The 57,671-nt window shown below is 71.0% G+C and carries 43 protein-coding genes (2 of these 43 cut by a window edge); 31 read left to right on the top strand and 12 right to left on the bottom strand.

Annotation, left to right across the window (positions count from 1 at the left end; all coding sequences use genetic code 11):
• On the bottom strand, positions 1-622 hold the 5' portion of the coding sequence (locus IG08_RS0116980) for a serine hydrolase domain-containing protein (RefSeq protein WP_030602358.1). It extends 536 nt beyond the left edge of the window; only the first 622 of its 1,158 coding nucleotides appear in the window; its start codon is at positions 620-622; the stop codon falls past the left edge of the window.
• A 308-nt stretch (positions 623-930) separates the two neighbouring features.
• On the opposite strand from IG08_RS0116980, the gene IG08_RS0116975 reads away from it, so the two are divergent.
• The gene (locus IG08_RS0116975; protein WP_030602354.1) at positions 931-2,592 is read left to right on the top strand and encodes an RNA polymerase sigma factor; all 1,662 of its coding nucleotides are present in this window, start codon (positions 931-933) and stop codon (positions 2,590-2,592) included.
• On the opposite strand, the gene IG08_RS0116970 is transcribed toward IG08_RS0116975, so the two are convergent.
• Complete coding sequence (locus IG08_RS0116970) at positions 2,574-2,969, bottom strand: winged helix-turn-helix transcriptional regulator (RefSeq protein ID WP_052424734.1); 396 nt, start codon at positions 2,967-2,969, stop codon at positions 2,574-2,576. The genes IG08_RS0116975 and IG08_RS0116970 overlap by 19 nt on opposite strands.
• Here IG08_RS0116970 and IG08_RS0116965 point away from each other — a divergent pair.
• Positions 2,968-3,579 (top strand): NADPH-dependent F420 reductase, encoded by a 612-nt coding sequence (locus IG08_RS0116965; RefSeq protein WP_030602347.1) that lies wholly within the window; start codon positions 2,968-2,970, stop codon positions 3,577-3,579. The two genes, IG08_RS0116970 and IG08_RS0116965, sit on opposite strands and share 2 nt — an antisense overlap.
• Before the next feature lie 66 nt (positions 3,580-3,645).
• On the opposite strand, the gene IG08_RS0116960 is transcribed toward IG08_RS0116965, so the two are convergent.
• Both IG08_RS0116960 and IG08_RS0116955 read right to left on the bottom strand, forming a co-directional pair.
• Positions 3,646-4,332, bottom strand: a complete 687-nt coding sequence (locus tag IG08_RS0116960) for a glycerophosphodiester phosphodiesterase (protein ID WP_030602344.1) — start codon at positions 4,330-4,332, stop codon at positions 3,646-3,648.
• Positions 4,333-4,354: 22 nt separating this feature from the next.
• A complete protein-coding gene (locus IG08_RS0116955; protein ID WP_030602341.1) occupies positions 4,355-5,416 on the bottom strand; it encodes an adenosine deaminase in 1,062 nt (353 codons plus the stop codon).
• A gap of 226 nt (positions 5,417-5,642) precedes the next feature.
• Here IG08_RS0116955 and IG08_RS0116950 point away from each other — a divergent pair, with 226 nt between their 5' ends.
• Together IG08_RS0116950 and IG08_RS0116945 are read left to right on the top strand one after the other, a co-directional pair.
• Positions 5,643-6,374: a DUF4190 domain-containing protein gene (locus IG08_RS0116950; RefSeq protein ID WP_030602339.1), complete on the top strand. Its 732-nt coding sequence runs from the start codon at positions 5,643-5,645 to the stop codon at positions 6,372-6,374.
• A gap of 79 nt (positions 6,375-6,453) precedes the next feature.
• Positions 6,454-6,927: a DUF4190 domain-containing protein gene (locus tag IG08_RS0116945; RefSeq protein ID WP_030602336.1), complete on the top strand. Its 474-nt coding sequence runs from the start codon at positions 6,454-6,456 to the stop codon at positions 6,925-6,927.
• Between the two features lie 126 nt (positions 6,928-7,053).
• Here the strand turns inward: IG08_RS0116945 and IG08_RS0116940 are convergent, their stop codons facing one another.
• Entirely contained in the window at positions 7,054-7,623 is a 570-nt protein-coding gene (locus tag IG08_RS0116940) for an NADAR family protein (RefSeq protein WP_030602333.1), read from the bottom strand.
• Between the two features lie 210 nt (positions 7,624-7,833).
• Here IG08_RS0116940 and IG08_RS0116935 point away from each other — a divergent pair, with 210 nt between their 5' ends.
• The 7 genes from IG08_RS0116935 to IG08_RS0116905 all read left to right on the top strand — a co-directional run bounded on the left by IG08_RS0116935 (position 7,834) and on the right by IG08_RS0116905 (position 15,574).
• On the top strand, positions 7,834-9,369 hold the full coding sequence (locus IG08_RS0116935) for a gamma-aminobutyraldehyde dehydrogenase (RefSeq protein ID WP_030602330.1): 1,536 nt from the start codon (positions 7,834-7,836) through the stop codon (positions 9,367-9,369).
• A 54-nt stretch (positions 9,370-9,423) separates the two neighbouring features.
• Positions 9,424-10,671, top strand: a complete 1,248-nt coding sequence (locus IG08_RS0116930) for an ABC transporter substrate-binding protein (RefSeq protein ID WP_030602326.1) — start codon at positions 9,424-9,426, stop codon at positions 10,669-10,671.
• Positions 10,668-11,831 (top strand): ABC transporter ATP-binding protein, encoded by a 1,164-nt coding sequence (locus IG08_RS0116925; protein WP_030602324.1) that lies wholly within the window; start codon positions 10,668-10,670, stop codon positions 11,829-11,831. The genes IG08_RS0116930 and IG08_RS0116925 overlap by 4 nt, the downstream gene beginning before the upstream one ends.
• The gene (locus IG08_RS0116920; RefSeq protein WP_030602323.1) at positions 11,831-12,754 is read left to right on the top strand and encodes an ABC transporter permease; all 924 of its coding nucleotides are present in this window, start codon (positions 11,831-11,833) and stop codon (positions 12,752-12,754) included. The genes IG08_RS0116925 and IG08_RS0116920 overlap by 1 nt, the downstream gene beginning before the upstream one ends.
• Positions 12,755-13,555: an ABC transporter permease gene (locus IG08_RS0116915; protein ID WP_030602319.1), complete on the top strand. Its 801-nt coding sequence runs from the start codon at positions 12,755-12,757 to the stop codon at positions 13,553-13,555.
• Positions 13,556-13,590: 35 nt separating this feature from the next.
• A complete protein-coding gene (locus tag IG08_RS0116910) occupies positions 13,591-15,009 on the top strand; it encodes an NAD(P)/FAD-dependent oxidoreductase (protein ID WP_030602316.1) in 1,419 nt (472 codons plus the stop codon).
• Positions 15,010-15,124: 115 nt separating this feature from the next.
• Complete coding sequence (locus IG08_RS0116905; RefSeq protein WP_030602313.1) at positions 15,125-15,574, top strand: hypothetical protein; 450 nt, start codon at positions 15,125-15,127, stop codon at positions 15,572-15,574.
• A gap of 625 nt (positions 15,575-16,199) precedes the next feature.
• Here IG08_RS0116905 and IG08_RS54235 read toward each other — a convergent pair.
• Complete coding sequence (locus tag IG08_RS54235) at positions 16,200-17,000, bottom strand: phosphatase PAP2 family protein (RefSeq protein WP_030602309.1); 801 nt, start codon at positions 16,998-17,000, stop codon at positions 16,200-16,202.
• 222 nt (positions 17,001-17,222) lie between these two features.
• Positions 17,223-18,557: a 4-aminobutyrate--2-oxoglutarate transaminase gene (gene gabT, locus IG08_RS0116895; RefSeq protein ID WP_030602306.1), complete on the bottom strand. Its 1,335-nt coding sequence runs from the start codon at positions 18,555-18,557 to the stop codon at positions 17,223-17,225.
• Positions 18,558-18,801: 244 nt separating this feature from the next.
• On the opposite strand from gabT, the gene IG08_RS0116885 reads away from it, so the two are divergent.
• From IG08_RS0116885 to IG08_RS0116875, 3 genes are all read left to right on the top strand, one after another.
• Positions 18,802-20,928 carry an ATP-binding protein gene (locus tag IG08_RS0116885; RefSeq protein ID WP_030602303.1) on the top strand — a complete coding sequence of 709 codons (2,127 nt, stop codon included), beginning with the start codon at positions 18,802-18,804 and terminating at the stop codon, positions 20,926-20,928.
• A gap of 120 nt (positions 20,929-21,048) precedes the next feature.
• A complete protein-coding gene (locus IG08_RS0116880; RefSeq protein ID WP_030602299.1) occupies positions 21,049-22,620 on the top strand; it encodes a PucR family transcriptional regulator in 1,572 nt (523 codons plus the stop codon).
• A 323-nt stretch (positions 22,621-22,943) separates the two neighbouring features.
• A complete protein-coding gene (locus IG08_RS0116875) occupies positions 22,944-24,389 on the top strand; it encodes an aldehyde dehydrogenase family protein (protein WP_030602295.1) in 1,446 nt (481 codons plus the stop codon).
• A gap of 99 nt (positions 24,390-24,488) precedes the next feature.
• Here IG08_RS0116875 and IG08_RS0116870 read toward each other — a convergent pair whose 3' ends face one another.
• Positions 24,489-27,332, bottom strand: coding sequence for a glycoside hydrolase family 3 C-terminal domain-containing protein (locus IG08_RS0116870; RefSeq protein WP_030602292.1), 2,844 nt, complete (start codon positions 27,330-27,332; stop codon positions 24,489-24,491).
• A 351-nt stretch (positions 27,333-27,683) separates the two neighbouring features.
• Between IG08_RS0116870 and IG08_RS0116865 the strand changes: the two genes are divergently transcribed.
• From IG08_RS0116865 to IG08_RS0116830, 8 genes are all read left to right on the top strand, one after another.
• Positions 27,684-29,369: an extracellular solute-binding protein gene (locus IG08_RS0116865; RefSeq protein ID WP_030602290.1), complete on the top strand. Its 1,686-nt coding sequence runs from the start codon at positions 27,684-27,686 to the stop codon at positions 29,367-29,369.
• A 25-nt stretch (positions 29,370-29,394) separates the two neighbouring features.
• Entirely contained in the window at positions 29,395-30,438 is a 1,044-nt protein-coding gene (locus IG08_RS0116860) for an ABC transporter permease (protein WP_030602288.1), read from the top strand.
• A gap of 5 nt (positions 30,439-30,443) precedes the next feature.
• Positions 30,444-31,397, top strand: coding sequence for a carbohydrate ABC transporter permease (locus IG08_RS0116855; protein WP_234342897.1), 954 nt, complete (start codon positions 30,444-30,446; stop codon positions 31,395-31,397).
• A gap of 150 nt (positions 31,398-31,547) precedes the next feature.
• Positions 31,548-33,752 carry a sialidase family protein gene (locus tag IG08_RS0116850; RefSeq protein ID WP_030602283.1) on the top strand — a complete coding sequence of 735 codons (2,205 nt, stop codon included), beginning with the start codon at positions 31,548-31,550 and terminating at the stop codon, positions 33,750-33,752.
• Positions 33,752-35,719, top strand: a complete 1,968-nt coding sequence (locus tag IG08_RS0116845) for a beta-galactosidase (protein ID WP_030602280.1) — start codon at positions 33,752-33,754, stop codon at positions 35,717-35,719. The genes IG08_RS0116850 and IG08_RS0116845 overlap by 1 nt, the downstream gene beginning before the upstream one ends.
• Positions 35,716-37,911, top strand: a complete 2,196-nt coding sequence (locus tag IG08_RS0116840; protein WP_030602277.1) for a glycosyl hydrolase family 95 catalytic domain-containing protein — start codon at positions 35,716-35,718, stop codon at positions 37,909-37,911. The genes IG08_RS0116845 and IG08_RS0116840 overlap by 4 nt, the downstream gene beginning before the upstream one ends.
• Positions 37,912-37,946: 35 nt before the next feature.
• Complete coding sequence (locus tag IG08_RS0116835; protein WP_030602274.1) at positions 37,947-38,660, top strand: glycoside hydrolase family 12 protein; 714 nt, start codon at positions 37,947-37,949, stop codon at positions 38,658-38,660.
• 31 nt (positions 38,661-38,691) lie between these two features.
• A complete protein-coding gene (locus IG08_RS0116830; protein WP_030602272.1) occupies positions 38,692-39,261 on the top strand; it encodes a chorismate mutase in 570 nt (189 codons plus the stop codon).
• A gap of 107 nt (positions 39,262-39,368) precedes the next feature.
• On the opposite strand, the gene IG08_RS0116825 is transcribed toward IG08_RS0116830, so the two are convergent.
• Together IG08_RS0116825 and IG08_RS0116820 are read right to left on the bottom strand one after the other, a co-directional pair.
• The gene (locus IG08_RS0116825; protein ID WP_030602270.1) at positions 39,369-41,432 is read right to left on the bottom strand and encodes a glycoside hydrolase family 31 protein; all 2,064 of its coding nucleotides are present in this window, start codon (positions 41,430-41,432) and stop codon (positions 39,369-39,371) included.
• 77 nt (positions 41,433-41,509) lie between these two features.
• Complete coding sequence (locus IG08_RS0116820; RefSeq protein WP_030602267.1) at positions 41,510-42,523, bottom strand: LacI family DNA-binding transcriptional regulator; 1,014 nt, start codon at positions 42,521-42,523, stop codon at positions 41,510-41,512.
• A gap of 201 nt (positions 42,524-42,724) precedes the next feature.
• Here IG08_RS0116820 and IG08_RS0116815 point away from each other — a divergent pair, with 201 nt between their 5' ends.
• From IG08_RS0116815 to IG08_RS0116795, 5 genes are all read left to right on the top strand, one after another.
• Complete coding sequence (locus IG08_RS0116815) at positions 42,725-45,049, top strand: protein kinase domain-containing protein (protein ID WP_052424733.1); 2,325 nt, start codon at positions 42,725-42,727, stop codon at positions 45,047-45,049.
• Between the two features lie 105 nt (positions 45,050-45,154).
• Positions 45,155-47,224, top strand: coding sequence for an outer membrane protein assembly factor BamB family protein (locus IG08_RS62475; RefSeq protein WP_030602262.1), 2,070 nt, complete (start codon positions 45,155-45,157; stop codon positions 47,222-47,224).
• A gap of 5 nt (positions 47,225-47,229) precedes the next feature.
• Positions 47,230-49,407, top strand: a complete 2,178-nt coding sequence (locus IG08_RS55850; RefSeq protein WP_052424732.1) for a protein kinase domain-containing protein — start codon at positions 47,230-47,232, stop codon at positions 49,405-49,407.
• 73 nt (positions 49,408-49,480) lie between these two features.
• A complete protein-coding gene (locus IG08_RS0116800; RefSeq protein ID WP_030602254.1) occupies positions 49,481-50,290 on the top strand; it encodes a GH12 family glycosyl hydrolase domain-containing protein in 810 nt (269 codons plus the stop codon).
• Positions 50,291-50,362: 72 nt separating this feature from the next.
• Positions 50,363-51,076 (top strand): CDP-alcohol phosphatidyltransferase family protein, encoded by a 714-nt coding sequence (locus IG08_RS0116795; protein WP_030602251.1) that lies wholly within the window; start codon positions 50,363-50,365, stop codon positions 51,074-51,076.
• On the opposite strand, the gene IG08_RS0116790 is transcribed toward IG08_RS0116795, so the two are convergent.
• The gene (locus IG08_RS0116790) at positions 51,039-51,491 is read right to left on the bottom strand and encodes an FAD synthase family protein (protein ID WP_030602248.1); all 453 of its coding nucleotides are present in this window, start codon (positions 51,489-51,491) and stop codon (positions 51,039-51,041) included. The genes IG08_RS0116795 and IG08_RS0116790 overlap by 38 nt on opposite strands.
• 213 nt (positions 51,492-51,704) lie before the next feature.
• Between IG08_RS0116790 and IG08_RS0116785 the strand changes: the two genes are divergently transcribed.
• From IG08_RS0116785 to IG08_RS0116775, 3 genes are read left to right on the top strand one after another with little or no spacing between them, the layout of a single operon-like run.
• A complete protein-coding gene (locus tag IG08_RS0116785; RefSeq protein ID WP_052424739.1) occupies positions 51,705-52,919 on the top strand; it encodes a glycosyltransferase in 1,215 nt (404 codons plus the stop codon).
• A complete protein-coding gene (locus tag IG08_RS0116780; RefSeq protein WP_030602242.1) occupies positions 52,916-54,553 on the top strand; it encodes a hypothetical protein in 1,638 nt (545 codons plus the stop codon). The genes IG08_RS0116785 and IG08_RS0116780 overlap by 4 nt, the downstream gene beginning before the upstream one ends.
• Positions 54,550-55,878 carry an MATE family efflux transporter gene (locus IG08_RS0116775; RefSeq protein ID WP_030602239.1) on the top strand — a complete coding sequence of 443 codons (1,329 nt, stop codon included), beginning with the start codon at positions 54,550-54,552 and terminating at the stop codon, positions 55,876-55,878. The genes IG08_RS0116780 and IG08_RS0116775 overlap by 4 nt, the downstream gene beginning before the upstream one ends.
• Positions 55,879-55,988: 110 nt before the next feature.
• Here the strand turns inward: IG08_RS0116775 and IG08_RS0116770 are convergent, their stop codons facing one another.
• Entirely contained in the window at positions 55,989-57,434 is a 1,446-nt protein-coding gene (locus IG08_RS0116770) for an oligosaccharide repeat unit polymerase (RefSeq protein WP_052424731.1), read from the bottom strand.
• Positions 57,435-57,591: 157 nt separating this feature from the next.
• Between IG08_RS0116770 and IG08_RS0116765 the strand changes: the two genes are divergently transcribed.
• A protein-coding gene (locus tag IG08_RS0116765; RefSeq protein ID WP_052424730.1) for a WcaF family extracellular polysaccharide biosynthesis acetyltransferase crosses the window boundary here: on the top strand, positions 57,592-57,671 show its 5' portion. 493 nt of this gene lie beyond the right edge of the window; 80 of the gene's 573 nt are visible here — the first part of the coding sequence; its start codon is at positions 57,592-57,594; its stop codon lies off the right edge, out of view.

Below are 57,671 nucleotides of genomic sequence, written 5' to 3'. Positions count from 1 at the left end.
GCAGGCCGAGGATCGTGTAGTTGATGTTCAGGTAGTGCTGCTGCCGGCCCGGCCGGAACTCCGGCCCCTTCGCCACCGCCGAGGCCACGACCTGCCGCGGGGGCAGCGTGTCGAAGCGGTGCGCGTACACCTCCTCGAAGGAGTCCCCGAGGCCGTCGCCCGGCTGGATGCCGCTGGTGTGGTTCAGCAGCTGCCGTACGGTGATCGGCTCGAACTCCCGGGTGAGCAGGCCCGGGAGGTAGCGCTGCACGGGCGTGTTCAGGTCGACCTTTCCTTCCGCCGCGAGCTGCAGTACGACGGCCGCCGTCACCACCTTCGTCGTCGAACCGGCCCGGAAGCGGGCGTCCGGGTCCGCCGCCCGGCCGCTTGTCAGATCGTGCACGCCCGCGCTGCCGCGCCAGGTGCCGTCCGTGCCACCGAGGCGGACGAGGGCGAAGGACGCGTCCTTGTCCGGGAGGCCTTCGAGTGCGGTGCGCAGCGCCTGTGCGTCGGGGGCGGAAGCACTGCGCTCGGAGACGGAGATCGGAGCGGACTCGGCGAACACGGGTGCGGCCAGCGGGCCCCCGCCCAGGACGAGGGCGAGGGAGGCGGCGAGGACGGTGGTGCGACGGCGGGCGCGCATGCGGCTGCTCCGGGGGTCGGCGGGTGTCTGTGATCATCCTCCGGTCGAATGTGCGCACCCGGATCGTCGGCGAGGAGGTCACCGGACCCTGACCGGACCCCTAGCAAGTTCCGTTCCCTGTAAGGGAGTTGTCGGGGAGTACCCCTAGGGGCGAGAAAAAACTGTTATCCCCGGGCCTTCACCCCGTCTCCACGCTGTGATCCCCGACATAGCCACCACCCCGGTCCCGCCTGAGAGGGTGCGTGCAGCAGCGAAGTGATCTCAGGCCCCGAAGGCCCGGAAGGCTCCGAAGGCCCCGAAAGGACGACGTGGAAACCCGGCAATGGCGCGACACCATCGCGGCCGCACAGGCCGGCGACCGGCAGGCGCTGGACGAGCTGGTCGAGGGCTGGCTGCCGCTGGTCTACAACATCGTCGGCCGCGCGCTCAACGGCCACGCCGACGTCGACGACGTCGTCCAGGAGACCATGCTGCGGGCCGTCGACCACCTCGGCAGCCTGCGCGACCCGGACAGCTTCCGGTCCTGGCTGGTGGCCATCGCCATGCGGCAGATCCGCGACCGGGCCCGCCGCCGGACGCCCGCCCCGCTGGACGAGTCGGCGGCGCACGAGGCCACCGACTTCGCCGAACTCACCGTACTGAGACTGCAGTTGGAGGGGCAGCGGCGCGAGGTAGCGGAGGCGGTGCGCTGGCTGGACGACGAGGACCGCCAGCTGCTGTCCCTGTGGTGGCTGGAGGTCGCGGGCGAGCTCACCCGGCGTGACCTGGCCGCCGCCGTCGGCATCAGCCGGCAGCACGCCGCCGTGCGCGTCCAGCGGATGAAGGAGCGGCTGGAGACCTCGCGCGGCATCGTGCGGGCCCTCGACGGCGCCTGCCCGGACCTGCGCGAGACGGCCTCCCGCTGGGACGGCCGGCCCGACTCGGTCTGGCGTAAGCGGCTGGCCCGGCACATCCGGGGCTGCGGCTACTGCGGCGACGCCCGCGAGTCCGTCGTACCGGCGGAGCGGCTCCTGGTCGGCATCGCCCTCGTCCCGATTCCGGTCGGCTTCACCCTCTCGCTGGCCTTCGGCGGCAAGACGGCGGCGGCCGCCACGGTGGCGGCCACGTCCGTGGGCTGGTCCGCCAAGGTGCTGGGCGCGCTCACTCAGCCCCTCGTCGCGGCGACGGCGGGCGCGACGATCGTCGCGGGCGGCGCGTACGTCGTCACACAGACCCCCGACGCCCCGCCCCCGCGCGCGGCGAGCAGCCCCACGGCCGCGAGCACGCACCGCGCGCCGACCCCGACCGTCTCGCCGTCGGCCACACCGTCCCCCTCGCCGTCGGTGACACAGGAGAAGGTCGCCCTCTACGGCAGCGTTGTCGACGCCGTCGACAAGGCACCGGACCCGGACACCCCGCCCACCGCCCTGCCGCACCGGACCGAGACCGGCGTCACCAGCACCGGCGGCGCGCACGCGACCATGAACCACCGCGGGGACAGCGTGACGCTCACCGGCAAGGGATACGTCCTCGTCCGCTGGCAGATCACCCCGCAGTCCCGGGCCGGCAGCCTGGTCATGCCGGCCTGGACCGGCCTGAAGGGCAAGCTCTTCCACGTCGCCTCGGGCGGCGGCCGCCGCATGGACGACCGCGTCAGCAGCACCGACACCACCGCCACCGGCATGGGCAACTCGACCACCGGCTACACCGTCCTGCCCTCCGGTACCCAGCAGATGTGGCAGAACGAGTACTTCTACGTCGACGGCAGCGTCACCCTCACCGTGAACGAACGCGGCGCCGACTACGGCCTCAACGTCTTCCCCACGACCTGGGACAAGGTGGAGGAGGACGTGACCACCGGACCCCCCGAGGGCGCGACGCGCTACGGCCTGGTCCGGGACACCGGCAAGGACGACACCCCCATTCCGCAGTACGTCACCCGCGAGACGCCGTCCGACCCGGCGACCGTCGCTCAGGAGTCCCGCGTGTAGCGCTCCTGGGCCTCCATGACCTCGTCGCCGTGCTCGAAGGCCCAGATGCCGAAGGCCTCGATCGGGGCGAGCAACGACCGTCCCAGGTCCGTGAGTTCGTACTCCACGCGCGGTGGCGAGCCGTCGTACGCCCGCCGCGCGACGAACCCGTTGAACTCCAGCCGCCGCAGCGTCTCCGTCAGCACCTTCTGGCTGATGCCGCCGATCCGGTCCTTCAACTCGCCGTGACGCACGGGCTCATGGCGCAGCGCCCACACCACCACCGCGTTCCAGGTGTTGGCGAGCAGGTCGAAGGCGAGCCGGGCACGGCAGTCGGCGAGGAAAGTCTGGTCCACGTACCGAATGGTGCCCGAGCGGCTTCCTACAGTCCTGCTCATGCGAATCGGGATTCTCGGCAGGGGCGGAATGGCGGACGCGCTCGGCACCCAGTGGGCGCGGGCCGGACACGAGGTGGTCAGCGGAAGTCGGTCGGGCGGCGGCGGGATACGGGGAGCGGCCGAGTTCGGCACGGACGCGGTGTTGCTGGCGCTGCCGTACGAGGCGGTGGCCGAGGTCGTCGCCGGGCTCGAAGAGGAGCTCCGGGGGCGGGTGTTGATCGACTGCACGAACCCGGTGGGCGGCCCGGGCTTCGGTCTCCTCACGGGCGGTGGTCCTTCGGCGGCCGAACGCATCGCCTCCGCCACCCCGACCGCCCACGTGGTCAAGGCCTTCAACCTCTGCCACGAGGACGTCTGGCGCCTGACCCCGCCGGTATTCGACGGCCGCCCGCTCGCCGTCCCGCTGTGCGGGGACGACGAGGCGGCCCTGTCCGTCGTGCGACAACTCGTGCGCGACCTCGGCTGTGAGCCGCTGAACGCAGGAGGCCTGAACCGGGCCGGGTTGCTGGAAGCAACAGCCGCCCTGCTGATCGGCCTGTGGAGAGGAGAGGGAGCAGACGCCCAGGCAATCGCGCCCCCGCTTGAATTCGCCGGTAAGCGTATTTCCTAGGGGCGCGGGGCTGTATCGATATGCGGCTCCGCCGCGTGGGCGCGACCAGCCACAACGGACCCGCGGCTAGGCGCCGTCCCGCAGTGCGCACAACATGTCGATGCGGTTGCTCGTGATCGAGTCGACGCCCAGGTCGATGAGGCGCCGCATAGAGCGCCGGGTGTCGGGAGTCCAGACAGAGATCAGGTAACCGTCGGAGTGGACGCGTTCGGCGAGGGCACGGTCCACCAGACCGAACCGGTAGTTGAGCCACCGAGGCCGCACCGCGTCCAGCAGTGCGCGCCGCGGCGGCGCCGAAGTCGTCCAGGTCAGGGCGATCTCGGCAGACGAGTCCGCGCCGCGCACGGCAAGCATGGCCGCGGCGTCCGCGCAGTAGTACACCCGATCCTCCGCCCCGCACGCGCGGACGACATCCACGACCCGCCGCGCCACCCGCACCTCCGACGTCCCCGGCAGATCGAGCATCACCCGGCTGCCGTCGGTGGCGGCCAGCGCTTCCGCGAGCGTCGGCACCCCGCCGTCCGTGAGCCCGCGCACCTCGTCCGCCGACAGCGACCGCAGCGGCCGGTCGTGCTCCCACAGCCGCTTCAGCGTCTCGTCGTGCAGCAGCACGGGCACGCCGTCCCGGGTGAGCCGTACGTCGATCTCGACCGCGTCCGCGCCCAGTTGGAGCGCGGAACGCAGCGAGTCGAGGGTGTTCTCACGGACGCGGTAGGGGTCGCCGCGATGTGCCACGGCGGTCAGCTTCTGCATGCGCCCATTGTGCTGGGCGGTTTCAGGAGGCGAGCCAGGTCGACGTGTACGTGTCGATCTCGTCCTTGATCCGGGCCTTGCCGGGCTCGTCGAGGAAGGACGCCTCGACCGCGTTCTTGGCCAGGTCGGCCAGGCCCCGCTCGTCGAGGTCGAGGAGGCGGGCGGCGACGGCGTACTCGCTGTTGAGGTCGGTGCCGAACATCGGCGGGTCGTCGGAGTTGATGGTGACCAGGACGCCGGCCTTCACGAACTCCTTGATCGGGTGCTCGTCGAAGGTGCGGACCGCGCGGGTGGCGATGTTGGAGGTCGGGCAGACCTCCAGGGCGATCCGGTGCTCGGCGAGGTGCGCGAGGAGCTTCTCGTCCTGCGCGGAGCTGGTGCCGTGCCCGATGCGCTCGGCGCGCAGGTGGGTGAGCGCGTCCCACACCGTCTCCGGGCCGGTGGTCTCCCCGGCGTGCGGCACCGAGTGCAGGCCCGCGGCGATCGCGCGGTCGAAGTAGGGCTTGAACTGCGGCCGCGGTACGCCGACTTCGGGCCCGCCGAGCCCGAAGGACACCAGCCCCTCGGGGCGTACACGGTCCTCGGTGGCGAGCCGCGCGGTCTCCTCGGCGGCCTCCAGTCCCGCCTCGCCCGGAATGTCGAAGCACCAGCGCAGCACGGTCCCGAACTCGGCCTCGGCCGCCTTGCGGGCGTCCTCGATCGCCTCCATGAAGGCGAGTTCGTCGATACCGCGCCGGGTCGAGGAGAACGGGGTGATCGTCAGCTCGGCGTACCGCACCTGCTGCCGGGCCAGGTCCCGGGCCACCTCGTACGTCAGCAGCCGGACGTCCTCCGGCGTGCGGATCAGGTCGACGACGGACAGGTACACGTCGATGAAGTGGGCGAAGTCCGTGAAGGTGAAGTAGTCGGCCAGGGCCTCGGGGTCGGTGGGCACCTTGGAGTCGGGGTGGCGGGCGGCCAGTTCGGAGACGATCCGGGGGGAGGCGGATCCGACGTGGTGCACGTGCAGTTCGGCCTTCGGCAGCGAGGCGATGAACGCGTGCAGGTCGCGCGGGACGCGCGGGTCGACGAGACGGTCGGTCATGGGGGCCTCCCCGGGGCAGGGCGCCGGGCACGGTGTGCGGTGCGGTGCGGCGCGGTGATCGGCTGATCGAATGCAGGGACATCGTAGGCCGCGGGGGCGGGGGAGCAACGGGGTCAACCCCGGTGCGAGCTGCGGCGGGAGCGGCCGTGGAGGGTGGGGTACCGGGCGGCCGGGAGCCGGTAGGGACGTCGTAGCATGGCGGCACGAACGACGTAGGGGGACGGACATGACGGACGCAACGCAGCCGAGTGGGGAGGCCGGGGAGGGCCACGACCCCTGGGCGCCGCCCGAGAGCAGGCCATCGCTCGACAAGAGCCGGGCACCCGGCGACGGGCCCGGGCAGCCGCCCGCGTCGCAGCCGCCGTCCGTGCACGACCAGGCCACGGTCACCTCGATGCCGAACGACCCGTTCGCCGCCCCCGGAAGCACGCCGCCCGGCAGCGCCGCACCCGGCTACGCCCCGCCCGGTGCCCCGGGTGGCCCCGCCGACTCGGTACCTCCCCCGCCCATAGCCCCCACCGGCCCCGGTGCCCCCGGCGGCTACGGCTACCCCGGCTATCCCCAGAACCCCGGCTACCCGCAGAACCCCGGCTATCCGCAGGGCTACGGCTGGCCCGGTATGCCGATGCAGCCGCAGAACGGCATGGGCATCGCGGCGATGGTGCTGGGCATCCTGTCCTGCTGCCTGTTCTGCATGTACGGCGTGGTCTCGATCGTCCTCGGCATCCTCGCCATCGTCTTCGGGATCAAGGGACGTCGCAGGGCCGAGCGCGGTGAGGCCTCCAACCACGGCCAGGCGCAGGCCGGTTTCATCATGGGCATCATCGGGGTCATCCTCGGCGTCGTCGTGATCGTCCTGCTCGCGATCGGGATCACGGCCGCCATCAACCAGGAGGACGAGTACGACGACACCTACGGCGCCGCCCCCGCCGTGGCGGTGTCCGCAACGGTTCAGTAGCGGCTGCTGAGAACGGATCCCCCCGGGGTGATCAGGGCCAATAGGATGCCCTGGATCGTCAACGAGGGGAGAGCAGTTCATGTCCGACGCGAATCCTGGAGCCGGTGGGTTCGGGCCGCCGCCGTCGCAGCCGCCGCAGCAGCCGGCAGGGGGAGCACCGGGGTACGGATACCCGCAGTCCGCCCCGCAGTCCGCTCCGGGTTACGGCTATCCCAACGCGGCCCAGTCCTACCCGGTCGCGCCTCCGGTGGGCTACCCGCAGGCTTCCGGCTACGGAATGCCGCCGCAGCCGAGCAACGGCATGGGCACCACCGGCCTGGTGCTCGGCATCATCGGCGTGGTGTGCAGCCTGACCTTCTTCCTGTGGTTCTTCGGGGTCATCCTGGGCATCCTCGGGATCATCTTCGGCGCGATCGGCCGCGGGAAGGCCACCCGCGGCGAGGCCACCAACAAGGGTGCGGCGACCGCGGGTCTCGTCTGCGGGATCGTGGCCACCGTGATCCTGCCGCTGCTGGGACTGCTTCTCTTCGCGAGTGTGATGAGCGCGGCGTAGCGCTCCGCTAAAGGGCCCGTGTCGACTGCGGGTCCGTTGTGGCTGGTCGCGCAGTTCCCCGCGCCCCTAAAGGGGCGCTGCCGAACCGCCCGCTTCTAGGGGGGCCGACCCTAGGGTCGGTCCCCCTTAGCCGTCTCGCAAGCGCTCCCGTGCCTCCATCAGCGCGAAGCCCAGAAGGTTCGGGCCCCGCCAGCGCTCGGGATGCGCCGCCCGCTCGTCGTCCGCGGCGAGGCCGATGCCCCACACCCGGTCCATGGGGCTCGCCTCCACCAGGACCCGCTCTCCGGTCCCCAGCAGAAACTCCCGCAGCCGCGGATCCGCGGCGAACTTGTGGACGCTGCCCTCGACCACGATCCGGAACCGCTCGCGCTCCCATATCGCCTCGTCGAAGCGCCGCACGAGCCGGCCGATGTTCTTGGCCTGAGCCGGAGATCCGGCCGCCAGCACCCGCCGCTCGGCCTCCGCGTCTTCGAAAAGCCGCGCCTTGCCCGCCATCATCCAGTGCTCGGCGGTCGCATACGCCACGCCCTCCACCACGAAGGGTGACGGCCACCACTGGCTCAGACAGCTCGCGCCGACTCGGCCGTCCGGCCGCGGGCGGTGTCCCCAGAAGTGCAGGTACTTGACGCGCGCTCCCGCCCGCACAGCCCTGACCAGGGCATCCTGTGAATCGATCTTCCCCGTGGCCTTCCCCATGCACGCGAGTCTGGCAGGCACCACTGACACTCCGTCCCTCCTTTTCGTGGACGACTCGACACCTGGTCGACAGATTCCGTCGCGTAACCGAAAGGCAACAACGGAATCACTTGTAGGAGTCCCATTGCTCTGTCAGGATCGGCACTCAAATCGAGCTGGAGCTACGCCACCCGCCTCTGGAGGCACGGGGCGACGGCGGAGGAGAGCGACATGCACAATCCGGGCAATTCCACCCCGGACCGGTTTCCGGCCCAGGAGCGCCTCGCGGACGGCGCGCAGTTCGTCGCGGGCCGCCTGACCAAGGGCACCTCCGGCCGGACGCACGCGGTCGTCGACCCCTCGACCGGCGAGGAGGTGTACACGTACGAACTGGCGAGCACCGCCGACGTGGACGCCGCCGTCGCCGCCGCCCGCGAGGCCTTCCCGGGCTGGGCCGCCACCACCCCGGGCGAGCGCTCCGACGCCCTGCACCGCTTCGCCGCCGTGCTCGCCGAGCGTGCCGAGGACTTCGCCCGCGCCGAGTCCCTCCAGTGCGGCAAGCCGCTCAAGCTGACCCGGGAGTTCGACGTCCCGGGCACGATCGACAACATCGCCTTCTTCGCGGGTGCCGCCCGGCATCTGCAGGGGCAGTCGGCCGGCGAGTACTCCGGCGACCACACCTCCTACGTCCGCCGCGAACCCATCGGCGTCGTCGGCTCCATCGCGCCCTGGAACTACCCCCTCCAGATGGCCGCCTGGAAGATCCTCCCGGCGGTCGCCGCGGGCAACACCATCGTGCTCAAGCCCGCCGAGCTCACCCCGCTCACCTCGCTGCTGTTCGCGCAGGCCGCGACCGACGCCGGGATTCCCGACGGTGTCATCAACATCATCACCGGCACCGGCAAGGAGGCCGGCGAGCACCTGGTCGGCCACCCCGACGTGGCGATGACCTCCTTCACCGGCTCCACCGCCGTCGGCAAGCGCGTCGCCGAGATCGCCACCGCCACCGTCAAGCGCCTCCACCTGGAGCTCGGCGGCAAGGCCCCCTTCGTCGTCTTCGACGACGCGGACCTGGAGGCGGCGGCCAACGGCGCGGTCGCGGGCGCGCTCATCAACACCGGCCAGGACTGCACGGCCGCCACGCGCGCGTACGTGCAGCGGCCTCTCTACGACGCGTTCGTCGAGCGGACGGCCGCCCTCATGGAGACCGTCCGGCTCGGCGACCCGTTCGCGCCGGGCACCGACCTCGGCCCGCTGATCTCGCACGTCCAGCGGGACCGCGTCGCCGGTTTCGTCGACCGGGCGCGTGCCTACGCGCGCGTGGTCACCGGTGGCGAGGCTCCGCAGGGAGACCTCAAGAACGGTGCGTACTACCGCCCCACCCTGGTCGCGGACGCCGCCCAGGACAGCGAGATCGTCCAGTCCGAGCTCTTCGGACCGGTCCTCGTGGTCCTGCCCTTCGACAACGACGACGAGGGCATCCGGCTGGCCAACGACACCCCGTACGGGCTCGCCGCCTCCGCCTGGAGCCGCGACGTCTACCGGGCGAACCGCGCCACCCGCGAGATCAAGGCGGGCTGTGTGTGGGTCAACGACCATATTCCGATCATCAGCGAGATGCCCCACGGCGGATACAAGGCGTCCGGCTTCGGCAAGGACATGTCCGCGTACTCGTTCGAGGAGTACACCCAGATCAAGCACGTCATGTTCGACAACACCGCGGTCGCCGCGAAGGACTGGCACCGCACGATCTTCGGGGACCGATAGCCGTATTCAGGCCGCCCGACCCGCGGCCGACCTTCCCGAAAGGGCACCACGCGCATGGAGCAGTACGAACCCGACCGCCTGTCGTCGGCCCAGGTGGCCGCCATGCGGCGCAGCCTCCGCAACGGCAGGGCCTCCCTCACCCGGCGTTCGATGCTGCGCGCCTCCGCGGGCGGCGCACTCGCCGTCGGCGGCATGGGCGCGCTGAGCGCCTGCGGCATCCCCGCGGCCGGCAACACCAAGGGCGGCGTCTCCGCGGAGGACCACTCGGCCGAGGAGAAGACCGTCAACTTCTCCAACTGGACGGAGTACATGGACCTGGACGAGAGCGAGAAGCACCATCCCACTCTCGACCAGTTCAAGAAGCGGACCGGCATCACGGTCAAGTACACCGAGGACATCAACGACAACGTCGAGTTCTTCGGCAAGATCAAGCCGCAGCTCGCGGCGGGCCAGGACACCGGCCGCGACATCATCGTCCTCACCGACTGGCTCGCGGCCCGGCTGATCCGCCTCGGGTGGGTCCAGAAACTGGACGCGTCCAACCTCCCGCACGCCTACGCCAACCTGTCGGCGCAGTTCCGCGACCCCGACTGGGACCCCGGCCGCGCCTACTCGTACGTCTTCCAGGGCATCTCGACCGTCATCGCCTACAACAAGAAGGCACTTGACGGCGAGGAGGTGAAGTCGATCTCCGACATGCTCGACAACCCCAAGCTCAAGGGCAAGATCGGCTTCCTGTCGGAGATGCGCGACAGCATCGGCATGACGCTGCTCGACATGGGCAAGGACCCGGCGAACTTCACCGCCGACGACTACGACGCGGCGGTCGCCCGCATCCAGAAGGCCGTCGACGGAGGCCAGATCCGCCGCTTCACCGGCAACGACTACACCTCCGACCTGTCCAGCGGCGACTTCGCGGCCTGTATCGCCTGGGCCGGTGACGTGGTCCAGCTGAAGGCGGACAGCCCCGACATCGACTTCGTGATCCCGGACAGCGGATACCTGACGTCGACCGACAACTTCCTGATCCCCAACAAGGCGCGTCACAAGACGAACGCCGAACGGCTCATCGACTACTACTACGAGCCGAAGCCGGCCGCCGAGCTCGCCGCGTACATCAACTACGTGACTCCCGTCGACGGAGTGAAGCCCGAGCTGGAGAAGATCGACCCGGATGCGGCGAACAACCCGCTGATCATCCCCGACCAGGCCATGGCCGCGAAGTCCCACGCCTTCCGCTCACTGAGCTCGAAGGAAGAGACGGCCTTTGAAGAGAAGTTCGCGAAGCTGACTGGGGCGTGACCACCGTGACGAACAAGACTGACAACACCGGCGACGTCCGCCTCTCGGGCATCAGCAAGACGTACGACAACGGCTTCACCGCCGTGCAGCCGCTCGACCTGACCGTGCCGCAGGGCTCCTTCTTCGCCCTGCTCGGCGCCTCCGGCTGCGGCAAGACCACCACCCTGCGCATGATCGCGGGTCTGGAGGAACCTTCCTCCGGCACCGTCTTCCTCGGCGACCAGGAAGTCACCAGCCTCCCGCCGTACAAGCGGCCGGTGAACACGGTCTTCCAGTCCTACGCCCTCTTCCCGCACCTCGACATCTTCGAGAACGTCGCCTTCGGTCTGCGCCGGCGCGGCATCAAGTCGGTGAAGAAGCAGGTCGAGGACATGCTGGAGCTCGTGCAGCTCGGTGAGCAGGCGCGCAAGAAGCCGCACCAGCTCTCCGGCGGCCAGCAGCAGCGCGTCGCGGTCGCCCGCGCGCTGATCAACACCCCCAAGGTGCTTCTCCTCGACGAGCCCCTCGGCGCCCTCGACCTCAAGCTGCGCCGCCAGATGCAGCTGGAGCTCAAGCGCATCCAGACCGAGGTCGGCATCACCTTCATCCACGTCACGCACGACCAGGAGGAGGCCATGACCATGGCCGACACGGTCGCCGTGATGAACGCGGGCCGGGTGGAGCAGTTGGGTTCGCCCGCCGACCTCTACGAGAACCCCAACACCACCTTCGTCGCCAACTTCCTCGGCACCTCCAACCTCATCGAGGCCGAGGTCGACACCAAGAGCGGCGACGAGATCGTACTCAAGGCCGGCGGCGGCAAGCTGGTGCTCCCCGAGGCGCGGTGTTCGGCGCCCACGACGACCGGCGGCAAGGTGCTGGTCGGAGTCCGCCCCGAGAAGATCTCCCTCACCCACGCCGACGAGGCGGGCGAGATCCCCGAGGGCCGCAACCGGATCACCGGCAAGATCGCCGACTCCAGCTTCATCGGCGTCTCCACGCAGTACGTCATCGACAGCCCCGTCTGCCCCGAGTTCGAGGTCTACGCCCAGAACATCGACCGCGACGCCCGGCTCGTCCCCGGCGCCGACGTGGTCCTGCACTGGAACCCGGCGCACACCTTCGGCCTGGACGCGGCCCAGGACATCGACGCCGGTATCCAGGAAGAGGCGGCCGTCTGATGTCGACGCTCACCGAGGCGCCTCCTCTGGCGCCCGTTCCGGAGAAGAAGCCACCGCGCAAGCGGGGCCGCCTGGTCCCGTACTGGCTGCTGCTGCCCGGCATCCTGTGGCTGGTCGTCTTCTTCGCGCTGCCGATGGTCTACCAGGCCTCCACGTCCGTGCAGACGGGCTCCCTGGAGGAGGGCTACAAGGTCACCTGGCACTTCGCCACCTACTGGGACGCGCTGTCCGAGTACTGGCCGCAGTTCCTGCGCTCGCTCCTCTACGCAGGCGCCGCGACGATCCTGTGCCTGGTCCTCGGCTACCCGCTCGCGTATCTCATCGCCTTCCGCGCGGGCCGCTGGCGCAACCTGATCATGATCCTGGTGATCGCGCCGTTCTTCACCAGCTTCCTGATCCGCACCCTCGCCTGGAAGACGATCCTCGCGGACAGCGGCCCGGTCGTCGGTGCCCTCAACACGCTGCACGTCCTGGACGTCACCAGCTGGCTCGGCTGGACCTCCGGCGACCGCGTGCTGGCCACGCCACTCGCGGTGGTCTGCGGTCTGACGTACAACTTCCTGCCGTTCATGATCCTGCCGCTCTACACCTCGCTGGAGCGCATCGACGTACGCCTCCATGAAGCGGCCGGTGACCTGTACGCGCGGCCCATCACCACCTTCCGCAGGGTCACCTTCCCGCTGTCGATGCCGGGCGTGGTCTCCGGCACGCTGCTGACCTTCATCCCGGCGGCCGGCGACTACGTCAACGCGGACCTGCTCGGCTCGACCGACACCCGCATGGTCGGAAACGTGATCCAGACGCAGTTCCTGCGCATTCTGGATTACCCGACGGCCGCGGCGCTCTCCTTCATCCTGATGGCCGCCATTCTCGCCATGGTCACGGTCTACATCCGTAAGTCCGGAACGGAGGATCTGGTTTAAATGGCCTTCGTCAACTGGCTCAAGCGCCATTTCGTCGTCATCGCGGGACTCTTGACGCTCGGATATCTCCTCCTTCCGAACGTCGTCGTCACGGTGTTCTCCTTCAACAAACCGAAGGGGCGCTTCAACTACGAATGGCAGCAGTTCTCCACGGACGCCTGGAAGGACCCGTGCGGCGTCGCCGACCTGTGCGGCTCGCTGTCGATCAGCCTCCAGATCGCCTTCTGGGCGACGATCGGCGCGACCGTCCTCGGCACGATGATCGCCTTCGCGCTCGTCCGCTACCGCTTCCGCGCGCGGGGCTCCGTGAACTCGCTGATCTTCCTGCCGATGGCGATGCCCGAGGTCGTCATGGCGGCCTCGCTGCTCACCCTGTTCCTCAACATGGGTGCGCAGTTGGGATTCTGGACGATCCTCATCGCCCACATCATGTTCTGCCTGAGCTTCGTCGTGACGGCGGTCAAGGCGCGCGTGATGTCGATGGACCCGAGGCTGGAGGAGGCCGCGCGGGACCTCTACGCAGGCCCGCTCCAGACCTTCGTCCGGGTCACGCTGCCGATCGCGGCGCCGGGCATCGCGGCGGGCGCGCTGCTCGCCTTCGCGCTCTCCTTCGACGATTTCATCATCACCAATTTCAACGCGGGCTCGACCGTCACCTTCCCCATGTTCGTCTGGGGTTCGGCACAACGCGGAACGCCCGTTCAGATCAATGTCATCGGTACGGCCATGTTCCTGGTCGCCGTACTGTTCGTGCTGTCGTCGATGGTTATCGGCAACCGCCGCAACAAGCAAAAGGCGTAAGCCTTTGAGAAAGCCCTCTGTAGGGAGTTGAAATCATGGCCCCAAGCGCCATGAGCAGGTGGACCAAGTCTCTTTCCGAAGCCCAGCCGGTCCCGTACTGGCTGGACGACCCCGGCAAGCCCCACCCCGAGCCCGCCCTCACCGGCGCCGAGACCTGCGATCTGCTCGTCGTCGGCGGTGGCTACAGCGGACTGTGGACCGCGCTCAACGCGAAAGAGCGCGACCCGCAGCGGGACGTGGTTCTGCTGGAAGGCCGCGAGGTGGGCTGGGCCGCCTCGGGCCGCAACGGCGGTTTCTGCGCCGCCTCGATCACCCACGGTCTGGCCAACGGTCTGACCCGCTGGCCGGACGAGATCCACAAACTGGAGGAGCTGGGCGCCCGCAACCTCGACGAGATCGAGCAGGCGGTCGCCCGGCACGATCTCGACTGCGACTTCGAGCGCACCGGCGAGATCGACGTCGCCACCGAACCGCACCAGGCGGCCGAACTCCGCGACTGGTACGCCGAGATGGAGCGCAGCGGCCTCGCCGACGGCACCGAGTTCCTCGACGCCGAAGCGGTACGGGAACAAGTCGACTCACCGACATTCCTGGCCGGCCTCCACGACCGCCGGGGCGTGGCCATGCTCAACCCCGCCAAGCTCGCCTGGAACCTGAAGCGGGCCTGCATCCGCCTCGGCGTCCGCGTCCACGAGCACACGCCCGCGCTCGCCTTGAAGCCGTACGGCGCCGGCATGGCCGTACGCACTCCGTACGGCTCGATCCGCGCCCGCAAGGTCGCGCTCGGCACGAACATCTTCCCGAGCCTGGTCAAGCGCGTCCGCGCCTACACCGTCCCGGTCTACGACTACGCGCTCATGACCGAGCCGCTCACCGCCGACCAACTGGCGTCGATCGGCTGGAAGAACCGCCAGGGCCTCGGGGACAGCGCCAACCAGTTCCACTACTTCCGCCTGTCCGCCGACAACCGCATCCTCTGGGGCGGCTACGACGCGATCTACCCGTACGGCGGCCGGGTGCGCGCCGAGTACGACGACCGCCCGGAGACGTACGCCAAGCTCGCCGGGCACTTCTTCACCTGCTTCCCGCAACTGGAGGGCATGCGCTTCACGCACGCGTGGGGCGGCGCGATCGACACCTGTTCGCGTTTCTCGGCGTTCTACGGCACCGCCCACCACGGCAAGGTGGCGTACGCGGCGGGCTACACGGGCCTCGGTGTCGGCGCGACCCGCTTCGGCGCGGACGTGATGCTGGACCTGCTGGCGGGGGAGACCACCGAGCGCACCTCGCTCGAGATGGTCCGCAAGAAGCCGCTGCCCTTCCCGCCGGAGCCCTTCGCCTGGACCGGCATCGCGCTCACCAAGTGGTCGCTGGCCCGCGCGGACGCGCACGGCGGGCGGCGCAACCTGTGGTTGAAGACGATGGACAAGCTGGGGCTCGGCTTCGACAGCTGAGCAATGTGATCCAGTTCACTCCAACGAGGGCCGAGAACCCGCGTAATGCAGGCCAGGGGACCTCCCTCTCTCTCGTGACGCAACCGCGTTCACAAGAGAAAAGGGAGGTCCCCTCATGACTGGGGCGAAGACGGCGGTCGAATGGCTGGCATCCGTCGCACCGAACCCCGAGGCCTGCCGGTGGGAGTGGGAGCGCAACCCCCTAGGGGTCGCGCTGCTTCCTGCCGGCAAGGCCTGGGACGTACTGATCCTGCCCGGCGAGCTCGGCTATCCGACGCTGGACGTCCTGACCCGCATCCTCGACCAACCCGGCCCGGTGCTCGTCGACTTCGGCGACGCGCGGATGGGTTTCTTCGTACCGCCGGGCACCGCGGCCCGCTGGCTCGGCACCGGCATCCGTACGGCCGGCGCCGGCACCTGGATCGTGGTGCCGTACCCCGGCCGCTCCACCGGCGGAGTCCGCTGGCTGGTCCCCCCGGACGGCTCCGGCACCCTCACCGACCCGGCCCTTCTGGAACTGGCGATGCATGAGGCTGCCGCGGGGCTCACGGAGGGGGACGACTAGGCGCCGCTGGAAGTACCACGGTGTGCCGTCGTTCGTCCGCGGCGCCGACGTGGCTGGTCGCGCCCCGCGGCGGAGCCGCATATCGACACAGCCCCGCGCCCCTTTAGGGGCGCTGCCGTACACGTCCTCCACCCGACCTCTCGTCGGTCGCCCGTGCGACCGACGTGGTCCGGCCGGGAGGCAGCAGCCGATGACACCGACAGCGAACGTCCACACGAGGAGAGGGAACGCCCCCACCCGCTCCATTCCCCCATGCCGAGTCCGAGGTAACGGTGTGCGAGGAAGAGCCCGGAACCAGTGATCGCCACCATCCCCAGGAGGCAGGTCACCCGCCGCAGCGGGCCCGGAACCCAGTCCGCGAGCCCGATACCCGTGAGCAGCAGACCGACATGGCCCGTCCGTGCAGTGGGCGTTGCCGAGGTCGCTGGTGTTGTTCCGGGCCCAGTTGTACGGCGTCGCCCACGAGGACTGGACGATCCCGTGTGCCAGGAAGAAGCGCAGCGTGCCGACGACCCACGCCCCGTATCCGATCCGAGCCTTCAACTGCCCCTCCGGTTTCCGGTGTTCCCGTGGAGAAGCCGATCGCGCGACGCGGGTCCCGGGCACGGGGTGGGGCAAACCCCGCCTAGCGAGGAGACGGGCGCTTTCGGGCCAGGAACAGCCACAGGCAGAGGAGCAGGTCCGTGCACAGGCACCAGCTGGCCACGACGTCCAGGGGCCAGTGGTAGCCGCGGCGGACCAGGCCGAAGGAGACGCCGAGGACGAGGGCGGCGTAGGTGAGGACGAGCGTGCGGCGGGTCCAGGCGGTGCGGAGCCAGGGGAGCAGGAGCAGGGTCGCGCCGCCGTAGGCGATGGCGGCCGTGGCGGTGTGGCCCGAGGGGTAGTAGCCGACGCCGGGCGGCATGACGGAGGTGCCGTGACGTGCGGTGAGTTCCTTGAGAGGCACGATCAGCGCGGGGAGCAGTGCCATCAGGAGAGCCGCCGCAAGGGACGGGAGCCACCAGCGGTCTGTACCAATGCGGCGGGCGCGCCAGGCGACGTAGACCAGGACCATGGCCAGGATCGGTACCGCGATCTGGATATTGCCCAGGTCGGCGAGGAGTTCGGAGGCGCGGTCCGGGTGGACCAGGGCGCGGCTGACCCGTTCGTCGACACGCAAAAACGGCCCGTCCTCGACGACCTGCCAGGTGATCAGGGCGAAGAGGAGGGCCGGAAAGCCGAGAAGAAGGAAGAGGAAGGCCGGCCGCCCCGGAACAGGGGGGGTGGTTCCGAGGCGGCCGATCAGATCGGATGGTCGCGCGCCCCGGGGGGTTTGGGGCGGGCGACTGTCCGATCGGTGAGGAGATCCAGAGCCGGAAGCTCCGGTTGTGTGCGCGAGGGCACGACCAGGTCGAAGCTGGGGAGGCCCCGGCCTGATGTCGCCCACAGTCCCCTGTGGGCGGGGTGTATCTCTCATCTGGGTAGAACCTACGGCAGGGCGGCGGCGTACGACAGGCGGAATCGCATCCTCACAACCACCTCGCACACCTTCTTCACACCCTCTGACGCTCGCCACCCCAGCCCCGGAATCCCGAGGGATGTCAGAGCTGGGGCGACTGGTGTGGAAGGTGTGAGTCCGCTTCCGACCTGCTGCGTTTCCCCTGTGACGTCAGATGCGGGCGAAGGCCTGCTCGATGATGTCGAGGCCTTCGTTCAACAGGTCCTCGCCGATGACGAGCGGCGGCAGGAAGCGCAGCACGTTGCCGTAGGTGCCACAGGTCAGGACCAGCAGGCCCTCCTGGTGGCACGCCTTGGCGAGCGCGGCGGTCGCCTCCGGGTTCGGCTCCTTGGTCGCGCGGTCCTTGACCAGCTCCATGGCGATCATCGCGCCACGGCCGCGGACATCGCCGATGATGTCGAACTTTTCGGCCATCGCGGACAGTCGGGACTTCATCGTCGCCTCGATCGCCTTGGCCCTGGCGTTGAGGTCGAGCTCCTTCATCGTCTCGATCGAGCCGAGCGCACCCGCACACGCGACCGGGTTGCCGCCGTAGGTGCCGCCCAGGCCGCCCGCGTGCGCGGCGTCCATGATCTCCGCGCGGCCGGTCACGGCGGCGAGCGGGAGGCCACCGGCGATGCCCTTCGCCGTCGTGATCAGGTCGGGGACGATGCCCTCGTCCTCACACGCGAACCACTGGCCGGTACGGCAGAAGCCGGACTGGATCTCGTCCGCGACGAACACGATGCCGTTGTCCTCGGCGAACTTGCTCAGAGCGGGCAGGAAGCCCTTCGCCGGCTCGATGAAGCCGCCCTCGCCGAGCACCGGCTCGATGATGATCGCGGCCACGTTGTCCGGGCCGACCTGCTTGGTGATCTGGTCGATGGCCTGCGCGGCGGCCTCGGGGCCCGCGTTCTCCGGACCGGTCGGCCAGCGGTAGCCGTAGGCGACCGGCACGCGGTAGACCTCGGGCGCGAACGGGCCGAAGCCGTGCTTGTACGGCATGTTCTTCGAGGTCAGCGCCATCGTGAGGTTCGTACGGCCGTGGTAGCCGTGGTCGAAGACGACGACGGCCTGGCGCTTGGTGTACGCACGGGCGATCTTGACGGCGTTCTCGACGGCCTCGGCACCGCTGTTGAACAGGGCCGACTTCTTGGCGTGGTCACCCGGCGTGAGCTCGGCGAGGGCCTCGGCGACCTCCACGTAGCCCTCGTACGGCGTGACCATGAAACAGGTGTGGGTGAAGTCGGCGAGCTGTGCCGAAGCACGGCGTACGACGGCCTCGGCGGAGGCGCCCACCGAGGTCACCGCGATGCCGGAGCCGAAGTCGATCAGACGGTTGCCGTCGACGTCCTCGATGATGCCGCCGCCCGCGCGCGCGGTGAACACGGGCAGCACGGAGCCCACGCCCTGAGCGACCGCGGCGAGGCGGCGGGCCTGCAGCTCCTGCGACTTGGGGCCGGGGATGGCGGTGACGATGCGGCGCTCCTGCGGAAGTGCGCTCATGAGGGGCTCCTGGGGGTGTTGCGGACGGGGGCTTCGCAGACGTTCTTCCAGTCTTTTCTCGCAGGCTAGGACGGGGAGTGGGGGGTGGGCATGCTCCATGTGGGCAGTGTCGGGGGGGTCCGGTTGTCCGTGGTGGACATGGCGGTGACGCCGAGGTCGGCCACGTAAGCGGTGAACTCCCCTTGCGAGCGCGTTAGATTGACCGCTGATGGTGGACGGAACGGCTGGTCAAGGGGCGAGGGCGATGGACAGCGACGGGACGCAGGACGCGCGGGGTACGCATGCGAACCCTGTGCCACGTCCGGCGGGACCCCCTCGGATGCCGGCGATGCCCCCGCGGCCCTCCGCGGCACCGGGTGTGCCGCCGATGCCGGACGGGTCGGCGTTCCTCACCTGGCTGCGGGCGCCCCGGCCGGAGGCGGCGCCGGGGGTGTGGCGGTTCGGGCACAAGCCGCGGCCGGAGGTGGAGCCGGAGCAGATCCCCACGCGGCAGCTGCTGAGCGGTGCGGTGATCGCGTTCCTCGTCGGCTGGCTGATCTGGTCGCTGCTGTGGAACGGCTACCTCGGCGGCTGGTGGGTGCTCCCCCTGGAGCTCTTCACCCCGGACTCCTGGCGCCACAGCGACGACCGCATCGGCAACGCCGTCCTCTGGTACGGCTACTACACGCTGATCGCCTTCGCGATCATGCTCGTCGTCGGCCGCCTCGGCCGCTGGAGCGAGGTCTGGCGCCGCTACGGCCCCCCCGCCTGGCGCCGTGCCGTCCCCGTGCCGGAGCGGCCCGTCGCCCCCGAACAGGACCCCGCCGAATGGCCCCAGCTGCGGGCCGCCGGTGCCGCCGACGCCGCTGAGCGGCTCGCCGCCGAGGCCCGGGCCGGGCTGATGCGGGACGTCGACCAGGCCCGGATCGCCCGCGCCTGGCAGGGCGTCCGCACAGGTCGGCACAGCCTCGCCACTTTCACGGGGGCCGTACTCAAGGACGGCTCCGCCGCCTGTCTGCACCCGTCCGGCGCGCGCGACCTGCCCACCCGGCTGGCCCGGCACGACCTGATGACCGGCCAGGTGCGCCTGGGCACCACGGCCGACGACGCCCGCAACCCGTACGCCTACCGGGGCGCCGGCCTGGGCCTCGGCCCCGATCTGCTCGGCACCTCCCTGCTCGCCGTCGGCCCGGCCGGCTCCGGCAAGACCGGCACCCTGATGCGGCCGCTCGCCGAGTCGCTGTGCCTGCACGCGCTCGCCGGGCGCGCCGCCGTGGTCGTGGTCGGCGCGGCGGGCGCGGGGCTCGGTGCGGCCGACTCCTACGACGTCGTCGTACAGATCGGGAATCCCGAATCGGTGTACGACCTCGACCTGTACGGCGGGACGAACGACCCTGACGAGGCGGCGGCCGTGCTCGCCGAGGCCCTCGTCGGAGACCTCGCCGAACCGCACCAGGGCGGGGACACCCGCCGCTCCACCACCGTCCTCGCCCAGCTGCTCGGACCGTTCCGCGCGGTCCACGGCCGCTTCCCCTCCGTACCGGAGCTGCGGCAGCTGCTCGACGGCGCGCCCGCGCCGCTGGCCGCGCTGCGCAAGGGCCTCGAGGACGCCGGACAGGAGTCGCTGCTGCGCGAACTGGACGCACGGGAACGGCAGTTGGGCAACCCTGGCGATGTGGGCGGCGTGCTCGCGGACCGTGTCGCACTGCTGGACCGCCCGGCGTTCGCGGGATTCTTCGATACGTCCGGACAGTCGCGCCCCTTCTCGCTGAAGGCCCTGGACCACCCGGTCCGGGTGCGCGTCGATCTGCCCCAGCGCGGGCACGCGGACGCCTCTCGGATGCTGGCGCGGCTGGTGCTCGCCCAGTTCTCGGCGAGCGTGGCGGTGCGCGAGGACCGGTCGCTGTTCGCCTGTCTGGTGCTGGACGACGGGACGGGTGTGGTGACCCCCGAGGCCGTGCGCGGCATCCAGCGGCTGCGGTCGGGGAACGCGGGGGTCGTGCTGACGCTGCGCTCCCTGGACGACGTACCGAGGCCGTTGCGCGGGCCGCTGCTCGGGGCCACCGGCTGCCGGATGGCGCTGTCCGGGATCACGCCGTGGGACGGGCAGGACTTCGCCGAGGTGTGGGGCAAGGAGTGGATCGAGGCGCGGGACGTCACCGACCGGCAGATCATCGCCGAGACCCCGGCCGGCAAGGCCCTGCACGCGGTGCGGCGGGTGATCACGGGCAAGGCGCCGACCGCGCGGGCGGTGACCGTACGTCAGGTCGAGCGGGAGCGGTGGTCGGCGTCCGAGCTGGCGCACGGGGTGCCGGCCGGGCACGCGGTGCTGTCGCTGACGAACGTGAAGGGGGAGCACGCGCCGCCGCTGCTGGTGGACCTGCGGGGTTGAGGTGACGCGGGGGCACGCGGAGGACCGTACGGTGAGGCAGAATCGACACAGGTCGTTCATACGTTGCGGCCAAAAGATCACAACGGTCACACATGTCTGTCACGCCTACCTGAAGGCCTCATGCCTCCCACGCTCGCCAAGCTCGTCCACCACTCCACGCTCAAGCTGACCGTGCGGGCGGGCGGGGACCGCCTGGACGTGCCCGTCCGCTGGGCGCACGTCAGTGAGCTCGCCGACCCCGTGCCCTACATGGAGGGCGGGGAGCTGCTGCTGATCACCGCGCTGAAGCTGGACGCGGAGGATCCGGAGGCGATGCGGCGGTATGTGAAGCGGCTGGTGGGCGCGGGCGTGGTCGGGCTCGGCTTCGCCGTCGGGGTCAACTACGAGGAGATCCCGAAGGCGCTCGTCGATGCGGCGGAGGAAGCGGGTCTTCCTTTGCTGGAGGTGCCGCGGCGTACGCCCTTCCTCGCCGTCAGCAAGGTCGTGTCCGCCGAGATCGCGGCGGATCAGTACCAGGCCGTGACGGCGGGCTTCGCCGCCCAGCGCGAGCTGACGAAGCAGGCGCTGACGGACGGCCCCGAGGGGCTGCTGGGCGCCCTCGCCGCCCAGGTCGACGGATGGGCGGCGCTCTACGACGCCTCGGGCGCCGTCGTCGCCACCGCACCGGAGTGGGCCGGCCGCCGGGCCGCGCGGATCATCGCCGACGTGGAACGGCTGCGGGAACGGCCCGCCCCCGCCTCCTCCGTGGTTGCCGCCCCCGACAACGAGGACCGCGTCGAGCTCCATTCCCTGGGCACCGGGCGGCGGCCCCGGGCCGCGCTCGCGGTGGGCACGGCTGCGGCGCTGGGCACGGCCGAGCGGTACGCCGTCCACTCGGCCATCGCGCTGCTGACCCTCACCACGGAACGCTCGCGGTCCCTGCACGCCGCCGAGCAGCGGATCGGGGCGGCGGTGCTGCGGATGCTGCTCGCCGGGGAGCCGGACCATGCCCGCGCGGTCGCCGGTCATCTGTACGGCGGTCTGCTGGACGCGCCCTTCCGGTTGATCGTCGCCGTGTCCGGTGCGAACGGTGATCCGCTCGGCGCGCTCGCCGAGGTCGTGGAGTCCGCGGCGGTGCGGGCGGGGGAGGCCGTGCTGGTCGTACCGGAGGGGGAGCGGCTGGTGGTGCTGGCCGTGGACGGCGGGGCCGCGGTGGGGGCGTGCGGGGAGTACGCGGCCGGCCTGGAGGCGGCCAGGGCCGGGGAGCAGGCGGCCGGTGGTGACGAGGACGAGCTGATCGTGGGGGTGTCGGCGCCGGTGGGGCCGGTCGCCGCGGGGGCGGCCTACAAGCAGGCCGAGCAGGCGTTGTCCGTCGCCCGGCGGCGGGGGCGGGTGTACGTGGAGCACGAGCAGTTGGCGGCGGGGTCTGTGGTGCCGCTGCTCGCGGATGATGCGGTGAAGGCGTTTGCGGACGGGTTGCTGCGGCCCTTGTATGAGCATGACGCGACCGGGCGGGGGGATTTGGTCGCCTCGCTGCGGGCGTGGTTGTCGCGGCACGGGCAGTGGGACGCGGCGGCCGCGGACCTGGGGGTCCATCGGCACACGCTGCGGTACCGGATGCGGCGGGTCGAGGAGATCCTCGGGCGGTCGCTGGACGATCCGGATGCGCGGATGGAGCTGTGGCTGGCGCTGAAGGCGACGTCGGCGGAGTAGGCAACGCGGGGTTTTCCTTGCCCCCGCCGCCCCTTCCCGTCCCTGGGGGCTGGCGCCCCCAGACCCCCGCTTCGGCCTGAACGGCCTCGTCCTCAAACGCCGGACGGGCTGAAAAACTCAGCCCCTCCGGCGTTTGAGGAGCGGGGGTCCAGGGGGCAGAGCCCCCTGGGAGCAGGGTCGAAGGGGCGGCAGCCCCTGGAGGACGGGACGGGTAGGGGCGGCGGGGGCGAGGAAACCGACCCCGCCAAACCGTCGCACCCCCCACCCCCACCACTACACCCCGGACAAACACTCCCCACTCACCCCCGCCCTACCGTGGGCACATGACTTCCACCCACGCCTTCTGGCTCGCCGGCCGTCAGGCCACCGGCGAGGACACCTTCGACGTCACCTCCCCGTGGGACGGACGTCTCGTCGGAAAGGCCGCCGTACCGACCGACGCGCAGATCGAAGAGGCGGTCGCCGCCGCGCACGCCGTCCGCGAGGACTTCGCCGCCACCCCCGCCCACCTCCGCGCCGCCGCCCTCGACCACGTCAGCCGCAGGCTCACCGAGCGCACCGAGGAGATCGCCCAGCTGATCTCCGCCGAGAACGGCAAGCCGATCAAGTGGGCCCGCGGGGAAGTCGGCCGCGCCGTCTCCGTGTTCCGGTTCGCGGCCGAGGAAGCGCGGAGGTTCAACGGCGGTGAGGCGCAGCGCCTCGACACCGACGCCGGCGGCCAGGGCCGGCTCGCCCTCACCCGCCGCTTCCCGAAGGGCGTCGTCCTCGGCATCGCGCCCTTCAACTTCCCCCTCAACCTCTGCGCCCACAAGATCGCCCCGGCGATCGCGGCCGGCGCGCCGATCATCCTGAAGCCGGCCCCGGCCACCCCGCTCTCCGGGCTGATCATCGGCGAACTCCTCGCCGAGACCGACCTGCCCGCCGGCTCCTGGAGCATCCTCCCCGTCCCGAACGACCGGATGCCCGCCCTCGTCCAGGACGAGCGGCTCCCCGTCATCTCCTTCACCGGTTCCGAGAATGTCGGCTACGCGATCATGGACTCGGTGCCCCGCAAGCACTGCACCCTGGAGCTGGGCGGCAACGGCGCCGCGGTCGTCCTCGGCGACTACGCCTCCGACGAGGACCTCGACTGGGCCGCCACCCGCATCGCCACCTTCTCCAACTACCAGGGCGGCCAGTCCTGCATCTCCGTGCAGCGGGTCATCGCGGACGCCTCCGTGTACGACCGCCTGCTGCCCCGCGTCGTCGCCGCCGTCGAGGCCCAGGTCACCGGTGACCCGGGCGACGACAAGACCGACGTCGGCCCGCTGGTCAGCGAGGACGCCGCCCGGCGCGTCGAGGCGTGGGTGAAGGAGGCGGTCGAGGCCGGCGCCACCCTGCTCACCGGCGGCGACCGCGACGGCGCCTCCTACGCGCCGACCGTCCTCACCGACGTACCGGCCGACACGACGATCTCCTGCGAGGAGGTCTTCGGACCCGTCCTCACCGTGCAGAAGGTGGACGGCGAGGCCGAGGCCTTCGCCGCCGTCAACTCCTCCAAGTACGGCCTCCAGGCAGGCGTGTTCACCCACGACCTCCAGGTCGCCTTCCGTGCCCACCGCGCGCTCGAGGTCGGCGGCGTCGTCATCGGCGACGTGCCCTCCTACCGCGCCGACCAGATGCCGTACGGCGGCGCCAAGCAGTCCGGTGTGGGCCGCGAGGGCGTGCGGTTCGCGATGGAGGACTACACGTACGAGCGGGTGCTGGTCCTGACCGGCCTCGCCCTCTAGCTCATGGGAACCATTTTCATATAGGCTCGTCGAAGAAGGGGCCCGGCACCGATGCCTTCCGGTGCCGGACCCCTTCTCTGTGTCAACTCCTCCGGACCCTCAACCGGAGAAGCCGACGTGCGCGAGCCGCAACGGGCCCCGCAGCCTCAGGTGCACGTCGTGCACGCCCTCCGCGACGATCCCGGCGTCGAGAGTGGTGTAGTCGTAGGGCCCGGACTCCGGCTCCCCCACCTCCGAGGTCAGGGCGGCGAGCACCGCACCCCCGTCGAGCGACAGCTCGACCACGCCCTCCCCGGCCACGGACACCGCCACCTCCGTGACGCCGTCCCCGAAGTCGCAGTCCCGGTAGACCAGTTCACCGGCCCTGCCGTCCGCCGCCGTCACCGCGTCGCCCGACGTCTTCGTACGGTCGACGATCTCGATGCCGTTCTGCTCGTCGAAGTCGGCCGCGTCCAGGCCCCGTTGGAGCACGGCACGCGGGGCCGCGGGCTCGCCGTCGAGCAGCACCGTCGTACGCAGGCGGATGTCCTCGCTGGAGGCGCCGACGAGTACGTCGTAGGGGCCCGGCTCCAGGCGCCATCCGCCCCGCGTCACGTCCCAGAACTCGAAGGCGCGCAGCGGGACTTCGAAGGACAGCTCTTCCCGAGCGCCCGGCGCGAGTGTCACGCGCCGGTGTGCCACCAGCTCGCGGCGCGGGCGCGGGAGTGCCGGGTCCACCGCGCGCGTGTAGAGCTGGGCGACCTCGGCGGCCGTGACGTCACCGGTGTTCGTGAGAGTGAACGACACGTGCAGGGTCCCGTCCTCCTCACGGGTCGTCAGGTCGCCGTAGGAGAAGGACGCGTACGACAGCCCGTGTCCGAACGGGAACAGCGGCGTGCCCTCGAAGTAGAGGTATGTCTGGCGGCCGCCGATGACGTCGTAGTCGAGGAGGCCGGGCAGGTCGGCGTCGTCGGCGTACCAGGTCTGCGGGAGGCGGCCCGCGGGGGAGACGTCGCCGGCCAGGACGCGGGCCAGGGCGGTGCCGGCCGCCTGGCCGCCGTGGGACGCCCAGAGCACGGCAGGGAGGGCGGCGGTGTCCACCGCGTACGGGTAGGCCGAGACCAGCGCCAGCACCGTGTTCGCGTTCGCGGCGCGGGCCGCGCGCAGCAGGCGCTCCTGGTGCGGGGGCAGGCGGAGCGTCGTACGGTCCTCGGTCTCGCGGCCGTTGATATGCGGGTCGTTGCCCGCCACCACCAGGACCACGTCCGCCTGTGCCGTGACCCGGGTCACTGCGTCCTCGCCGCGTTCGACGATGATCAGGTCGAAGATTTCCGGATTCTCGTCGGCAACCTTTACTCCGTCGGCGGCGACAGAGACATGGCGACCCGTACCGATGTGCCTGAGGAGGTGTCCCTTCCCATGCGGTTCCAGGCGGAAGGTCTCCTGGACGACCCAGCCTCCGGGCTGGTCGGCGGAGGCACGGAGGTATCCGTCCTCGGCGACGGAGAGGTAGCGGCCGTCGGGGGCGCGGAGCGTGAGAACGCCCGCGCCCCAGTCGATCAGCGCGAACTCGGTGCCGGTCGGGTCGGTGGTGAGCGGGGGGAGATCCGTGCGGCCCGCGAGCAACGCCGGGTCCAGCGCGCCCTCCGCGCCGCGTACCTCGTCGGAAGCCTCCGAGGCCTCCTGCACGTGGAGGAACGTACCCGTGGAGGTCTTCAGCCGGACCCGGTCCACGCCCTCCGCGAACTCCACGCGCTCGGCGCCGAACCGCTCGTACAGGCCCTCCAGAGGAGTGGAGCGGTGGATGAGCGTGCCGCTGTACCAGTCGAGCTTGCACTCGTCGGCGAGCAGACCGACCACGGCGAGGCGGGTGTCGGGGGCGAGCGGCAGCACGCCCTCGTTCTTGAGCAGGACGATCGCCTGCTCGGCCGCCTCCTGGGCGAGCGCGCGGTGCGCCGGGGTGTCGAAGTCCTTGGTCTCCGCGTACGGGTCGTAGAGCGGGTCGAACTCGCCGAGCCGGAAGCGGACCGAGAGCTGGCGGCGGACGGCCGTGTCGATGTCGGCCTCGGTCAACAGGCCCTGCTCCAGGGCGCCTTGGACCCGCTGCACGATCTGCGAGCCGTCCGTGCCGTGGTCGGTGAAGCTGTCGACGCCGGCCACGAGCGAGGCCGCCGTCGCCTCCTCGTGGGTGTCGAAGTAATGCTCGTGGTCGACCAGGTTGGAGGGCGCGCCCGCGTCGGAGCAGACCAGCAGCTCCTCCTCGGTCCAGGCGCGCAGGTGCTCGCGCAGATACGGGGAGACGTGGTTCGGGCGGCCGTTGACCAGGTTGTACGCCGGCATCACACCGGCCACCGCGCCCGCCTCGACCGTCTCGCGGAAGGCGCGCAGGTCGTACTCGTGCAGCACGCGCGGGCGGACCGAGCTCGACGCGGTGGCCCGGTCCGTCTCGTTGTTGTGGGCCAGCCAGTGCTTGAGGACCGGGGCCGTGCGCCAGTACGTCGGGTGGCTGCCGCGCAGACCCTGGGTGTAGGCGGTGGCGATGGCGGAGGTGAGCTTCGGGTCCTCCGAGTAGCCCTCCTCGTTACGGCCCCACAGCGGATGCCGGAGCAGGTTGACCGTCGGCGACCAGACGTTGAGGCCGACACGCTCGTCGCGGGCGCGCATCGCGCGGGTCTCCTTGGACACCGCCTCGCCGACGCGGTGTACGAGGTCGGTGTTCCAGGTCGCGCCCAGGCCCACCGCCTGCGGGAACACCGTCGCCTGGCCCATCCACGCGACACCGTGCAGCGCCTCCTGGCCGGTGCGGAACCCGGCGATGCCGAGCCGCTCGACGGCGGGGGCGAACTGGTGCAGGAACCCGACCTTCTCGTCGAGCGTCAGCCGCGACAGCAGATCGTCGATGCGCTTCGCGAACGGCAGGTGCGGATCGCGAAATGGCGGCGTGTGCGGCGTGTGTGCGGTCACGTGGGGATCCCCTTGCGATGGAGCGGCGCAACGCTTTCGAAGCGCTTCGATGCTCATTCGACACCGGGTCGGGTGTCAAGAGATCAACACCGTCACTTCAAGCGGTGCATGAGAAAAGGTCACCTCCCATACCTCGGAGGAATCTTGGAGACGACCCTTGTGCACCCTTGGGTGTTCACTTAACCTCACAGCAACATCGAAGCGCTTCGACTGCCTCTTCGACTACCTACGGTCCGCCGCATGGGGTCGCAATGGTCGGAGGACCGCTTCAGCTCAGCCAGTTCCACTCAAGACACCGCAGCCGACGGCTCCACCGCCGGGTGTCCTGGTGCGCCATGAAGGGTTGACGCAATGACGCCGAACGCCGCTTCCGCCTCCTCCGGGCCCAGCCGGAGAAGCTTCCTCGCCTCCACCGCGGTCGCCACCGCAGCGGTCGCGGGCGGGATGCCGCTTCTCGCCGCCTGCGGGGGCGGGCAGGAGGGGAACCAGGATGGCACGACCTCCGGGAAGGCCGCGGAGAAGATCCTCCCGACGTTCGTGGCGTCGAGCGTCATCGTGCCGGACCTTCCCTCGAAGAACGGCTCGTCGGCCGGCTTCACCAAGGCGATCGACCTCAACAGCCTGAAGACCGCGGTACCGAAGAAGCTCGGCAGCGGCAGCTCGCTGAAGATCATGGCGCCGATGTGGGGCAGCCCGCCGTCCAACGACAACCCGTACTACACGGCCATGAACGAGGCCGCCGGAGTCAAGGTCACCTGGCAGAACCAGGACGGCAACACCTACGACGAGAAGCTGGGCGCCGTGCTCGCCTCCAGCGACATCCCGGACGTGGTGGTCGTCCCGGGCTGGAACCTGAACGGCAAGATACCCAGCGCCGTCAACGCCAAGTTCGCCGACCTCGGCCCCTACCTGTCCGGCGACAAGGTCAAGGCCTACCCCAACCTCGCGGCCGTACCGACCGACGCCTGGCAACGCGGCATCTTCGGCGGCCAGTTGCGCGGGATCCCGATGCCCGCCTCGTACGTCCCCAACATCGTGCCCTTCTACCGCAAGGACATCTTCGACGCGAAGGGCTACGAACTCCCGGCCAGCCCCGACGAGTTCCTTGCCTGGGCGAAGGAGGCCACCAACGCCAAGGGCAAGGTGTGGGCCTGCGACGACCTGAAGTGGAGCGCCTTCAACATCTACGGCGTCCTCAACGGCAGCGACAAGGCGCTGTGGTGGGACCTCAGGGATGGCAAGCTCGTCAACCGGATCGAGACCGACGAGTACCTCGAAGCCCTGGAGTGGATGCGCAAGCTCTACGCGGCCGACGTGGTCCACCCCGACGCCAAGGCCGTCAAGGGCGACGCGTCCAACCGCTTCACCGCCGGCCAGTCCCTCGTCTTCAACGGCGACATCAGCTACTGGTACAGCACGACGGCCGAACAGAACATCCAGAAGAGCGACTTCGAGATCGGCGCGTTCGACATCTTCGGCCCCGACGGCGGCGACCCCACGATCTACGCGACGCAGCCCGCGGGCATCTTCACCTTCGTCAGCAAGAAGGCGTCCAAGCAGCAGATCAAGGACTTCCTGGCGCTCGCCAACTACTGCGCCTCGCCGTACGGCACCAAGGAGTACATGCTCACCGTCTACGGCGTCGAGGGCACCGACTACACGCTGAAGGACGGCATGCCCACGAAGACCACCAAGGGCAACAACGAGGTCTTCGGCGCCTACGACTACACCGGCGACCCCGCCTCCTACCTCGCCCACCCCGACCTCCCCGAGATCGCCAAGGCCCAGGTCGAGTGGCAGCAGCGCATGGGCGCCTTCACCAAGAAGTCCTCCTTCTACGGCCTCACCATCACCGAGCCCAACCGCTACACCAACCTCGCCAACGACTTCGAGCAGCTGGAGGACGACGTCGTCCGCGGCCGCAAGAAGATCAGCGACGTCCAGCAGGCCGTGTCCGACTGGAAGGCCAAGGGCGGCGACGGGCTGCGGGACTGGTACAAGAAGCTGCTCGACGACAACGGCTCCGCGGCCAACTGACCAGGGCTGAGGCAAGGAGAAAACCGTGTCCCACAGCACGGTGCCTCGGAGCAGGGCCGAGGCGAAGAAGACCGACGAAAAGACCGGCAAGAAGGCGTCTGCGTCCGGCGGCGCCGCCGGCCCCCAGGGCAAGCGTGCGGGAAAGCTGAGCCTGCGGCTCAGGTTCAGACGCGACCGCACGCTGATCCTGATGACCCTGCCGGCCGTAGCGCTGCTCCTGGTCTTCAACTACATACCGATCTTCGGCAACGTGGTCGCCTTCCAGGACTACGACCCGTATCTCAGCGACAACGGCTTCGTCGCCATGTTCGAGAGCCCCTGGATCGGTCTGGAGAACTTCGAGCGGATCTTCCAGGACTCCGCCTTCTGGCACGCGGTGCAGAACACCTTCGTGCTGTTCACCCTCCAGCTCGTCCTGTTCTTCCCCATCCCGATCCTGCTCGCGCTGGTCATCAACAGCGTGATCAGGCCCCGGGTCCGGGCGGTCGCCCAGGCGATCATGTACCTGCCCCACTTCTTCTCGTGGGTGCTGGTCGTCACCGTCTTCCAGCAGATCTTCGGCGGCGCCGGCATCATCGCGCAGACGCTGCGTCAGCACGGGTACGACGGCTTCGACCTGATGACCGACCCCGGGATCTTCAAGTTCCTGGTGACCGCCGAGGGCGTCTGGAAGGACGCGGGCTGGGGCATCATCGTCTTCCTCGCCGCGCTCTCCGCCGTCTCCAACGACCTGTACGAGGCCGCGGCGATGGACGGCGCGGGCCGCTGGCGCCGGATGTGGCACATCACGCTGCCCGCGCTGCGACCGGTGATCGCCCTGCTGCTGGTGCTGCGGGTGGGGGACGCGTTGACCGTCGGCTTCGAGCAACTCCTGCTCCAACGCGACTCGGTGGGGCCAGGAGCCTCCGAGGTCCTCGACACCTACGTCTGGTGGAACGGCATCCGCAACCAGGACTTCAGCTACGCCGCGGCCGCCGGCCTGGTCAAGGGCGTGGTCGGGCTGGCCCTCGTACTCACCGCGAACAAGGTCGCCCATCTCATGGGCGAGCAGGGGGTGTACAAGAAGTGAGCGCCGTGATCGACAAGAGCGTCAAGCCCGACAAGTTGGCGGCGCCCGCGTCCGAGCCGCGCTGGTGGGCGGCCCCGGAGCGGCCGTCCTGGGAGGAGGAGCCCTCCAAGGCGGGCATCGCCGGCAAGGGGATCGTCCTCACCCTGGCCTGCTTCGGGGTCCTCTTCCCGCTGTGGATCGTCATCGTCACCAGCCTCTCGTCGAAGAAGACCATCGACTCGACCGGCGGACTGGTGGTGATCCCCAAGGACATCACCTTCATCGCCTACCAGGAACTCCTCAGCGGCGGGCAGGTCCAGCGCGCCGCCCTGGTCAGCGTGGGCGTCACCCTCGTCGGCACGCTGTTCAGCATGACGGTGTCCGTCCTCTCCGCGTACGGGCTCTCGCGGGTGGGGTCTTTGGGGCACCGGTGGTTTCTGATGCTGCTGCTCGCCACCATGTTCTTCGGAGCGGGGCTCATTCCGACGTATCTGCTGGTGCAGGGGCTCGGGCTCACCGATTCGTATCTGGCGTTGATCCTGCCCAGTGCGGTGAGTGTCTTCAACATCCTTGTGTTGCGGGCGTTCTTCATGGGGATCTCGTCGGAACTCATCGACAGCGCGCGGATCGACGGGGCCGGGGACTGGCGGATCCTCTGGAAGATCGTGATGCCGTTGTCGCGGGCGGTGCTTGCCGTAATCGCGCTGTTCTATGCGGTGGGGTACTGGAGTGCCTGGTTCAACGCGTCGATCTATCTGAGTGATCAGGACATGATGCCGTTGCAGAACGTCATGATCCAGCTGGTGCAGAAGCAGGAACGGCCCGTCGGGTTGGCCACGCAGATCAACACGGGGCAGTTGTCGCCGTTGGCTGTTCAGATGGCTGTGATGGTTTTGGCGCTGGTGCCGGTTGCTGTGCTTTCGCCGTTTGTGCAGCGGCATTTCAAGAAGGGCATGTTGACGGGTGCGGTGAAGGGTTGACCTGCGCCTATTGAGTGGGGCGCTTCGGATCGCCGGCGGCTGCGGGTTCGTCGTGGCTGGTCGCGCCCACGCGGCGGAGCCGCAAGTCGATACAGCCCCGCGCCCCTAGAGGTACGTCCACTCCCCCTCTCTCGTAAGTCGAGGTCTGTCATGCTTACGTCCAGTCTGAGCCGGCGTGCCGTTCTTGCCGGGGCCGCAACCGCCGCCGCGCTTACCGCCGTTCCCGCTTTCCAGGGGCGTGCGCGGGCCGCCGTCGCCCCCACCTACCGCTGGCGCAACGCCGTCATCGGCGGGACCGGGTTTGTCACCGGTGTGCTGTTCCACCCGTCCGTACGGGGACTCGGCTACGCCCGTACCGACATCGGCGGCGCCTACCGCTGGGACGACCGGGCCGCTCGCTGGACGCCTCTCACCGATCACCTCGGGTGGGACGACTGGAACCTTCTCGGGACCGAGGCGATCGCCGTCGATCCCGCTCACCCCGACCGGGTCTACCTCGCGCTCGGTACCTACGCGCAGTCGTGGGCCGGCAACGGGGCGGTTCTTCGCTCCGAGGACCGTGGCGCCACCTGGGCGCGTACTGATCTCGCCGTGAAGCTCGGGGCCAACGAGGACGGGCGGGGAATGGGGGAGCGGCTGCTCGTCGATCCGCGGGACAGCGACACGCTGTGGCTGGGGACGCGACATGACGGTCTCCTCAAGTCCACCGACCGTGGGGCCACTTGGGCAGCCGTGAGCGGCTTCCCGGGTACGCCGAGTGCCTCCGGTCAGGGCGTCTCCCTCCTCGTCGCCGCCGGGCGCACCCTCTACGCCGGCTGGGGCGACTCGGACGGCACCGCGTCCAACCTGTACCGCACCGCCGACGGCACCACCTGGGAGGCCGTGCCCGGACAGCCCTCCGGTACCGCCGCCAAGGTGCCGATCCGGGCCGCGTACGACTGCCTCACCCGCGAGCTGTACGTGACGTACGCCAACGCCCCCGGCCCCAACGGGCAGTCCGACGGCAGTGTGCACAAGCTGGCCATCGCGAGCGGGAAGTGGACCGAGGTCACGCCGGTGAAGCCGGGCGGCACCACCAGCGACGGTTCCACCGACGCCTTCGGCTACGGCGGCGTCGCCGTGGACGCCCGCCGTCCCGGCACCGTCGTCGTCTCCACCAACAACCGGTGGGCGGCGGTCGACACCCTCTTCCGGACCACCGACGGCGGTCGCACCTGGACGTCCCTCAAGGACGCTGCTGTGTTCGACGTGTCCGAGACTCCTTACCTCAAGTGGGGCGCGGACGCGCCCAAGTTCGGCTGGTGGATCCAGGCGGTCGCCGTCGACCCGTACGACTCCAGGCACGTCGTCTACGGCACGGGCGCCACCCTCTACGGCACTCGGGACCTGAAGAACTGGGCCCCGCAGATCCGCGGCCTGGAGGAGGCGTCCGTGGTGCAGCTGGTGTCGCCTCCGGTCGGGGAGGCGCACCTGCTGAGCGGGTCCAGGGACATCGGCGTCATGTACCACGAGCGGCTCACCGCCTCGCCCTCGCGCGGCATGGCCTCGAACCCCGTGTTCGGGTCGGCGACGGGACTCGCGCAGGCCGCGGGCAGACCGGCGTACGTCGTCCGCGCCGGCTGGGGCGACAACGGCAACGGCGCCTACTCGAACGACGGCGGGCAGACCTGGGCGCCCTTCGCGGCCCAGCCCACCATCGCCAAGGACGCACCGGGACCGATCGCCACCAACGCCGACGGCAGCGTGCTGCTGTGGTCCTTCGTGCACTGGGACGGCACGAAGTACGCGGCCCACCGCTCGGCGGACAACGGCGTCACCTGGACCGAGGTCTCCTCCTTCCCGAAGGGCGCCACGCCGGTCGCCGACCCGGCCGACCCGACGCTCTTCTACGCATACGACACCGACACAGGAACGCTACTTGCCAGCACTGACAGTGGCGTCTCGTTCACTGCGCGTGCGGGCGGGCTGCCTTCCGGTGACAGCCAGTTCAAGCTGGTCGCCGCGCCCGGGCGCTCCGGTGACCTGTGGGTCAGCGCCAAGTGGAACGGGCTCTACCGGTCCACCGACGGCGGCGCGAGCTTCTCGAAGGTCGACAGCTGCTGGGCCTCGTACACCCTCGGCTTCGGCAAGGCGGCCGACGGGGCGGACTACCCGGCGATCTATCAGGTCGGCTCCACCGAGAGCATCACCGCCGTCTACCGCTCGGACGACGGGGCCAAGACCTGGGTGCGGATCAACGACGACCAGCACCAGTGGGGCTGGACCGGCGAGATCATCGTCGGCGACCCGCGGGTGTACGGCCGTGTGTACCTCGCCACCAACGGGCGCGGGATCCAGTACGGGGAGCCCGTCTGATGCCCGACCTGAGCACGGTGACGAACGGCCGCATCCTCTACGGCGGCGACTACAACCCCGAGCAGTGGCCCGAGGAGACCTGGCTCGAGGACGTCCGGCTGATGAAGGCCGCCGGCGTCAACTCCGTCACCCTCGGCGTCTTCTCCTGGGCCGAGCTCGAACCAAGCCCCGGCGCAAGGGAGTTCGGCTGGCTGGACCGGCTGATGGACCTGATGCACGAGAACGGCATCGGGGTCGTCCTCGCCACCCCCACCTCCTCGCCCCCGCCCTGGATGGGCCACCTGCACCCCGACACCCTGCCCGTCGACCAGGACGGCCGTACCGAGTGGTGGGGCGGCCGCCAGCACTTCTCGCACTCCAGCGCCACCTACCGGCGTTACGCCGCCGCCATCACCGAGGACCTCGCCGCCCGCTACGGCAGCCACCCGGCCCTCACCATGTGGCACATCAACAACGAGTACTGCACCTTCGACTGGAGCGACGAGGCCGCCGCCCGCTTCCGTGACTGGCTGCAGAACAAGTACGGCACGCTCGCCGAACTCAACGAGGCCTGGGGCACCGCCTTCTGGAGCCAGGGTTACGGCGACTGGGCCGAGATCCACACGCCCCGCCACGCCCACTACCTGAAGAACCCCACCCAGGTGCTGGACTTCCGGCGCTTCACCTCCGACATGCTCCTGGAGTGCTACGCCGCCGAGCGGGACATCGTCCGCCGGGCCACGCCGCAGCTCCCCGTCACCACCAACTTCATGCCGTTGTGGATCGGTCAGGACGCATGGCGCTGGGCCGAGGAGGAGGACGTCGTCTCCGTCGACCTCTACCCGGACCCGCGCGACCCCCTCGGCGCCCAACAGGGCGCCCTCGTCCAGGACATGACCCGCTCCCAGGCCCGCGGTCCCTGGATGCTGATGGAGCAGGCGGCCGGCCCGGTCAACTGGCGGGGCGTCAACCACCCCAAGCCGCGCGGCCTCAACCGCCTCTGGTCCCTCCAGGCCGTGGCCCGCGGCGCGGACGCCGTGTGCTACTTCCAGTGGCGGCAGTCCCGGCAGGGCGCGGAGAAGTTCCACTCCGGGATGGTCAGCCACGCGGGGGAGGAAGGGCGGACGTATCAGGAGGTCAAGCAGCTCGGCGCCGAACTCGCACGCATCAGCGGTGAAGTGACGGGCAGTCACACCGCCAACGACATCGCCGTCCTGCACGACTGGCACGCCTGGTGGGCCAGCGCCCAGGACGGCCGTCTCTCCAGCGAGGTCGACCACCCCGACCTCGTCAAAGCGTGGCACCGCGCCCTCTGGCAGGCCCACCTCACCACCGACTTCGCCCACCCCGAGCACGACCTGAGCGCCTACAGACTCGTCGTCGTCCCCCAGCTCTACGCCCTCACCGACGCGGCCATCGAGAACCTCATCGCGTACGTACAGAACGGCGGCACCCTCGTCTCCGGCTTCCTCACCGGCGTCGCCGACGAGGACGACCGGGTGCGGCCCGGCGGCATGGACGTACGCCTGCGTGAACTGTTCGGCATCCGCACCCTGCACGAGTGGTGGCCGCTGGACGCGGGGGAGGGCGTCGAGTGCGACGGCTTCCGCGGGACCCTGTGGTCGGAGGAGATCGAGAAGGACGAGGAGTCGGTGACGGAGGCCGCCTTCAAGGGCGGTGAACTCGACGGGCTGCCGGCCGTGTTGCGCAAGGGCCGCGCCTGGTACGTCTCGACACTGCCCGAGCCGGAGGCGCTGCGCGGTCTGCTCGGCCGTATCGCCGCCGACGCGGGCGCCCGTCCGGTGCTCGACGGCCTGCCGGACCAGATCGAGGCCGTCAGACGCGGTGACCTGCTCTTCGTGCTCAACCACTCCCGTGAGCCGGTGAGCGTCGAGGTGCCGGGCACCCACCAGGACCTGCTGACGGGGACGGCCTTCACGGACGAGGTGACCTTGCTCCGGTACGGCGTGGTGGTGTTGCGATCATGACCATCGTCCACGGCACGTGGGAACCCCGGCCGGCCGCCCGCTGGGAGGACGGCTTCCTGAGCGGCAACGGCCACCACGGCGCCCTGCTGTTCGGTGATCCGGACGACGAGCGGGTCGTCGTCACCCATCACACCCTCGTCCGTCCCAACGGTGCCGAACACGCCCGCCCGCCCCGGCTCGCCGCCGAACTCCCCGCGCTCCAGGACCAGTTGCTGGCGGGCGAACTGCACGCGGCCGAAGGCTTCACCGACGGCCGCGAACTCCAGTGGGTGCAGCCGTTCCACCCGGCATTCCAGGTACGGCTGCGCAGACCGACGCCCGCCGATCCGGACGACTACCGCCGTTCCGTCGACTTCACCACCGGCGTCGCGGCGGCGGACGGCGAGGACTGCAGCAGCCGCGTCTTCGTCTCCCGAGCCGACGACGTGATCGTCCAGCGGGTCACCGCCCCGGGCCTGGACATCTCCCTCGACCACAAGCTCCCGGGCGCACCCCACGACCTCGCCGTCGGCCACGGCGCCGTCCTCACCTCCGAGGGCGCCCTGCTCACCCTGCGCGCCCGCTACCCCGGCAGCGACCGGGCGTACACCGGAGTGACGCTCGTGGTGGTCACGGGCGGCCGTACGACGCTCACGCCCCCCGGCCTGAAGGTGACCGGCGCGGAGTCCGTCCTCCTGCTGACCCGCGTTCTGCGGCACACCGGCGAGCCGGACGCGCTCGCCGAGGCCCGCGCCCTGGGTGACCTGCTGCCGGACGGTGACGAGGACCCGTACACCCACCTCCTGGCCCGCCACACCCCCCTCCACCGCACCGCCTACGAGCGCGTGACCCTCGACCTGGACGCCGACCCCGCCGAACGCGCCCTCCCCGGCTCCGAGTTGCTCGAAAAGCACCCCGGCAGCCCCGCCCTCCTGGAACGCCTCTTCGCCGCCGGCCGCTACCACCTGCTCTCCGCCAGCGGCCTGTACCCGCCCCGCCTCACCGGCCTGTGGACCGGCGACTGGGACACGGCGTGGGCCGGAGCGTTCACCAATGACGCCAACGTCAACCTGCAGACCGCCTCGGCCGCGGCCGCCGCCCTCCCCGAAGTCACGGAAGCCCTGGCCTCCCTGATCCATGGTCAGCTCGACGACTGGCGCGAGAACGCCCGCTCCGTCTTCGGCGCCCGGGGCGTCATGGCGCCCGCGCACACCGACGGCGAGTCCGGGCTGACGTACCACTTCAGCCGCGAGTACCCCCTGCATCTGTGGACCGCCGGCGCCGACTGGCTGCTCAAGCCGCTCGTCGACCACGACGAGACCCGCGGCGAGCAGGACCCGCGCACCGCGCACGCCCTCGCCGAACTCGCCCTGTTCTACGAGGACTTCCTCACCCGGGTCGACGCCGACGGCCACCTCGTCGTCGTCCCCTCCTACTCGCCGGAGAACCGCCCGGCGAACGCGAGCTGGGGTGCGATCAACGCGGCCATGGACCTCTCGGCCGCCCGGCACGCCCTCCTGGCGGCCGCCGAGTACCACCCGGAGCGGGCGGAGGACTGGCGGGCCCTCGCCGACCGGCTCCCGCCCCACCGGATCAACTTCGACGGCGCGCTGGCCGAATGGGCCTGGCCCGGCCTCGACGACACCTACGACCACCGCCACCTCAGCCACCTCTACGGCGTCTGGCCGCTCGACGAGATCAACCCGTACGACACCCCGGGCCTCGCGGCCGCCGTCCACCGCGCCCTCGAACTCCGCGGCGCCGAGAACGACTCGGCGCACGGACACCTCCACCACGCCCTCGTCGCGGCCCGCCTGCGCGACGGCGAACGGGTCGCGCACGCTCTCGGGCAGGTCCTCAAGGGGGACTTCTTCCACGCCTCCCTGATGAGCGCGCACTACCCGAACCGCGACGTCTACAACGCGGACGCCGCGCACACCCTGCCCGCCGTGCTCGTCGAGATGCTCGTGCAGTCGACGCCGGACCGGCTGGTGCTGATGCCGGCGGTTCCGGCGGCGTACCCGACGGGCCGTCTGCACGGCATCCGTACCCGGTTCGGGGCGGTGATCGATCTCATGTGGACGCCAACCTGTGCGAAAGCAATGATCAGACCGTCCCGGACCCAGCGCATCGAACTCCGGACTTCGTCCGGCGCCGAGCCCCTCGACCTCGTCGCCGGAGAAGATCACGTCCTCACCCTGAGGGCGTGGTAGCCCCGCAACTCCCCCCACCCATGGAAAGGGACACCATGGCAAAGAGCAAACTGCGCAAGATCACCATGGCGGTGCTCGCCCCGGCAATGGCCCTCGGCGCCACCGTCGGCCTCGCCTCCGCCCCCGCACAGGCCGCCGTCTGGAACTCCTGCGACCAGTGGGGCAACACCAGCCTGAACGGCTACACGCTCTACAACAACATCTGGGGCTCCGGCGCCGGCAGCCAGTGCATCTGGGCCAACTCCGGGACCAACTGGGGGGTTTGGGCCGACCACCCCAACACCGGCGGCATCAAGTCCTACCCCAACTCCAAGAAGGTGATCAACAAGACGATCACCTCCCTCGGCTCGCTCTCCAGCAGCTACAACGTCACCGTCCCGTCGTCCGGCGCCTACAACACGTCGTACGACATCTGGGACACCGACTACGACTACGAGATCATGCTCTGGGTCAACTACAACGGAGCCGTCGGCCCGCTCGGCACCTCGCAGGGCAACGTCACCCTCGGCGGCCACACCTGGACCGTCTACAAGGGCAGCAACGGCGCCAACGAGGTCTTCTCGTTCCTGCGGACCTCCGACTCCAGCTCCGGCACGGTCCAGATCCTCCCGATCCTCAAGTGGATCAAGGACACCAAGGGCTGGTTCGGCAACGAGACCATCGGTGACGTCCAGTTCGGCTACGAGGTCACCTCGTCGTCGGGCGGCCTGGACTTCACCACGAACAACCTGACGGTCAGCAGTAGTTGACCGGGCGGGGTGGTGGGGTTTCATGGACCCCATGCATATCTCCACCCCCCTCCGTAGCGCTCTGATCGCCGCTGCCGCGCTGCTCGCCCTGCCGGGCACCGCGGCGGCGGCACCCGCGCCCTCCGACCTGAAGCCTGTCGCCGCCCTCTCCGCCGAACGCCTCGCCACCGCCGACCTCGTGGCCGCGGCCAAGTGGGGCACCGACAGCCCCATCGACGACCCCGCGCGCGAGCAGCAGGTCCTCGACTCCGTCGCCGCGCTGGCCGAGCAGGCCGGGGGCGACCCCGACGAGGCCCGGCGGATCTTCCGCGACCAGATCGAGGCGAACAAGACGGTTCAGCGTGCGCTGTTCCGCCGCTGGACGGCTCACCCGGAGCAGGCCCCGACGACCAAGCCGGACCTCAACCAGGTCCGCCAGACGATCAACCGCATCAACACGGACCTCGTCGGAGAGCTGACCTCCACCACCTCCGAGCGCACGGCCCCGACCTGCCGCCCGGAGCTGGCTTTCGCCGTCGTCCAGGTCCACCACGAGCAGCACCCGGACGCCCTGCACACCGGCGCACTGGTCCGCTCCCTGGCCTCGGTCTGCCGCAACTGACGAGGTCCGGCCGCGCCCCTGCTTTCAGGGGCGCGGGGCTGTACAGATATGCGGCTACCGCCGCGTGGGCGCGACCAGCCACGACGGCGCTACAGCCGAACGACGACCTATCCCTGCGGAGCAACAGGCAACCGCGCCCCGTCCCGCAGGAACAGCGGAAGTCGATCCAACGGCGCATCGACCGTCACCGTCGTACCCCCCTCGTACGTCTCACCGGTCCACGCGTCCGTCCAGGTCGCCCCCGCCGGAAGATACGTCGTCCAGGTCCTCGCCCCCGCCTCCAGAACCGGCGCGACGAGCAGGTCCCGCCCGAAGAGAAACGCGTCGTCGACCGACCAGGCCGCCTCGTCCTCGGGAAACTCCAGGAACAGCGGCCGCATGGGCGGCAGCCCCTCCTCGTGGGCCTCCCGCATGACCTCCAGGACGTACGGCTTCAGCCGCTCGCGCAGGCGCAGGTACTGCTCCAGGATCGCGCCGGCCTCCTCGCCGTACGACCAGACCTCGTTGGGTCCGCCGGTCATGTCCGGCCCCAACGGCATACCCGGGTCACGGAACCCGTGCAGACGCATCAGCGGGGACAGCGCGCCGAACTGGAACCAGCGGACCATGACCTCCTGGTACGCCGGGTCGCTCGGGTCGCCGCCGTGGAAGCCGCCGATGTCCGTGTTCCACCAGGGGATGCCGGAGAGGGCGGTGTTGAGGCCGGCCGCGATCTGGCGGCGCAGGGTCGGGAAGTCGGTGCCGATGTCGCCGGACCAGAGGGCGGCGCCGTAGCGCTGACTGCCTGCCCAGGCCGAGCGGTTGAGGGTGATGATCTCGTCGTCGCCGGAGCCGGACGCGCGCAGGCCCTCGTAGAAGGTGCGGGAGTTCTCGGCCGGGTAGCTGTTGCCGACCTCCAGGCCCGGGCCCGCCCAGTAGCGCAGGTTCTCCTGGAAGCCCGGCTTCAGCTCGGGCTCGCAGGCGTCCAGCCAGAAGGCCGTGATCCCGTACGGGGCAAGGTAGTTGTCGCGCACGCGTGACCACATGAAGTCACGGGCCTCGGGGTTCGTGGCGTCGTAGAAGGCCACCTGGACCGTCGAGGCGACTCCCTTGTCCGGCCAGTCGGCGTGCGCCATCGGGCCGTACTGGGTGCCGATGAAGTAGCCGCGCTGCTCCATCAGGTGGTGGTTCTCGCTCAGCGGGGACACCGACGGCCAGACGCTGACCACCAACTTGATTCCCATGTCGGCCAGTTCGCGGACCATCGCCGCCGGGTCGGGCCACTCGCTCAGGTCGAACTTCCAGTCGCCCAGGTGGGTCCAGTGGAAGAAGTCGCAGACGATGGCGGAGATGGGCAGGCCCCGGCGCTTGTACTCCCGTGCCACGGCGAGGAGTTCGTCCTGGGTGCGGTAGCGCAGCTTGCACTGCCAGAAGCCCGCCGCCCACTCCGGGAGCATCGGCGTGCGGCCCGTCACCGCGCTGTAGCGGCGCTGGCCCTCGGCCGGGGCGCCCGCGGCGATCCAGTAGTCGATCTGGCGGGCCGAGTCGGCCACCCAGCGCGTGCCGTTGTGCGCGAGCTCCACGCGGCCGATCGCCGGGTTGTTCCACAGCAGGGTGTAGCCGCGGCTGGAGGACAGGACCGGGATGCCGACCTCGGCGTTGCGCTGGATCAGGTCCAGGACCAGGCCCTTCTGGTCGAGGCGGCCGTGCTGGTGCTGGCCGAGACCGAACAGCTTCTCGTCGTCGTAGGCGGCGAAGCGCTGCTCCAGGCGGTGGTGGCCGTTGCCGACGGCGGTGTAGAGGCGCGAGCCGGGCCACCAGAAGTGGGCGCGCTCCTCGGCGAGCAGTTCGGCGGAGTCGTCGGTGCGCAGGAAGCGGATCAGGCCCTCGGCGTCGACCTCGACGGTCAGCGTGCCGACGGTCAACGACCCCTGTCCGTCCTCGATCTTGACGGTGGACGACGTGGCCGGCGGCTCGTCGAGCAGCGCACCCGGCAGTCCCTCCAGGATCGGACCGCCGAGCCGGGCCCGGACCCGGACCGCGTCCGGACCCCACGGCTCGATCCGCAGGGTCTCCTGGCGGCCGCTCCACTCCAGCGCGCCGTCCCGCTCGCGGAAGGTGCCGACGGTGGGGGAGGACTGCGCGAGGCTGACCTCGCCGGTCGGGGGCTGGGTTTCGGCAGGCTGGTTCACGTGGGGCGCTCCCGGAGTAAGGAGGACGGGGTGCAGACATGGGGGTGCCCCCGGCGGGGCACGGTGGTGAAAGAGCGTCAGGAAGCGGCCGGTGCGGGGCCCGTGCTGGCCCGGACCATCAACTCGGGTGAGATCAGGACGACTTCGTCGCTGCCGCGGCCGTCGAGCTTGGCGACCAGACGCTCCACGGCGTGCCGGCCCATCTCCTGGGCGGGGATGGCGACCGACGTCAGCCGCACGGAGGCCTGGACGGCGACCTGGTCGGGGCAGATGGCGACCACCGACACGTCCTCGGGGATGGCCCTGCCCTGTTGGCGCAGCAGCGCGAGCAGCGGTTCGACCGCCGACTCGTTCTGCACGACGAAGCCGGTGGTACTCGGGCGTTCGTCGAGGATGCGGGCGAGGGTCACGGCCATCGCGTCGTACCCGCCCTCGCACGGCCGGTGCAGCAGCCGTACGCCCAACTCCTGGGCCCGGGTGCGGAGTCCGTCGAGGGTGCGTTCGGCGAAGCCGGTGTGCCGCTCGTAGACCGCGGGCGCTTCTCCTATGACAGCGATGTCGCGGTGACCCAGCATCGCGAGGTGCTCGACACACAGGGCGCCCGTGGCCCTGAAGTCGAGGTCGACGCAGGTGAGTCCGGAGGTGTCGGCGGGGAGGCCGATGAGCACGGACGGCTGGTCGGTGCCACGCAGGAACGGCAGCCGCTCGTCGTCGAGTTCGACGTCCATCAGGATCATCGCGTCGGCGAGTCCGCTGCCGGTGACGCGGCGTACGGCGTCGGGGCCCTCCTCGCCGGTGAGCAGCAGGACGTCGTAGCCGTGCGTGCGGGCGGCGGTGGCGACCGCGATGGCGATCTCCATCATCACCGGCACGTACATGTCCGTGCGCAGCGGGATCATCAGCGCGATGATGTTCGACTTGCTGCTGGCCAGGGCCCGCGCGCCCGCGTTCGGGTGGTAGCCCAGCTCGCGGATGCTCTGCTCGACCCGGTGCCGGGTGGTCGTGGAGATGGACCGCTTGCCACTGAGGACATAGCTCACCGTGCTCGCCGAGACTCCGGCGTGCTGGGCGACCTCGGCGAGGGTGACCATCCAGCTCTCCAAGCTTTGTGAAGCGCTTCGACAGTGCGCAGTACGAACAAGGGCGGGTGAGGGTGGTTCGACAGTAGCTCCACCGGAGGTGGGTGTCCATAGGTTGTCGAAGCGCTTCGACAGGGACTTGCGGACCGACGGTCGCGGGGTCTGCCGGAGCGGTCTTTCCGGGGTGCGGGTTACTGCCTACCATGACCCGCCGTGGGGGGCCATGGAACGGGGGCGGACGAGGCCGGCCGGTGGATCGGGCCGTACCGGATCGTCGCGACGCTCGGCGAGGGCGGGATGGGCGCCGTACACCTGGGGCGGGACGCGCGCGGGCGACCCGCGGCCCTCAAGGTGCTGCGGGGCGAACTCGCGCGCGACGAGTCGATGGTGCGGCGCTTCCGGCGCGAGGCCGAGGCGGCTTCGATGGTGCGCGGACCGGGGGTGGCGCCGGTCCTGGCCTACGACCTCGACGGTCCCGTGCCCTGGATCGCCGCCGCGTATCTGGCGGGGCCGACGCTGCAGGAGGCGGTGGCGGAGTACGGGGTGTTCCCGGAGGCCGGGGCGCGGGCGCTGGTGGCCGAGCTGGCCCGGGCGGTGGCCGTGATCCACGAGGCGGGGCTGGTCCACCGGGACCTGAAGCCGGCGAACATCGTGCTGACCCGTGAAGGCGCCCGGATCATCGACTTCGGCATCGCGCGACCGGAGTACGGGCTGACGCTGACGCAGCCGGGGGTGGCTCCGGCGACGCCGGGCTATGCGCCCCCGGAGCAGATCACCGGCCGCCGCGCGGGTCCGGCGGCCGATGTCTTCGCCCTGGGGGCGGTGCTCGTGTTCGCCTGCACGGGACAGGGGCCCTTCGGCACGGGGCATCCGGCGGCCGTGGGGTTTCGGGTGGTGCACGAGGAGCCTGACCTGGAAGGGGTGCCGGAGGCGCTGGTCCCGGTCGCGCGGGCGTGTCTCCAGAAGGATCCGGCGCGGCGGCCGACGCCGGAAGTGGTCGCCGGGTGGGTCGAGGGGGCGGAGTTCGGGCCGGCGGGATCGGGGGGTGCGGCGTCGGGCGAGGGGACTGTGCGGTGGCTTCCGGCTGACGGGGACGGCGGCGGGGCGGGTCGCCCGCGGGCCGGGCGACCCATCGCGTCCGGCGGTGCGGGCCGGGAGCCGGGCGCGGGGTCGACGCCGGGCGAGCGCCTTCGTGGGCGCCGCCGCCCCCTGCCCGACGTCCCCGCCGGCGCCACCACCCCCAGACGCGGCACGCCCGCACCCCCCTGGCTGACCGCCCCCGTCGCCGATGACATCGACCGCCGGACCACCGACGCCGCCGAGCTGCTCAGGGCCGCCGCACCCGGCCCGTCCCCCTCCCGACGGCGGCTGCTCGGTGCGGCCGGTGCACTCGCCGTGGCCGGTGTCGGGGCCGGGGCCTGGTGGTTGACCCGGGACCGGACGCAGGGGCACGCCGTTCGTACCGAGAACGGCGTGCCCGTCGCCGAACCGCTCGTCGCGCCGACCGCCGACACCGTGCCCGCCCCGCTCTGGCGGGCCGAGGGCGTACACCCCGAAGGACCCGGGCCCGTCACCGTGGGGCGGGTGGTCGCCGCCGGGACCACCGGCGGAGTGGCCGCCTGGGTGCAGCACACCGGCCGCAGGGCGTGGACCTGGACCGGGCGGAAGCCGCCCGACCGGCTCGGCGAGCTGCGCGTCACCGGGTCGGCGATCCTCGTCGTGACCGCCGACGGCCGCCTCACCGCCCTCGACTCCCGTACGGGCACGCCGCGTTGGGAGACCGGGGACATCGGCGCCCGCCAGCTGCTCGCCGTGGACGGCCTGGCGGCGTACGTCCTCGACCGGGAACGCAAGGTCCGTGCCGTAGGGCTGACGGACCGTCGGATCCGGTGGACCGCCGCCCGCGCGGTCACCGGCACCGGCGCGGTCTGCGCCGTCACGACCCGGCTGCGGCTCATGGTGACCACCGACGACGGCATCGCCCACACCTTCAACACCCTGAACGGATCGGCGACTTGGCGGTGGGAGGTCGGCGAGCCCGTGTTGATCGGCGGCGGCAAGGTGAGCGCCCTGACCCCCGCCGTCTCCGAGGGCGCCTTCTGTGTGGGCGGCGACCCGCTCGCCCTGCTCGACGCGCACACCGGGAAGGCCCGCTGGACCCAGGCCCCGGACACCTCCTTCTACGGCGCCCCGACCGTCGCCGGCGGCCGGGTGTACGCAGGGCTGCCCCTCGAACTGTGGTGCCTGGACGCCCGCTCCGGGGTACCCCGCTGGACGGTACCCCTGGACTACAGCGGACTACCGCGCCGTACCGATGTCGTCGTCGGCCACGCGCTGTACGGGCTGATGGGCAATCCGACCGATTCCCCGGTGCAGCCGGGCGCCGACGGTGGCGTCTTCACCGTCGACATCCGCACCGGCAGGGTCCTGTGGACCTTCGCCGACCAGGCAGATCAGCCGGGGTGGCGGCTGGCCGGCGCCGCCGGACGGGTCTTCGTCGCCCGCCGGACCACCCTGCGCGCGATGCCCACCCTGTGAAACGGCGGGCGGCCGGTGCACGTCGTTACCCCTGCTTGAGGATGGCGCCCGCTGGGGGAGCGGTGCGCGCCCGGGGGCGCGCACCGGGGAGCGATGGGGGATCGCATGGAAGAGCTGCGCCCGGACGACGTACGCCTGCTGGGTCCGTACGTCCTGCTGGCCAGGCTGACACCGGCGGGCGGCGAACCGCGCCTGCTGGCCCGCAGCCCGGGGGAGGAGGGCCTCGCCGAGATCACGCTCATGCGCAACGGCAACAGCAACGGCGGCAGGACCAACGGCAACCTCAGGACCAACGGGAACGGCAAGACCAACGGCACCGTCCGTCAGTCCGCCGCCGCCCTGCGCGCCGCCACCGGCCCCGGCTTCCCCGACCTTCTGGAGGACGGCTCCGGCGCCCAACCGCCCTGGCTCGCCTGGCGGTTCGTCCCCTCGCTCACCCTCGCCGAGGCCGGCGCCCTGATGTACGGCGGTCTCCCCGCCGGCACCGTGCGCTCCCTCGCCGCCGGTCTCGCCGCACCCCTGGCCCGGCTGCACGTGGCCGGGTACGCGCACGGCGGCCTCGCTCCCGACGCGATCCTCGTCGCCCCGGACGGCCCCCGCCTGGTCCGCCCCCGGCTCAAGGGCAGCCCGCAGGACGACATCGCCGCCCTCGGCGACCTCCTGACCCATGCCGCCGCGGGCCGTGCCCCGGACGACCCGCTGCTGCGCCGCTGTTCCCACGAGGACCCCGAAGAGCGGCCCACGGCCCGGGAGTTGGTGGACGAACTGGGCGACGAGCCGTTCCAGCCGCCCGCCCGCCTGGTCGCCGCGCTCGCCCGCCAGGCCGACCGCGCGCTGGCCCTGGAGTCCGCCGCCGACGCCCCACCGCCCGCATCTCCCGGCAGGACGTCCCGCCGCACCCTGCTCACCGTCGGCGGCGCCGGACTGCTGCTGGGCGGCGGCGCGGTCGCCGGCTGGGTGGCCGGCCGGGGCGGCACCGCCGCGCTGACGCAACCGGCCGCGTCGAGCCGTCGTACGACACCGAAGCCGTCCGCCGCGCCGCGCGGCGCCCCGCCCGCCGCGCTGTGGCGCTACGACGCCAAGTACGAGTTCCTCCACGACAACAACGCCTGGCTGTGGCACGACGTCCGCCCGGACGGCGAGAAGGTCGTCTACCTCGCCGAGTTCCCCCTGCTCACCGCGCTGAGCATGACCGACGGCCGGCCCGTCTGGCAGCGCGGCGGCATCGAGTCGCGCGACCCGCTGCTGCCCGGCGCGCCCGGCACCCTGATCCTCCAGCGCGCCGGCCAGCTGGTCGCGGTCGACACCGACGACGGCAGGCAGGCATGGACCAAGCGCGTGGCCGGCGGCAACGACATCGGCGTCGCCGAACTGCAGGCCACCGACGAACGGCGCGGACTCCTCTACTACAAGGCCAACGGCCCCGAGAACATCGACGAGAACGCCACTCCGCGGACCTATCTCATCGCCTTCGACCTGCGCACCCGCAAGGAACGCTGGCGGCTGCGGGTGCCGGTCGCCAAGTCGGGCCAGTTCCTGCTTCTGACGGGCGACAACGACCTGCACGTCCTGTTCGGGATGGGCGGTGTCATGAACCTCGCCGAGGTCGACCCTCGCACCGGCCACATGGGCGCGCCCTTCCGCCACACCTGGACCGTCAAGGGCAGTTCGATCTCGGCGTCCGTGGCCTCCGGACAGCTCTACATGGTCAACAGCGGCCGTCTGACGGCAGCGCCCCTGCGCTCGGACGAACCGGTGTGGGAGATCAACCTCAACGACCACGACGACCGCGGATCCGGCACCGGCGTGTACGTCGACACCCCCCAGGTCTTCCGGATCCCCGGCCTGGGTCCCGTCGTGTACGTCACCGACGCGAACCGCACGGTGTACGCGATCGACCCCGCCCGCGGCCGCGAGGTGTGGCGCCAGACCCTGCTGCCCGACCCGGCGTACGGGGTGAAGAAGGCCCCGGGGCTCAGCCTGACCAAATCCGGGCGCACCCTCATGACCTGGGGGCGGGGGGCCGGAGTCGTGGCCCTCGACCCGCGCACCGGCACCTTCAGGTGGACCTTCCAGAACAGCCAGTCGGCCTCCTCGATCTACGCCGCCTACCCGGTGGAGGACACCGCGCTGGTCGTCAACGGCGCCTCCGTCTACGCGCTTCCGGCCGGGTGAGGGCGATGCGGCCGTACCCCCTCGTTGACGACGACCCGTACACCATCGGCGGCCACCGGCTGCTGGCCCGGCTCGGCTCCGGCGGCATGGGCACCGTCTACCTGGCCCGCACACCGACCGGCCGCACCGTCGCGCTCAAGGCCGTGCACCCCGCGCTCGCCGAGAACCCGGACTTCGTGACGCGCTTCCAGCAGGAGACCGACACCGTGCGGGCACTCGGCGACCTGGAACACGTGCCGCCCTTCGTCGGCGCGGGCACGGACGGCGGGCGGCCGTGGCTGGCGACCGCCTACGTCGTGGGCCCCTCACTGACGGAGGCCGTCGCGGCCCACGGTCCGTGGCCCGAGGCGTCCGTACGGGCTCTCGGCGCCCAACTGGCGCACGGGCTGGCCGCGTTGCACCGGACGGGCGTAGTGCACCGCGACCTCAAGCCGTCCAACATCCTGCTCACACCGACCGGCCCGAGGCTCGTCGACTTCGGCATCGCCCGGGCCACGGACGCCGAGCACCGCACCGGCGAGTCGCCCGGCACTCCTGCCTACATGGCCCCCGAGCAGCTCACCGCGGACGCCCCGGCCGGCCCGCCCTGCGACGTGTACGCGCTCGGTTCGGTCCTGACGTACACCGCCTGCGCCCGCCCGCCCTTCGGGGACGGCGAACCGGGCGAGGTGCTCTACCGCATCACCCACGAGGAGCCCGAACTCGACGCCGTGCCGGACGGGTTACGGCCGTTGCTCGCCGAGTGCCTGCAACGGGAGCCGGGTTCGCGCCCGACCGCGGTGTCCGTCGCCGAACAGGTCGGCGGCGACGGCTGGTTCGGTGACCGGCTGCCCGCCGCCGTGCTCGCCGACATCGCCGACCGCACCGCCCGCACCGGCGAGAGGCCGCCGCCCCGGGCGAGCGCGGGCCCGCCGGAACCGCACCGGTTCACCCGCCGCCGGCTGCTGACGGGGGTCGCCGCGGTGGCCGTCGTCGGCGCGGGCGGAGCCGTATGGGCGAGCACGGGCACCGGCGACAGCGGGAGCGCCGCGCGCCGCACCGCGCCCTCGCCGTCCGCGTCGCGCTCCCGGGACCCGGGTGACCCGCCGGGCGCCCTGTGGGAGTACCGCGCGAACTTCACGCGGTCCGGGATCGGCGCGGCGGCGGTCCTCATCGACGGCACGATCATGGTCCCCGACGACGACAACCGGTACGTGTACGGCATCGACGCCCGCAGCGGCACCCTGCGCTGGACCGCCGACGACGACATCAGTTTCGGCTTCCTGGCGGCCTGCGGCACCACGGCCGTGTCGCGGACCGTCGCCCAGAGCGGGCGGCTGGCCGGGCGGGAGTCCGCCGACGGCCGGGTCTGGCTCACCGCCCCGCTCGACGTGAGCTTCGCCCTGCTGTTCCAACCCGTCTTCGCGGCCGACGGACGGGCCGTGTACGCGGTCGGGCACGATCCCGGCACGCAGCAAGGGGACGAGGCCGCGGAGCGTGACCGCATCCTCCTTGCCTACGACATGACCGACCGCCGGCTGCGCTGGCGCCGGCCGTTGCGGCGCAGCGCCGCCACGGCCGCCGTCGGAGCGGTCGCCGACGGGGTGCTGGTCTTCCTGGAGAACGACGAGGTCGTCGCGTACCGCGCCGCCACCGGTACCCCGGTGTGGAGCCGCGCCCTGTCCGCCACCGTGCTCGACCCGCAGTACAACGGGCTGACCAAGCGGACCGTCGCCGCCGCGGACGGCACCGTGGTGGTCGCCGGACGCGGCGTCCTCTGCCTCGACCTGCGCACCGGCCGCACGTTGTGGAGCCTGGACCCCGAGGACACGGGCACCTCGATGAAGGGGTACGCGCTGCACGGCGGGACGACGATCGACGGCACCACGATCTACCTCAGCGTCCTCGGCAAGGACCTGACCGTCCTGCGACGCGACGACCGCCACAAGGGCTGGGAGTGGCGGAGCAGGCTCAGCGTCCCGGACAGCCCGGCCCCGCCCCCGCTGCTCGCCGGCGGCTACGTCTTCCCGCAGCGGGGCAGCGCCTCCGTGGAGGACGCGATCGCGGTCGACCTGCGCACCCACAGCACGGCCTGGACGCTGAAGAGCGTGGACTCGGAGGCCGCCGAGACCAAGCTGCTGTCCGACGGCCGCGTCCTGTACGTCCTGCGCGGCACCCGCCTGCGCGCCTACCCGCTGACCTGACGGCAACCTTTCGCGGGCGGGCGGCCACTGAGAGGACGTAACCGATCAGCCCTCTCCGTAAGGACCGCCCGCCATGCAGCACCGCCGTCCCCACTACTCCAAGAAGGCGAAGACCCTCGCCGCCGCCACGGTCGCCCTCGCCGCGGCCGTCGGCGTCACCGTCGCGCAGGCGGACGAGTCCAACAAGAAGTGCACGGCCTACGACACGATCACGCTCGGCAAGTACTACGTGAACAACAACCTCTGGAACGAGGGGAAGTACACCGGCACCCAGTGCGTCTGGGACAACTCCCGGTCGGGATCCACGATTTCGTGGGGCACGAGCTACAACCTGGCCAACAGCGCCACGGGCAAGGACTACGACGTGAAGTCGTACGCCAGCACAGTGCTCGGCTGGCACTGGGGCTGGAAGGTCGACAAGGCCTCCACCGGACTGCCGATCCGGGTCGGCGACCGCAAGCCCGTCAACACCAGCTGGGACTTCACGGTCAGCTCCAACCCGGGCACCATGAACGTCGCCTACGACCTGTGGCTGCACACCAAGAACACCGCCGACTGGCAGGACCAGCCCACCGACGAGATCATGATCTGGCTCAACCGGCAGGGCGGGGCGGGCCCGCTGGGCACGAAGTACGGCAGCGTCAGCCTCGGTGGCGCGATGTGGGACATCTACCAGGGCGACATCGGCTGGAAGGTGTACTCCTTCGTCCGGCGCACCAACACCACCAAGGCCTCGTTGAACCTGGACGACTTCACCCAGGCCCTGGTCTGCCGCAACCTGCTGAGCAACGACAAGTACGTCTCCGGGATCGAGTCCGGCACCGAGGTCTTCAAGGGCACGGGGCGGCTCGACACCAAGTCGTATTCCGTCAACATCGGCTAGCACGCCGAACGTCCGTTCACCCCGTGTCATCATGGCGTTCACTGATGCGGCACGGGGGCGCGAGGGGGGCTCGTGGGGACTCTGACGGCATTGCGAGGAGCACAGAAGTCGGCGAAGGGGGTGTCGCTGTACTCGCGGTACGTGAACCGGCCGGCCGGGCGGATCCTGGCCGCGGGCGCGTACCGGGTGGGGCTGACACCCAATCAGGTCACGTTGGTCAGCGCCGCGTTCACCTTCACCGGGATCGCGGCCGTGGCACTCGTACGGCCTTCCTGGCCGCTCGCGCTCGCGGTGTACGCGGCGCTGGTGGTCGGCTTCGCCTTCGACTCGGCCGACGGTCAGCTCGCCCGGCTCACCGGGAAGGGCGGCCCGGCGGGCGAATGGCTGGACCATGTCGTGGACTGCGCCAAGATGGTCGCGCTGCACACGGCCGTGCTGATCGCCTTCTACCGGTTCTTCGAACTGCCCGGCGACGGCTGGCTGTTGCTGCCGCTCGGCTTCCAGCTCGCCGCCGTGGTCACCTTCTGCGGCGGACTGCTGACCGAACAGCTCAAGCGCGGAAGGCCCACCGGGAACACCCCGGCGGCTCCGCCCTCCCGGCTGCGGGCCATCGCCCTGCTGCCGGTGGACTACGGGGTGTTCTGCCTGGTGTTCCTCACGCTGGGCGCACCCGGCGTGTTCCGGGTGGCCTACGCCGCCCTCGCCGTCGTCCACGCGCTGTTCCTCGTGGCGTTCCTCGCCAAGTGGTTCAGGGAGCTGTCCGCGCTTCCGCGGCTCCCGGCGTGACCAGCGCGTCCAGCGCCTTGCCCAGCAGCGTGCTGGACGTGTGCACGGTGTACGGGAAGTAGACGACCTCGACGCCGACGGTCGCGAAGTCGCGCTCCAGGCGGGCGCCCTTCTCGGTGCCCCGCCAGTCGTCCCCCTTGAAGATCACGTCGAACCGGACCTGTTGCCAGGTCTCCAGCTTGTCGGGCACGGTCTCCACGAACGCGGCGTCCACGTGCCGGACACTGCGCACGATCTCCAGGCGCTCCGGCAGCGGGACGACGGGCCTGCGCCCCTTGGCCAGTTCGGCCATCTCGTCCGAGACGACGCCCGCGACCAGGTAGTCGCACTGACTGCGGGCGTGCCGGAGGATGTTGAGGTGGCCGATGTGGAACAGGTCGTAGACGCCGGGCGCGTAGCCGACACGGTGGACCATGCGTTCTCCCCCCACGGTGAACGTCGACCCGGCAGTCCGGGTGATGGTCCAACGACCTTACTGTGAAGCCAACCTGGAGATCCGGTGAACAGTTAAGGTGGTCAAGGATCGCTTCTGGGGGGAAGGGGACCGGCTTTGACCGGAGTTGAGCCCACGCATGCCCGTACCGCGCACATCGACCAGCATCACGCCTTGACCGGCCGCACTCTGTTGCTGGTCTCCACCAACTACGCGCCCGAGCACACGGGCATCGGCCCGTACGCCACCCAGCTCGCCGAGCACTGGGCCGCGCGCGGCGCCGACACCCATGTCCTCGCGGGCATGCCGCACTACCCGTCCTGGCAGCTCGACCCGGCCTACACGGGCCGCTGGCGGGCCCGGGAATCGCGCGGCGGAGTGACCGTCCACCGGCGAAGACACACCGTGCCGGCCAAGCAAACCGCCTTGCGCCGGGCCCTGTTCGAGGCCTCGCTGCTCGCCCACCAGCTGGCCGCGCCGCCCCGCATGCCGCGCCCGCACGCGGTGGTCGCCCAGATGCCGAGCCTCGCGGGTGCCGTGGTCGCGGCGCGGATCGCCGCCCGGCACCGGGTGCCGTTCCTCCCGGTCGTCCAGGACCTGATGGGTGCGGCGGCCGCGCAGAGCGGCATCAGCGGCGGCGTCCGGGCGGCCGCCGTGGCCGCACGGGCCGAGCGGTACGCGCTGAGCCGGGCCGCTCTCGTCGGCGTCATCCATGACAGCTTCCGGCCGCGGGTGGAGGCCATGGGCGTCGACCCGGCCCGCATCCGGCTCGTCCCCAACTGGTCGCACGTGGCCCGGCCTTCGGGCTCGCGTTCCGAGACGCGGGCCCGGCTCGGCTGGGCGCCGGACCGCCAAGTCGTCCTGCACTCCGGGAACATGGGCCTCAAGCAGGGCCTGGAGGTCCTCGTCGACGCGGCCCGGCTCGACCCGGGCGTGGACTTCGTCCTGATGGGCGACGGCAACCAGCGCGCGGCCCTCCAGGAACGCGCCCGCGAGGTGCCCAACCTGCACTTCCTGCCGCCCGCCGAGACCGCCGACTTCCCGGACGTGCTCGCCGCCGCGGACGTCCTCGCGGTCACCCAGCGGGCGTCCGTGCTCGACATGAGCGTGCCGTCCAAGCTCACCTCGTACTTCGCCGCCGGCCGGCCCGTGGTCGCCTCCGTCGCGGCCGAGGGCGGCACCGCCGACGAGGTGCGCCGCTCCGGCGCGGGCGTCCTGGTCCCGCCGGAGGACCCGGCCGCGCTGCTCTCCACCCTCAAGGAGCTCGCCGCGGATCCGGCCGAGGCGGACCGGCTCGGGGCGCGCGGGCCCGCGTACGTGGACGAACATCTCAGCGCCGCGGCCGGACTCGGCCGCCTGGACGACCTGCTCGACGAAGCACTTGCGCACGAAGGAGCGGCACGCGCATGAACGAAGACATACGCGGGCGGGAGGACGAGCCGGAGCTCCTGCGCGACCAGGTGCAGCAGGTCCTGCGGCACCGCGTCCTGGTCGCCGGCGGCCTCGTCGCCGGGCTGCTCGCCGGCGCCTGGTTCGCCTACGGCTCGGCCCCGACGTACGAGTCCTCCAGCGAGGTGCTGGTGCGGGCGGCGACCATCAACCCGTATGCCACGAACGGCGTTTCGGTCGACAAGCAGATCAACATCGGCAGCGAACGGCAGACGGCCGCCGGCAACGCGGTCGCCGAGCGCGCCGCCGAGAAGCTCGGCCGCAGCACCGACGACGCCGGCGACCTCCAGGGCCACCTCCAGGTGACCAACCCGCCCGACACCCTGGTCCTCAAGTTCAACTACGTCGCGGCCAACGCGAGGGACGCGGCCAAGGGCGCCGAGGCCTTCGCGCAGGCCTACCTCGACTACCGCGAGACGCAGACCACCGGCACGGTCACCAACATGATCGCCGGCTACAAGAAGCAGCTCGACCCGCTCGCCAAGCAGCGCGAGGACCTCCTCGACCAGATCAACCAGCTGGAGGGCGACACCGAGAAGAGCACCGCCCTGGCCGCGCAGGCCAACCTGCTCAGCCAGATCTCCGAACTCACCAACGACATCAGCGAGTTGCAGGCCCTCGACACCACGCCCGGCTACATCACGGTGAAGGCCGAGGAGCCCGTCAAGGCGGAGGGCCTGGGCACGCCCATGCTCATCGCGCTCGGCGGCGTGGTCGGCCTTGCCCTCGGGCTGCTCGGCGCCTGGCTGCGGATGGTCTTCGATCCGGCGGCCCGCTCGGCCGACAGCGTCTCCCGGGCCCTGCGCGCCCCGGTTCTCGGCAGCCTGCCCCGGGTCCCGGAGGAACCGCTGCTCGCCGCCGACGGCGCGCTCGCCGAGCAGTACCGCTCGGTGGCCTTTCGGCTCGCCTACGACCGGCACTTCGCCGACCGCCGCAGGCTGTTGGTCGTCGAACCGGGCGGCGAGGGCGCCACGGCCGCCGTCGTCGCCGTCAACCTCACCGCCTGCTTCGCCGAGACCGGCATGTCCGCGCTGCTCGTCGAGGCCGACCTGCGCCATCCCGGCCTGGCCCGCAGACTGCCCGAGGCGCCCGGCGTACGCCCCGGCTGGGCGGCCGGCGAGGCGGTGGCGGACGGCGTCCCGTGGCCCGGCGGCCGGCACATCACCGTCGACGCGGGCGAGTCCGGCACCTTCGAGCTCGTCCCCGGCACCCGCGTCCCGCACGTGTCCCGCACACTCACCTCCGCGGCCACCACCCGCCTCATCGACCAGGCCGACGCCCCGAACACCACCGTCGTCGTCCTCGCCCCGCCCGTCCTCTCCTACGCCGACGCGCTCGCCCTCGTCGACCGGGTGGACGGCGTGGTCGTGGTCTGCGACCCGCGCACCGTCGCCCGTACGGCACTGGAGCGCATCCGGGAACTCATCGACGGCGCCGGCGGCCAGGTCCTCGGCGCGGTCCTGCACCAGGCCCCGCGCCGGCGCACGGTGCGCCGGCGCGTCGAAGGCGCCGCCCTGATCCCGACCCCGACCCCGACCACGCCCCTGACCACCGAGTCCGTCCCGAGGGACACTCTGTCCTCGGGCAGCCGGTGAGGGCCCGTACGGCCGTCCTGTGCTCCGTCCTCGACCAGGCGGTGAGCGCGCTCACCAACATCGCCGTCCTGGTCCTGGTCGCCCGGCACAGCGAGGCCGACACCTTCGCCCTGTTCGCCACGGCGTACGTGGTGTTCAGCGTGCTCCTCGGCGGGTTCGGGGCGTACGTCGGGCAGGAGCTGGTGCTGCACCGGGGAGAGGCTGAGCCAGTGGGTCGGCGAGTGGCTGAGCCACTGGGCCAGGGAGAGGCTGAGCCACTGGGCCAGCGAGTGGCCCAGCCACCAGGCCGGCGAGAGGTTCAGCCACTGCGCCAGGCCTGCCGGAGCGCCGTCGCGTTCACGGCGGGCGCCTCGGCCGTGCTGGGCGCGCTGCTCGCGGGCGGCGCGTTCCTCACGACCGCCGACGCGGCGGTGTTCGCGGCCCTCGGCTTGATCCTGCCGCTCACCCTGACCCAGGACACCCTGCGCTACTGCTTCTCGGTCCTCCGCAAGCCCCAACTGGCCCTGTTCACCGACCTCCTGAGGCTCGCGGCCGCCCTGCCCGCCCTCCTGCTCCAGCCGGACGGCGCCTCCGCGGCCCGGACGACCCTGGTGTGGGGCCTGTCCGCCGCCCCCGCCCTGCTGCTGGCGCTCGCGCTGCTGCGCCCGCTCGTCACGGGCGAGCGGGCGGACGTGAAGCGCTATTTCGTACGGGGCCACCTGGGCCGGCGCTTCCTGGTCGAGTTCGGCGTCGGCAACGCCACCAGCCAGCTCGCCGTCCTCGCCCTGGGCCTGTTCGCGACCCCGCTCGCGGTGGGTGCCCTGCGCGGTGCGACCACCCTGTTCGGACCGCTCAACGTGGCCTTCAACGCGGCCACCGGCTTCGGCCCGCCCCTGCTCAACCGCCACCCGGCACCCCGCCGGGCGGCCCTGCTCGCGGGTGGCGCGCTGGCCGCCGTAGCGGCAGGATGGGGCGCTGTCCTGTACACGCTGCCCACCTCGTGGGGCCGTCAACTCCTCGGCGACACCTGGGAGTCGGCCGCGAAGGTCCTCCCGGCCACCGGTGCCCAGTACGCGGCGATGGCCTTCGGCGTCTGCGGACTGCTCGCCCTGCGGGTGCTCGCACCCCGCGCCACCATGCCCGTGCAGCTGGCGTTCTCACCGGTGTCGGCCGGATTGCTGCTCGCCGGATACGCGTGGACCGGCGTCGCGGGCGCGGCCTGGGGCCTGTGCCTGGGCTCGGTACTGAAGGGGGCGGCCGCGTGGATCCAGGCCACCCGGGCGCCCTTGCCCTCGAAGGTCGAGGTCAGCGCAGCTGCCGCCACCGCTCCGGGGGCAGCGTCGTGACCAGTGCGAGGCGCGTGATGTCGGTGGTGACCGGGCTGGTGGCGTCGGGTTGACGGGAGCGGCCGCGTGGATACGGGCCACCCGGGCGCCCCTGCCCCTCAAGGTCGAGGTCAGCGCAGCTGCCGCCACCGCTCCGGGCGCAGCGTCGTGATCAGCGCCAGGCACATGATGCCGATGGCGACCCGGCCCGAGGCCTGGAGCAGCGGGCCGCGCAGCAGGATGAAGGAGTAGCCCGCGACCAGGGGGACGGCGAGCGTGAGAATGCTCGCCGGACCCGGTCGCGCCACCGCGTGGGCGTAGCGCCGGTCGACCCGGGCCGACGCCCAGCCGATCAGCCCGAACCCGGCCACCATCCCGAACGGCCCGAAGTCCAGCCAGAGTTCGGCCCACAGGGGTGAGGAGCGGTTGGTGTTGGTCGCCGCCATCCACTCGCTCACCATCACGCCGGTGTCCTTCGGCTTGTCCGTCCACACGGACCGGGGCACGAAGAACAGGACGGAGCCGGCGAGCTGGCGGCCGTAGGTGTGGCCGTTGCCCGCGTCCGCGTACGTGATGGTGTTGGCGAACATCGCCATCTGGTCGTAGTCCTTGAGCACCAGCGGATCGAGTACCGACGACGTCTCGGTGGTGCGGGAGTTGGCGTCGTCGTAACGGAACTTGTCCGCGAACGGGAAGATCAGCACCGCCGCCGCGACCCCCAGCGACAGGGCCGCCCGGTACATCGCCGGGCTCTGCGGGAAGACGGTGAACAGCAGGGCGAGCAGGACGGTCAGGAACCAGTAACGCGGGTTTGATATCGGGTTGTTGACTATGGCGTTCAGGCCGATGAGCGCCACCAGCGCGATCCACGGCAGCGGTCTTCTGCGGGCCCGTGGCGAGGTGATCAGCCAGCGGGTCACCACCATCAGCGCGAGCAGCGCGGGCACCGTGCCGAAGCCGCGCAGGATCGCCGTACTCGCCTGCGAACCGGGGCTGGAGAGACCGCTGGACGCGATCGACTCGTTGATCTCCATCCGGCTCGCGAAGAACACGGACAGCCCGCCGAGCTTCAGCACGAACAGCCCGCTCCCGACGAACGCCACCGCGATGAGCACGGCGAGTCGTCGCCGGGACACCATCGCGGGCCGGAACACCGTCCGCGCGGTCGGCCGCGCCCCCGGCCGCACCAGCATCGCCCCCGCGTCGAAGGCCACGCACGCCACCAGCACCAGCGCCACCGCGAGGTCCAGGTCGGACCGCGAACCCGCCACCGGCACCGGCGTCTTGCCCACCACGACCTGCGCGAGCGCCGCGATGCCCATCGCCATGTAGACGAACAGCCAGAAGGTGCCCTGGAGCAGCTTGCGGTGTCGGCCCAGGATCATCGCCGACAACCGGGCGCCCGCGTACACGGTGAGCACGAGCTGGAGCCAGTACACCTGGTCGCGCAGACCTGCGCCGGGCTGCAGCGCGACGAAGGCCGGCATCAGGACGGTGAGGCTCAGGACGAGCGGCAGGGCGAGGACGCGCCGGAGCGTCCCGCGCCCGTGTCTCTCCGCGGAATCGGCAGCGCGCATCGGTGGTGCGACATCCATGGTTCCCGCCGCCATAAGCCCCCCTCTACTTTTCGTTCACAGAGTCTACGGATTTGTGTGCGAAAGGGGTGTGGAATCCCTAGGGTGGATCACGGAGGGGAAATACGGGGTGCAGTACGGGGTTCTGAGGGGGTAACTCGTGCGCGACCTACGGACGTTCACGCTGTCCGGATACGACAAGGGACGAGGGATCGCGGTCCAGGCACTCTGGTTCTGCGT

This window comes from Streptomyces fulvoviolaceus (genome assembly GCF_000718165.1).
Lineage (GTDB): Bacteria > Actinomycetota > Actinomycetes > Streptomycetales > Streptomycetaceae > Streptomyces > Streptomyces fulvoviolaceus.
The sequence above is the reverse complement of the archived record's forward strand: the minus strand, read 5'-3'. Positions and strand labels throughout refer to the sequence as shown.

Bases quoted from the DNA above. Each gene is read 5' to 3' on its own strand.
- IG08_RS0116800 (WP_030602254.1), top strand. From the start codon at position 49,481: ATGCAGCACCGCCGTCCCCACTACTCCAAGAAGGCGAAGACCCTCGCC.
- IG08_RS55850 (WP_052424732.1), top strand. From the start codon at position 47,230: ATGCGGCCGTACCCCCTCGTTGACGACGACCCGTACACCATCGGCGGC.
- IG08_RS0116875 (WP_030602295.1), top strand. From the start codon at position 22,944: ATGACTTCCACCCACGCCTTCTGGCTCGCCGGCCGTCAGGCCACCGGC.
- IG08_RS0116770 (WP_052424731.1), bottom strand. From the start codon at position 57,434: ATGCGCGCTGCCGATTCCGCGGAGAGACACGGGCGCGGGACGCTCCGG.
- IG08_RS0116920 (WP_030602323.1), top strand. From the start codon at position 11,831: ATGTCGACGCTCACCGAGGCGCCTCCTCTGGCGCCCGTTCCGGAGAAG.
- IG08_RS0116965 (WP_030602347.1), top strand. From the start codon at position 2,968: ATGCGAATCGGGATTCTCGGCAGGGGCGGAATGGCGGACGCGCTCGGC.
- IG08_RS0116780 (WP_030602242.1), top strand. From the start codon at position 52,916: ATGAACGAAGACATACGCGGGCGGGAGGACGAGCCGGAGCTCCTGCGC.
- IG08_RS0116945 (WP_030602336.1), top strand. From the start codon at position 6,454: ATGTCCGACGCGAATCCTGGAGCCGGTGGGTTCGGGCCGCCGCCGTCG.
- gabT (WP_030602306.1), bottom strand. From the start codon at position 18,557: ATGAGCGCACTTCCGCAGGAGCGCCGCATCGTCACCGCCATCCCCGGC.
- IG08_RS0116850 (WP_030602283.1), top strand. From the start codon at position 31,548: ATGCTTACGTCCAGTCTGAGCCGGCGTGCCGTTCTTGCCGGGGCCGCA.
- IG08_RS0116915 (WP_030602319.1), top strand. From the start codon at position 12,755: ATGGCCTTCGTCAACTGGCTCAAGCGCCATTTCGTCGTCATCGCGGGA.
- IG08_RS0116790 (WP_030602248.1), bottom strand. From the start codon at position 51,491: ATGGTCCACCGTGTCGGCTACGCGCCCGGCGTCTACGACCTGTTCCAC.
- IG08_RS0116830 (WP_030602272.1), top strand. From the start codon at position 38,692: ATGCATATCTCCACCCCCCTCCGTAGCGCTCTGATCGCCGCTGCCGCG.
- IG08_RS0116950 (WP_030602339.1), top strand. From the start codon at position 5,643: ATGACGGACGCAACGCAGCCGAGTGGGGAGGCCGGGGAGGGCCACGAC.
- IG08_RS0116865 (WP_030602290.1), top strand. From the start codon at position 27,684: ATGACGCCGAACGCCGCTTCCGCCTCCTCCGGGCCCAGCCGGAGAAGC.
- IG08_RS0116940 (WP_030602333.1), bottom strand. From the start codon at position 7,623: ATGGGGAAGGCCACGGGGAAGATCGATTCACAGGATGCCCTGGTCAGG.
- IG08_RS0116935 (WP_030602330.1), top strand. From the start codon at position 7,834: ATGCACAATCCGGGCAATTCCACCCCGGACCGGTTTCCGGCCCAGGAG.
- IG08_RS0116970 (WP_052424734.1), bottom strand. From the start codon at position 2,969: ATGAGCAGGACTGTAGGAAGCCGCTCGGGCACCATTCGGTACGTGGAC.
- IG08_RS0116835 (WP_030602274.1), top strand. From the start codon at position 37,947: ATGGCAAAGAGCAAACTGCGCAAGATCACCATGGCGGTGCTCGCCCCG.
- IG08_RS0116880 (WP_030602299.1), top strand. From the start codon at position 21,049: ATGCCTCCCACGCTCGCCAAGCTCGTCCACCACTCCACGCTCAAGCTG.
- IG08_RS0116885 (WP_030602303.1), top strand. From the start codon at position 18,802: ATGGACAGCGACGGGACGCAGGACGCGCGGGGTACGCATGCGAACCCT.
- IG08_RS0116820 (WP_030602267.1), bottom strand. From the start codon at position 42,523: ATGGTCACCCTCGCCGAGGTCGCCCAGCACGCCGGAGTCTCGGCGAGC.
- IG08_RS0116910 (WP_030602316.1), top strand. From the start codon at position 13,591: ATGGCCCCAAGCGCCATGAGCAGGTGGACCAAGTCTCTTTCCGAAGCC.
- IG08_RS0116955 (WP_030602341.1), bottom strand. From the start codon at position 5,416: ATGACCGACCGTCTCGTCGACCCGCGCGTCCCGCGCGACCTGCACGCG.
- IG08_RS62475 (WP_030602262.1), top strand. From the start codon at position 45,155: ATGGAAGAGCTGCGCCCGGACGACGTACGCCTGCTGGGTCCGTACGTC.
- IG08_RS0116845 (WP_030602280.1), top strand. From the start codon at position 33,752: ATGCCCGACCTGAGCACGGTGACGAACGGCCGCATCCTCTACGGCGGC.
- IG08_RS0116930 (WP_030602326.1), top strand. From the start codon at position 9,424: ATGGAGCAGTACGAACCCGACCGCCTGTCGTCGGCCCAGGTGGCCGCC.
- IG08_RS0116905 (WP_030602313.1), top strand. From the start codon at position 15,125: ATGACTGGGGCGAAGACGGCGGTCGAATGGCTGGCATCCGTCGCACCG.
- IG08_RS0116840 (WP_030602277.1), top strand. From the start codon at position 35,716: ATGACCATCGTCCACGGCACGTGGGAACCCCGGCCGGCCGCCCGCTGG.
- IG08_RS0116960 (WP_030602344.1), bottom strand. From the start codon at position 4,332: ATGCAGAAGCTGACCGCCGTGGCACATCGCGGCGACCCCTACCGCGTC.